Genomic DNA, 56,573 nt, shown 5'->3' on the forward strand with positions numbered 1-56,573 from the left:
CCGAGGGCCTGACGATCCGCAAAGTGATCGTCGTGCCTGGCAAGCTGGTCAATATCGTCGCCAGCTAATTGGATCAGGCGCCGGCCCGGAGGCGGGCGCCGAATAAAACCTCCAGGGCCGCACTGTCGGCCCACATGGTTTCAAGGGGAGCAACAAGATGATCAAACGCAACCTGCTGGTGATGGGCCTGGCCGTACTGCTGAGCGCCTGCGGCTTTCAGCTGCGCGGCACCGGCACCACCGAACTGGCGATCAAGGAACTCGACCTGAGCGCCCGCAATGCCTACGGCGAAACCGTGACCCAGCTGCGCCAGGTCCTGCAGAGCAGCGGCGTCAAGGTCTATACCGGCGCGCCTTACAAGCTGGTGCTGACCCGCGAACAGGAATCCCAGCGCAGCCTCAGCTACGCCGGTGCCGGTCGTTCGGCCGAATATGAAATGACCACCGTGCTGAACTACGAGATCCTGGGCCAGAACAACCTGAGCCTGCTCAGCGACAAGCTGCAAGTGCAGAAGGTCTACATCCACGACGGCAACAATCTGGTGGGCTCCGACCAGGAATCGCTGGAAGTGCGCAAGGAAATGCGTCGTGACCTGGTGCAGAACATGATGCTGCGCCTGCAACTGCTGACGCCGGCCCAGCTGGATCAACTGCAAGAGACCGCGAAAGCCCGCGCCAAGGCCGAGGCCGACGCACTGGAAGCCGCACAGAAGGCTGAGGCGGAAACGCCGCAACAGTCGCCTCTGCAGCTGCCGAACCAGTAAGTCTCGTGGGGCGCTCAAGCGCCCCGCTTGCCCTTCCTTATTATGAAACTCGCCCCCGCCCAGCTCGGCAAACACCTGCAAGGCCCGCTCGCACCGGTCTACGTCATCAGTGGCGACGATCCGCTGCTGTGCCAGGAAGCCGCCGACGCCATTCGCGCCGCGGCCCGCCAACAGGGTTTCGATGAACGCCAGGTCTTCAGCGCCGACGCCAATTTCGATTGGGGCACGCTGCTGCAGGCTGGCGCGAGCATGTCGCTGTTCGCCGAAAAACGCCTGCTGGAACTGCGCCTGCCTTCCGGCAAGCCCGGTGACAAAGGCGCCGCGGCATTCATCGAGTACTGCTCGCGGCCGGCCGAAGACACCCTGCTGCTGGTCAGCCTGCCCAAGCTCGACGGCAGCGCGCAAAAGACCAAATGGGGCAAGGCACTGATCGAGGGCGAGCAGACCCAGTTCATCCAGATCTGGCCGGTGGACGCCAACCAGCTGCCGCAATGGATTCGCCAGCGCCTGTCCCAGGCAGGGCTTTCCGCCAACCAGGACGCGGTGGATCTGATTGCCGCCAGGGTCGAAGGCAACCTGCTGGCCGCGGCCCAGGAAATCGAAAAGCTCAAGCTGATGGCCGAAGGCGGCCAGATCACCGCGGAAACCGTGCAGGCGGCGGTAGCCGACAGCGCGCGCTTCGACGTTTTCGGCCTGGTGGACGCAGTACTCAATGGCGAGGCGGCCCATGCCCTGCGCATGCTCGAAGGGTTGCGCGGCGAAGGCGTCGAACCTCCGGTGATTCTCTGGGCGCTGTCCCGGGAGTTGCGAGCGCTGGCCAACATGTCGTTGCAATACAGCCAGGGCACTCCGCTGGACAAAGTGTTCAGCCAGGCCCGCCCGCCCGTCTGGGACAAACGCAAACCCCTGATGAGCAAGGCCCTGCAGCGCTATTCAGCACCACGCTGGGCGCAACTGCTACTCGATGCCCAGCGTATCGACGTGCAGATCAAGGGGCAGGCCACCGGCTCGCCCTGGAGCAGCCTCAGCCGCCTGTCATTGCTGATGGCCGGACAACGCCTGCCTCTTCCCGCCGAATAGCCTTCCCCCTACAAGGAAGGACGAGCCTGGGAAAGTTGCTGAAAAGCCCTACGCATCACAGGGCTGGACAGCCAGGCAAAGCTGGCCGATCATCTGCCGCGCAAATCCACTTCAAGCGAGTATTCAAGATGAGCAAGCCATCCAAGCATGGCCCCAACAAGGCCAAATCCATCATCGCCCAGCCCCTGTTCCGCAGCCGCCAGGAACGACCCGCCAAGGGCAAAGGCAGCTACCGCCGCGAAGCCTTCCAGTCTAAAAGCTGGGAGGCTTCTTACTTTCTGGCCGCCTGAAGCGGAGAACCCCGTCGGCATGATAAGGTCTGTATCTGATTCGTATTCTCTGGACCTGTGCATGCCCTTCTGTCTTTCCCGCCGTTGGCACCTGCGCCAACTGATCGCTGCCTCCAGTCTTGCCCTGCTCGTCGCCTGCGCTGAAAAACCCACCGCCGCCGATGCCCAGCCGCTTCCAAGCATTCAAGCCGCTCCTCTCGCCGCACCCGCAACCGTCGCGCCCTTGGCCGTCGACAACCTGGATATCCAGCCGACGCAGACGTTCGCCCAATGGCAGGCAGGGTTCCGCACAGAAGCCCTGAACGCCGGGATTCGCGCCGACCTTTTCGATCGCGTGTTCGCCGGCATCACCCCGGACATGGGCGTGATCAAGGCTGATCGCAGCCAGCCCGAGTTCAGTCGCCCGGTATGGGAGTACCTCGACGGCGCCCTGTCGCCACTGCGCGTGCGCAAGGGCCAGGCGCTGATCAATCAATACGCCGACATCCTGCAGCAGATCGAGCAGCGTTATGGCGTCGATCGCCAGGCCCTGGTGGCGGTCTGGGGGATGGAGAGCAATTTCGGCGAGTTCCAGGGCAACAAGTCGGTGATCCGCTCCCTCGCGACCCTGGCCTACGAAGGCCGCCGCCCGGCCTTTGCCAACAGCCAGCTGCTGGCCGCCCTGCAGATTCTCCAGCACGGTGACATCCAGCCCGAGAAGATGCTCGGCTCCTGGGCTGGCGCCATGGGGCAGACCCAGTTCATTCCGACCACCTACAACACGCACGCCGTGGACTTCGACGGCGATGGCCGCCGCGATATCTGGAACAGCCCGGCCGATGCCCTGGCCTCGACCGCGCACTACCTGCAAAGCTCGGGCTGGCAGAAGGGCCAGCCGTGGGGCTTTGAAGTGCAACTGGCAAATGGCTTCGACTACGCATTGGCGGACGGCGCGATCCGCAAGCCGGTGGCCGAATGGCTGCGCCTGGGCATGAAACTGCCCAATGGCGCCAGCGTTCCGGCCGGCTCCGAGCAGTTGTCCGCGGCCTTGCTGCTGCCGGCGGGTTATCGCGGCCCGGCGTTCCTGATCCTCGACAACTTCCGCGCCGTCCTGAAGTACAACAACTCTTCGTCCTATGCCCTGGCGGTGAACCTGTTGTCGCAGCGTTTCAACGGAGCAGGCCTGATCAACGGCACCTGGCCGAAGGACGACATGCCCCTCAGCCGCTCCGAACGCATCGAGCTGCAAAACCTGCTCAGCGCGAATAATTATGATGCCGGCAACCCGGACGGCATCATTGGCGCCAATACCCGCAAGGCGATTCGCAGCGCCCAGCAATCCCTGGGCTGGCCGGCCGACGGCTATCCAACCCATAAGCTGCTGGAAAGCCTGCGCTCACGTTAAGGCCTATCTGCAGTGGGGCTATCGCGAGCAAGCTCGCTCCTACGGGAACGGGGTGCTTGCGCTGGCCGGGTGGCTCAATCGAAGACCACGTCCTGCTCCAGGGTCAACTGCTGTTCCCCGGCATCCAGCCTGACCATCGCGCCCAGCGGCAGGGTCAGATTCGGATCGCAGTGTCCGCTGCGCCACCTGCTCAACACCGGAATGCGCAAAGGCTCGAAGGTCTGCTTCAGCAACCCGGCCAGTGCCTGGGGCTCGACACCCGCTACATCCCCCACCAGGACCCCACGCAGCCGCTCGAGCTTGCCCGCCAGGCGCAAGTGCGTCAGCAGACGGTCGATCCGGTACAACGGCTCATTGACGTCCTCGATGAACAGAATGATGCCATCGGCATTGATCTCGAACGGCGTACCCATGGTCGCGGCGATCAATGACAGGTTGCCCCCCATCAGTTGGCCGCAGGCGATGCCGGGTTCGATGGTGTCCAGGGGATAGGCCGCAGGGTGGGCCAGCAGGCTGCCGGCCTTCAATTGTCCCCTGAGCAGGCTGAACAGCGAGGACTCGGTCGGCGGCTGCTTGTCGCCCAGCAGGTCGGCATTGAGCATCGGTCCGTGAAAGGTCACGAACCCCGCGTAGCGATTGATGGCTAGATGCAGGGCGGTAATGTCGCTGTAGCCGACAAACGGCTTGGCATGCTGGCGCAGCAGGTCGAAATCGATCCGGTCGAGCAAGCGCGGGCTGCCGTAACCGCCGCGCAGGCAGAGGATGGCATCGACATCCTTATCGGCGAAGGCCGCATGCAGATCGTTCAGGCGCACCTCATCGCTGCCCGCCAGATAGCCATCCTTCTGCTCGACACCGGGAAAGATCCGCAACGAATACCCACGAGCGCGCATCCAGCGAATGGCTTTCTCGGTGTCCAGGGCGGCGGGCCCGGCAGGTGCGATCAAGCCGATCAGACCTTGCGCAGGCAATGCCGGCACCGGCCGCTGCGCACAAGGAACGTCAGTCGGGTGGAGGGTCATCCAGTGGTTCTCCCTGTATGGATTCTCTGGTGCACAGTAGACAGGAACGCGGGCAAACAGAAGTGTCGGAACGCCACGGCGCTTGCAGGAAAAGTCTTTGAAGGAGGAGAGACGCAGGTGTAACGGAGGATGACGCCCGCAAGGAAAGTGCCTTGCGGGCGCATTGCATCAGGAGACCAGGCCTTCCTTGGCCAGCTTGGCCTGTTCGTCGGCGTGGTAGGAGGAGCGTACCAGCGGACCCGAGGCGACGTTCTTGAAGCCCATCTTGTAGCCTTCCTCGGCAAACCAGGCGAAGGTGTCCGGGTGCACGAAACGCTGGACCGGCAAGTGGTTGCGCGACGGCTGCAGGTACTGGCCCAGCGTCAGCATGTCGATGTCGTGCTCGCGCATGCGCTTCATGACCTCGATGACTTCGTCATCGGTCTCGCCGAGGCCCAGCATCAGGCCGGACTTGGTCGGCACGTGCGGCACCAGTTGCTTGAACTTCTGCAGCAAGGTCAGCGACCACTGGTAGTCCGACCCTGGACGCGCAGCCTTGTACAGGCGCGGCACGGTTTCCAGGTTGTGGTTGAACACATCCGGCGGCTCGGCGGCGGTGATTTCCAGCGCTACGTCCATGCGGCCGCGATAATCCGGAACCAGGGTTTCCAGTTGCACGTTCGGCGACAGCTTGCGGATTTCGCGGATGCAGTCGGCAAAGTGCTGGGCACCGCCGTCGCGCAGGTCGTCGCGGTCGACCGAGGTGATCACCACGTATTTCAGGCGCAGGTCGGCGATGGCCACGGCCAGGTTCACCGGCTCGTCGACGTCCAGGGGCTTCGGACGACCATGACCGACGTCGCAGAACGGGCAGCGACGGGTGCAGATGTCGCCCATGATCATGAAGGTCGCGGTGCCACCGGAGAAGCACTCGCCCAGGTTCGGGCAGGAGGCTTCTTCGCAGACGCTGTGCAGCTTGTGCTTGCGCAGCAATTGCTTGATCCGGTCGACTTCCGGGGAAACCGGGATCCGCACGCGAATCCAGTCGGGCTTCTTCGGCAACTCGGTGGTCGGAATGATCTTCACCGGGATGCGCGCGACTTTTTCCGCACCGCGCAATTTAACGCCGGTTTCAACTTTCGCACGGGCCGGGCGCTCGGAAACATCCAGCGTCGGGATCAGGGTTTGCACAGCGTCTTGCGCAGTAGTCATATCAGTCGATTCCGCCCGTTAGGGTCGTCTGCTCAGCATAGTCGAGGTGTTTGACGAGCTGCGCGCGCAGCCGGGCACTTACCTCGGCAAATTCAATCGGTCCTGTGTGGTCGCTCAGCTGGGTCATTGCCAGCCCGGCATAGCCACAGGGGTTAATCCGTCGGAACGGCTGCAGATCCATGTCCACGTTCAAGGCCAGGCCATGAAAGGAACAGCCATGGCGGATCCGCAGGCCCAGGGACGCGATTTTCGCGCCATCGACATACACGCCGGGAGCATCCGGCCTGGCCGTCGCGGTCACGCCGTAACCGGCCAGCAGCTCGATCAGGCATTGCTCCATCCGGCTGACCAGATCGCGCACGCCAAAACCCAGGCGACGCACATCCAGCAGCAGATAGGCCACCAGTTGACCAGGGCCGTGATAGGTCACCTGGCCGCCTCGATCGACCTGCACCACCGGGATATCCCCCGGCAGCAACAGGTGCTCGGCCTTGCCCGCCTGGCCCTGGGTGAAGACTGGCGGATGCTGCACCAGCCAGACTTCATCGGGCACATCGGTGCCGCGTTCGTTGGTAAAGCGTTGCATGGCCTGCCAGACCGGCTCGTAGGCCATCTGACCGAGCTCGCGAAAGCCCAGCGTCTGCGACATCACAGCACCATGTGCACGAAGCCGGTGGCCCGCAACTCGCTGTTGATGTCGTACAGCTGCTCCTGGCCAGTGGCGAGGATGTGCAGCTGGATGGTCGTGTACTTGCCGTTGGTGCTCAGGCGCTCGGCCAGGGTGTTGTGGTCAACGGTCGCGTGTTTTTCAAGGATCGCGATGATCTTGTCCTTGAAACCCACGCCGGTGTCGCCGATTACCTTAATCGGGTAATCCGGGCAGGGAAATTCGATCTTTGGCGCCTTTACTTCGGTGTCTGTCATGGCGTAACGGCCTCGTAAGCCGTGGCGACGGACGCGGCCCCCGCTCTACTTCAGAACGAGGGCCGCGCGGGTCGACAATATCAGTTGAACAAGCCGTAGAAGAATAGACGGATGCTATCCCACATGCGGCGGAAGATACCACCTTCGTCGACCGCGTCCAGAGCGATCAGATCGGCGCTATGCACCACCTTGTCGTCCAGCTTCACTTCGACCTTGCCGATCACGTCGCCCTTGGCGATAGGCGCGACCAGTTGTGGATTCATGGTCATGCTGGCAGCCAGTTTCTTCAGCTGGCCCTTGGGCATGGTCATGGTCAGGTCTTCGGCCAGACCGGCCTTGACCTGGGAGGTAGTGCCTTTCCAGACAGGTGCCTGAGCCAGCTCGGTGCCTTTCTGGTAGAAGGTCTGGGTTTCGAAGAAGCGGAAACCGTAGGTCAGCAGCTTCTGGGTCTCGGCGGCGCGGGCCTGCTCGCTGTTGGTGCCGAACACCACGGCGATCAGGCGCATGCCGTCACGCACGGCCGAGGACACCATGCAGTAGCCGGCTTCGTCGGTATGGCCGGTCTTCAGGCCGTCAACGGTCTTGTCGCGCCACAGCAACAGGTTGCGGTTAGGCTGCTTGATGCCGTTCCAGAAGAACTCTTTCTGCGAGTAGATCGCGTAGTGGGCCGGGTCTTCATGAATGATCGCGCGAGCCAGTACCGCCATGTCGTGCGCCGAGGAATAGTGCTCGGGGTTCGGCAGGCCGGTCGGGTTCATGAAGTGGCTGTTGCTCATGCCCAGGTCGCCGGCGGTCTTGTTCATCATGTCGGCAAAGGCGTCTTCGCTGCCGGCGATGTGCTCGGCCACCGCGACACTGGCGTCGTTACCCGACTGGATGATGATGCCGTGCAGCAGATCGCTGACCGTGACCTGCGAACCCACCTTGATGAACATCCGCGAACCGCCGGTACGCCAGGCGTTCTCGCTGACGGTCACCGGGTCGTTCTCGCCGATCTGGCCGCGACGGATTTCCAGGGTCGCGATATAGGCGGTCATCAGCTTGGTCAGGCTGGCAGGCGGCAGACGCTGGTCACCGTTGTTCTCCACCAGCACGTTACCGCTGCTGGCATCCATGAGCACATAGGACTTGGCGGCCAGCTGCGGCGGCGACGGCATCACTTCTACCGCCCAGGCGGCAGGCGTGATGATCAGCGGGACAAGCAGACACAGGCGTTTGGCAAAGGTGGTGATGTTCATCCGTCTCTCGAAATTGCTAATGGAAACTTGTCCTCGCGGACAAAACTATTCAGACAGCCTTCTAAAGGGCTGTCGCGTGTTCAGTTGTTCACTCACTGACCCTTGCCGGGTTTTTGTTGTACGACGAGCCAACAACCTGGTCCACCCCCCAATGACCGCAGGCGAACCATGAATCAGTAGCCGCCTATTCGGCGGTTACCAGGCTCGGCTGCCCCAGATTGGCCAGCCGGACACTGTTCTGCACTTGCTGGATTTCACCCGGCGAGCCGATCGGCCCCAGGCGTACCCGGTGCAGGGTCTGTTGATTGCGCACGATCGAACTGATGAACACCGGAGCGCTCACCATCCCGCTCAGCTTCGAGCGCAGGAGCTCGGCAGCGTCCGGGTTGGCGAAGGCGCCCACCTGCAGATACTGGCCAGAGGCTTGCGCAGAAGCGTTTTTTTTTGCATCGAGCTGCACCGGCACCACGGCCGCGGCGTGCTGCTGCGGCGGCGGAGTCCATTGCTCGACGGTTCCCGCGGAGGCCGTCATCACAGGCGCGGCTGCCTTGGGTTCGTTGAGCATCAATGGCGCCGGCCGGCCACGCTGGGCCCACCATTCCTGCGGATCGATGCCTTCGACCTTGACCCGCGCGGTACCGATCTCGGCATAACCGAGCTTCTTGGCCGCCGCGTAGGACAAGTCGATGATCCGGTCCGAATAGAACGGGCCGCGGTCGTTGACCCGCAGGATCACGCTCTTGTTGTTGTCCAGGTTGGTCACCCGGACATAACTCGGCAACGGCAGGGTCTTGTGCGCGGCACTCATGCCATACAGGTCGTACACCTCGCCGTTGGCGGTGTTCTGCCCATGGAACTTGGTGCCGTACCAGGACGCCGTGCCCGAAGCGACATAACGCTTGGATTCGGCCATCGGGAAATAGGTCTTGCCCAGTACCGTATAAGGGTTGGCCTTGTACGGACCGGTGTGCAGGGTCGGCGTGGCATCGGGGATGCGCGAGACATCGACATCCCACCAGGGCGCGCCATCCTTGTGGGCGCGGTTGATGTCCAGGCCGGGCGTGGTGCGTACCACGGCGGGCCCGCTTTTCTGCTTCGGCGCCTGGGTCGACGAACAACTGACCACCAGCAAGGACAATGCGGCAAGCGCCACCAGCTTCAGGGGTTTGCGGATTGGCGATGCCAGCATTACTTGACGCCCCGTGCTTGGACCAGCTGTTCAGAGAGCTGATGTACGGCCATGGCGTACATCACGCTGCGGTTATAACGCGTGATTGCGTAGAAATTCTTCAGGCCCATCCAGTATTCGGGGCCATTGTCGCCTTCCAGGCGGAAAGCCGTGACCGGCATATCATCGCGCAGCGCATCATGACTCGACCAGCCCAGCGCCCGCAACTCCCCGACGGTTTTCGTCGGCTCGATACCGGTGGTCAGGCCCTCGTCGACACGGTCGCCGCGCACTTCGGCACGGCTGACCACAGGCTGCCCGGCTTCCCAGCCGTGACGCTTGAAGTAGCTGGCGACGCTGCCGATGGCATCGTCCGGATTGGTCCAGATATTGATGTGGCCATCGCCGTCGAAATCCACGGCATAGGCGCGAAAACTGCTCGGCATGAACTGCGGCAGGCCCATGGCACCGGCGTAGGAACCTTTCAGCGTCAGCGGATCGACCTGCTCCTCGCGGGCCAGCAGCAGGAACTCGCGCAATTCCTTGCGGAAGAACTCGGCGCGCGGCGGGTAATCGAAGCCCAGGGTCGACAGTGCGTCGATCACCCGATAGTTGCCGGTGTTGCGCCCAAAGAACGTCTCGACGCCAATGATCGACACGATCACCTGAGCCGGCACGCCGTATTCCTGCTCGGCACGGGCCAGGACGGCCTCGTGCTGGCGCCAGAAGTCCACACCGCGGGCGATGCGCGCATCGGTGATGAACATCGGCCGGTATTCTTTCCACTGCTTGACCCGTTCGGCGGGCCGGGAAATGGCGTCGAGGATCGATTGCTTGCGCTCGGCCTCGCGGAACACCCCCATCAACTGTTCGCCGGCGAATCCATAGTCACGCGTCATTTCGCCGACGAATTCGGCCACTTGGGGCGAGCCTTCGTATTCGCCGCCGGCCAGCGCTTCCTGCGCCGCGCCAAGGATGCCTACCAGACCGACCCACGGCGCATACCGAGCGGTCCAGCCACGCATTGCTTGCATTGAATTCTTCACCTTATTCAAACCTGTGCGATCCACTTGCGATGGGTATGGATCGACATCAAAACCCCAAACGCTGACAGCAGCGTCACCAGCGAAGTTCCTCCGTAGCTAATGAACGGCAACGGCACCCCCACGACCGGCAACAGGCCACTGACCATACCGATGTTGACGAAAACATAAACAAAAAACGTCATGGTCAACGCGCCGGCGAGCAACTTGCCGAACAGCGTCTGCGCCTGGGCGGTAATCACCAGGCCACGACCGATCAGCAGCAGATAGATCAGCAGCAAGGCGCAAATACCCACCAGGCCGAACTCTTCGCCCATGACCGCGATAATAAAGTCGGTGTGGCTCTCGGGCAAAAAGTCCAGGTGCGACTGCGTGCCCAGCAGCCAGCCCTTGCCGAAAACGCCGCCGGAACCGATGGCCGCCTTGGACTGGATAATGTTCCAGCCGGTGCCCAGCGGATCGCTTTCCGGGTCGAGGAAGGTCAGGATCCGCTGCTTCTGGTAGTCGTGCATGATGAAGAACCACATGGCGATCGCCACGGGTACGGCGGCCGCCAGCACGCTGAGGATCCAGCGCCAGCGCAGCCCGCCCATGAACAGCACGAAGGCGCCACCGGCGAGAATCAGCAGCGAAGTGCCGAGGTCCGGCTGGCGCACGATGAGGATGAACGGAATACCGATCAGCAGCAGGCTGATGCCCACATGCTTGAGTTGCGGCGGCAGGGTGCGCTTGGCCAGGTACCAGGCGATGGTCGCCGGCATGATGATCTTCATGAATTCCGAAGGCTGGAAGCGGATCACCCCGGGAATGTTGATCCAGCGCGTGGCGCCCATGGCGTTGTGCCCCATGACGTCCACCACCACCAGCAACACCACGCCGAACACATAGGCCAGCGGCACCCAGCGCGCCATGAACCGCGGTTCGAGCTGGGCGATGACGATCATCGACACCAGGCCGATGCCGAACGATGTGGCCTGCTTGCCCAGCAGGTCCCAGCTCTTGCCGCTGGCCGAATACAGGACGAACAGGCTGCCGGCCGCCAGGGTCAGCAACAGGATCAGCAAGGGACCATCGATATGCAGGCGCTGCAACAGCGTCGCACGGCGACGCATCACGTCCTCGCTGGACAGGATGCGATCGAAATTACTCTTCACGGGCCGTAGCCTCCGCACTGATTGGGCCGGCAAATTCGGGCTTGAGCTGGCCATTCGGGCCGAGGAGCCAGGCGTCCATCACCTGGCGCACCACCGGGGCCGCCACGCCGGAACCGGACTCGCCGTTCTCGACCATCACCGAAACCACGATCTTGGGGTTTTCCGCCGGTGCGAAGCCCACGAACAGGGCGTGGTCGCGGTGGCGTTCCTGGACCTTGGAGCGGTCGTACTTCTCGCCCTGCTTGATCGCGACCACCTGGGCGGTACCACTCTTGCCGGCGATCCGGTACGGCGAACCGATGGCCGCCTTGCGCGCCGTGCCGCGGGCACCGTGCATCACCTGCTGCATGCCGTGGTTGACCTTGGTCCAGTCCGACGGGTCGCGCAGGACGATGTCCGGCATCGGGTTCTCGTCCACCGGCTTTTCGCCTTCGATGGTCTTGGCCAGGTGCGGACGGTTCCATTTGCCCTTGTTCGCCACCAGCGCCGTGGCCTGGGCCAGCTGCAACGGGGTGGACTGCATGTAGCCCTGGCCGATCCCGAGGATCAGCGTCTCGCCCGGGAACCAGGCCTGGCGACGGGTGGCGCGTTTCCATTCGCGCGACGGCATCAGCCCCGGCGACTCCTCGAACATGTCCAGCGAGACCTTCTGGCCAATGCCGAACTTGTTCATGTAGGCCGACAGGCGATCGATTCCCAGCTTGTGGGCCAGGTCATAGAAATAGGTGTCGTTGGACCGCATGATCGCGGTGTCCAGGTCGACATAACCGTCACCGGTGCGGTTCCAGTTGCGGTATTTGTGATCGTAGTTGGGCAACTGGTAGTAGCCCGGGTCGTAGACCCGCGTGGACGCCGTCACCACCCCGGAATCGAGACCGGCGATCGCCACTGCCGGCTTGATGGTCGAGCCTGGCGGGTAGAGGCCGCGCAGCACCCGGTTGAACAGCGGGCGGTCGATGGAGTCGCGCAGTTCGGCATAGGCCTTGAAGCTGATGCCGGTGACGAACAGGTTCGGGTCGAAGCTCGGCTGGCTGACCATGGCCAGCACTTCACCGGTATTCGGGTCCAGCGCCACCACCGCGCCGCGTCGACCGCCCAGCGCCGCCTCCGCGGCCTCCTGGAGCTTGATGTCCAGGCTCAGGACAATGTCCTTGCCAGGAATCGGATCGGTACGCTTGAGCACCCGCAACACGCGGCCACGGGCGTTGGTCTCGACCTCTTCGTAGCCCACCTGGCCGTGCAGTTCCGGCTCGTAGAAGCGCTCGATGCCGGTCTTGCCGATATGGTGGGTGCCGCTGTAGTTCACCGGATCCAGGGTCTTCAGTTCTTTCTCGTTGATCCGCCCCATGTACCCCACCGAATGTGCGAAATGCGCGCCCTGCGGGTAATGACGGACAAGCTGCGCCACCACTTCCACCCCGGGCAGGCGGAACTGGTTGACCGCGATCCGGGCGATCTGCTCTTCGTTGAGCTCGAACAGGATCGGCACCGGCTCGAACGGCCGACGTCCCTGCTTCATGCGTTTCTCGAACAGCACCCGGTCTTCCGGCGTCAACTCCAGTACTTCGATTATGACGTCGAGCACCTGCCGCCAGTCCCCGGATCGCTCGCGGGTCATGCTCAGGCTGAAGCTCGGCCGGTTATCGGCCACCACTACGCCATTGCGGTCGAAGATCAGGCCGCGGGTCGGCGGAATGGGCTGGACGTGAACCCGGTTGTTTTCCGAGAGGGTCGAGTGATAGTCGTACTGGATCACCTGCAGGTAATACAGGCGCGCGATCAGCACCCCGATCAGGCACACCACCGCGATAGCCCCGAACACGACCCGGCCACGCACCAGACGGGCGTCTTTTTCGTGGTCCTTGATACGGATCGGCTGGGACATTTAGTAGAGGCGCGGACTATTTGTGATAGGGGTGCCCGGACAGGACTGTCCAGGCGCGGTACAGCTGTTCGCCGATAAGGATCCGCACCAGCGGGTGCGGCAAGGTCAGCGGCGACAACGACCAGCGCTGATCGGCGCGCGCGCAGACTTCCGGCGCCAGCCCCTCGGGGCCGCCGACCATGAAGTTCACGGTACGCGAGTCCAGGCGCCAGCGATCCAGCTCCACCGCCAGTTGCTCGGTGCTCCAGGGCTTGCCGTGCACCTCGAGGGTGACGATCCGTTCGTTCTGACCGACCTTGGCCAGCATGGCCTCGCCTTCCTGACGGATGAAACGGGCCACATCGGCGTTCTTGCCACGGGTATTGAGCGGTATTTCCACCAGTTCCAGCGCCAGCTCGGATGGCAGACGCTTGGCATATTCGTGCCAACCCTCTTCCACCCATTTGGGCATGCGTGAACCGACAGCGATCAGACGCAGGCGCACAGCCGTCCCTTATTGCTGGTCTTTGTTGAGCTTGGTGAAGTGCTCATGGGTGTGTTCCGGGCTGTGGTGCTTGCCATCGGCCGCACGGCTCTGCTCGGCACCCTGCCACAGGCGTTCCAGGTCGTAGAACTGGCGCGCGGAGGCGGTCATCATGTGCACGATCACGTCGTCCAGGTCCAGCAGAACCCAGTCGCTGTCGCCCTTGCCTTCCTCACCCAGCGGGCGCACGCCCTGGGCCTTGACCATTTCGCGGACCTTTTCCAGCATCGCGCCGATCTGGCGGTTGGAGGTACCGGTGGCGATGATCATGTAGTCGGTGATGCTCTGCTTGTCACGCACGTCGATCACCAGGACGTCCTGGGCCTTGACGTCTTCCAGCGCGGCGACTGCCACCTTGACCAGATCTTCGCCTTTCATTACTTGGTTAGTCATATAAAACTCGTTCAGCTCGTATGTGTGGAGCGTTGCGCGGCATCTGCCGGCAGCGTTCCTTCAGTTCGGCCCACGGTAAAGACCGTGGGCATCGATGTAGGCCAGGACCGCGTCAGGCACCAGGAAACGTACCGACTTACCGCTGGCCAGCAGTTGACGGATCTGGGTGGCGGACACCGCGAGCGGTGTCTGCCAGACGAATGCAATGTGTCCACCCGGCCCTTGCAGGGCCAGGGGATCGCTCACCGAGCGCGCCGCCAGCAGGTTGCGCAACGCATCCGGCGGCTCGCTGTCGGCATCCGGGCGCTGCAACACCAGGATGTGGCAATGCTGGAGCAACTCTTCCCAGCGATGCCAGGTGGGCAGGCCGCAAAAAGCGTCCCAGCCCAGCAACAGGAACAACTGGTCATCCGCGGCCATTTCGGCGCGCATCTGTTCCAGGGTGTCTATGGTGTAGGACGGCTTGTCCCGCTTCAGCTCGCGGTCGTCCACCACCAGGGGCGCAACGCCCGCCACCGCGCACTCGACCATCGCCAGACGGTCCAGGGCCGACACCAGCGGCGTATCGCGATGAGGCGGCCGCGCGCTGGGGGTCAGGCGCAGCTCATCGAGCCCCAGCGAATCGGCCACCTCCAGCGCGCTGCGAAGATGACCGATATGCACAGGATCGAAGGTACCGCCCAGCAGACCGATACGTTTGCTCATCAAGTGCGCACATGGCCGTCGCCGAAGACGACATATTTCTCGCTGGTCAGCCCTTCCAGGCCGACCGGGCCACGGGCGTGCAGCTTGTCGGTGGAAATCCCGATCTCCGCGCCCAGGCCATATTCGAAACCATCGGCGAACCGGGTCGAGGCGTTGACCATCACCGAGCTCGAATCCACCTCGTTGAGGAAGCGGCGCGCGTCGCTGAAGTTCTCGGTGACGATGGCATCGGTGTGCTGCGAACCGTAGGTGTTGATGTGCTCGATGGCCGCATCCAGGCTGTCGACCACCAGGATCGACAGGATCGGCGCGGTGTATTCGGTGCGCCAGTCTTCTTCGGTGGCCTCGATCACATCGGCACCCAGCAGGGCGCGGGTACGCGGGCAACCGCGCAGTTCGACCTTCTTGTCGCGATAGATCGCGGCCAGCGGCGGCAATACGCGCTCGGCGATACCGGCGTGGACCAGCAGGGTCTCCATGGTATTGCAGGGTGCGTAGCGCTGGGTCTTGGCGTTGTCGGCGATGCGAATGGCCTTGTCCAGGTCGGCCGCCACATCGATGAATACATGGCAGACGCCGTCCAGATGCTTGATCACCGGCACCTTGGCATCGCGGCTGACCCGCTCGATCAGGCTCTTGCCACCACGCGGCACGATCACGTCGACGAACTCGGGCATGGTGATCAGGGCGCCGACAGCGGCGCGATCGGTGGTTTCCACCACCTGCACCACCTGCGCCGGCAGGCCGGCCACCGCCAGCCCCTGCTGGATGCAGGTGGCAATGGCGCGGTTGGAGTTGATCGCCTCGGAACCGCCACGCAGGATGGTGGCGTTGCCGGACTTCAGGCACAGGCTGGCGGCGTCGATGGTCACGTTGGGCCGCGATTCATAGATGATGCCGATCACGCCCAGGGGCACACGCATCTTGCCCACCTGGATACCCGAAGGCAGATAGCGCATATCGCGGATTTCACCGATGGGGTCAGGCAGCTTGGCCACCTGACGCAAGCCTTCGATCATCTCGTCGATGCGCACCGGGGTCAGCGCCAGACGGTCGAGCAATGCCGGTTCCAGACCATTGGCCCGGCCGTTGGCCAGGTCCTGCTCATTGGCGGCGCTCAGCTCGGGGCGAGCAGCGTCCAATGCATCGGCAGCCGCCAGCAATGCGCGGTTTTTCTGCGCAGTGGTGGCTCGGGCGATCACCCGCGAAGCTTCGCGGGCGGCGCGACCCAAACGGGTCATGTAGTCAAGAACGGACTCAGTCATGGTCTGCTGTGGTCTTGGCAAAGAGGAAAGCGGCTGATTATAGCTGTCGCGCCGGTCCACGGACAGCGGTCACGGGCGGATGGTCGAAATGGATGGCAAATACGCCTCGTTCAGCCTGAATTAAGCCTGGAATTGATATCATTCCGCTCCAATTCCCGTCATCGCTCTTGGCCATCATGTCCATCCTGTCCGCTACGACACTGCCCAAAGCCCTGCCCGACAGCTTTTTCAACCGAGACGCGCAACTTCTGGCGCGCGACCTGCTTGGCAAAGTCATCCGCCATCGGGTCGGCGATCTGTGGTTGTCGGTGCGCATTATCGAAACAGAAGCCTATTACTGCGAGGAAAAAGGCAGCCATGCCTCCCTCGGCTACACAGAAAAGCGTAAGGCTTTGTTTCTGGATGGCGGGCATATCTATATGTACTACGCCCGCGGCGGCGATTCGCTGAACTTCAGCGCTCACGGCCCGGGCAACGCGGTGCTGATCAAGTCGGCCTACCCCTGGGTCGATGAAGTCTCCGGCCCCGCCAGCCTGGCGCAGATGCTCCTGAACAACCCCGACGCCAGCGGCCGGCCGCGCCCGGCGCAGAAGCTCTGCGCCGGCCAGACCCTGCTGTGCAAGGCCCTGGGGCTTAAAGTCCCGGTGTGGGATGCCAAGCGCTTCGACCATGAAGTGCTGTTCGTCGAAGATGTCGGCGCGCCTGTAGCCAGCATTATCCAGACGACCCGCCTGGGCATTCCCCATGGCCGCGACGAACACCTGATGTACCGCTTCGTCGATGCGGCCTATGCCGCCTACTGCACTCGGAACCCTCTGCGTCGCGGCCAGGTCGAAGGCCGCGACTATCTGCTGCTCGACTGATCACTACCCGCAAGGGCAAAGCGGCTGGCGGTGAGGTCATCGCAAGCCCCGGCGCCCTGGCGGTCGAAAAGAACAAACCGAATCGACGGAGTTGACACTTATGGGCCCATGGCTCGACGGAATAACTGGCTGGCTGACAATGAATCCCCAATGGCTGGCGGCAGCCGTGTTCATCGTCGCGGCGGTGGAATGCCTGGCGATCGCCGGCCTGATCGTGCCCGGCACGGTGCTGCTGTTCGCCGTTGCCGTCATGGCCGGCAGCGGCGCGCTGTCCCTGGGCGAAACCCTGGCGCTGGGGTTCTTCGGCGGCCTGCTCGGGGATGTGGTGTCCTACCTGCTGGGCCGGCGTTTCCACCAGAACATCCGTCGCCTGCCGGGCCTGCGCCATCACCCGGAATGGATCAACGGCGCCGAAGCCTATTTCCAGCGTTATGGCATCGCCAGCCTGTTGGTCGGGCGCTTTATCGGCCCCCTGCGTCCGATGCTGCCAATGGTCGCCGGGATGTTCGACATGCCGTTCCCGCGCTTTTTCGCCGTCAGCCTGCTGGCCGCCGCGGGTTGGAGCGTGGCCTACCTGCTGCCGGGCTGGGCCACGGGCGCGGCGATCCGCCTGCCCCTGCCCGAAGGTTTCTGGCCGCAGGCGGGCATCGTCGCCGCCAGCATCGCCGCGCTGCTGGGGCTGAGCATCAACAGCACGGTGCGCCGCCATCGCCGCGCCACCCTGCTGATTGCCGGCCTCAGCCTGGCGCTCCTCGCCGCGCTGTTCATCGGCTACCCCTACCTGAACCATTTCGACCAGGGACTGATAGCACTGGTCCAGGAACACCGCAGCCCGGCGCTGGACGAAGTGATGGTGGTGCTCACCCAGTTCGGCGAGTTCCGCACCATGTTGTTCGCCAGCGCCCTGGTCACGCTGCTGTTACTGGTGGCACGGCAATGGCGACAAGGGATCTTTGCCGGCGCCACGCTGCTGTGCACCGCGCTGGCCAACACTGGCAGCAAACTGTTCTTCGCCCGAGTGCGCCCGGAAGTCCTGACCGACCCGCTGACCAGCTACAGCATGCCCAGCGGACACAGCTCCGGCGCGTTCGCGCTGTTCCTGACCCTGGCGGTGCTGGCCGGCCGCGGCCAGCCACCGCGCATGCGCCTGACCTGGCTGCTACTGGGGTGCCTGCCCGCGGCCGCGATTGCCCTGTCGCGGGTCTATCTGGGGGCGCATTGGCCCACCGACATCCTGGCCGGCGCCCTGCTGGCCGCCGGCGTATGCGCGGCCAGCCTGTGGTTCACCCAGCGCCAGACCTCGCTGACACCCATGCCGGCCAGGATCTGGTGGCTGGTATTGCCGGCGTTGATCGCCTTGTTCGGGTTCGAGGCCGTCCGGCACCTGCCCCATGCGATGCTGCGCTACGCGTATTAGCAGTCCGCTACAGACAGGCTTGAAGTCGCCGGAGGTCTTCGGCGACTACAGGTAATTGCGGGTCAGGCGAACAACTCGCCCTGCAACTCGTCCAGCAACGCCTGGATCGCATCCAGGCGTTGCTGCGGGTCGTCCAGTTGCAGCAAGTCGATCTTGTCCAGTTCGGAAAACGGCAACAGGTAAGCCAGTTGGTTGGCCAGCGACTGCTGGCCGCTGGCGTCGACGCCCATGTTCAGGGCCTCGACCATTGGATGCTCGGCCAGGGCCTTGAGCAGGGCGATCAGGTCCGCGTCTTCATCCTGCAGCGGCCGCTCCGGCACCTCGTCCAGCCATTGGACCTGGGCCACCCGCAGCTGGTCGCGCTGCACTTCGCTGCTCAGCACCCGGAAACGCCGCCCGCCCTTGACCCGGATGCCCAGCAGGCCGTTGTCCTGCTGGTGGAAGTCGGTAATCAGCGCCTCGCAGCCCACCTGGGCAAAACCCTCCGGGGCGATGCCCACCTCCTCCCCGTCGAGGATGCACACGACGCCGAAGCCACTGCCTTGCTTCATGCAGCGACCGATCATGTCCAGGTAACGCGCCTCGAAAATCTGCAGGTCGAGGATGCAGTCGGGGAACAACACCGTGTTCAGCGGGAAAAGCGCCAGGCTCATACAGGTTTCCTTAGACCACCAACGACACCGCCAACGGCAGGAAAACTGCCGTGGCCACCCCCATGAGACTCATCGCCAGCGCCGCGAAAGCCCCACATTCGTCACCTTCCTGCAGGGCCACCGAAGTACCCACCGCGTGAGCCGTCATGCCCAGCGCCATACCTCGGGCCTCGGGGCTGTGGACCCGCAGGCGGTTGAGGATGGCCGGCCCGAAAATCGCCCCGATCACCCCGGTGATCAGTACGAATACCGCGGCCAGCGCGGCAACGCCGCCAATCTGCTCGGCCACCAGCATGGCGATCGGCGACGTCACCGACTTGGGCGCCATGGTCATCAGGATCATGTTCTCGGCGCCGAACCACCATCCCAGCAACACGCCCAGGCCGGTGGCCACCACTCCTCCAACCACCAGCGTAGTAAATATCGGCCAGAACAACTGCCGGATCCGGCGCAGGTTGAGGTACAGCGGCACGGCCAGCGCCACCGTGGCCGGGCCCAGCAGAATGCTGAGGATTTCCGTGCTCTTGCGGTACTCGGCATAGCTCAGGCCGCACCCCAGCAACACGCCAATCACCAACAACATGGAGACCAGCACCGGCTGCAGAAAGATCCAGCGGGTTTTCTCGAAGGCCGCGAGAACCAGTTGATAGGCACCCAGGGTAATGCCGATGCCGAACAGCGGATGGTGGATCACCGATGCCCAGGCGCCCTGCCAGTCGAACGTCATTGGCCGCCCTCCCGCTGCCCGTGACGCTTGACCAGTTTCTGCATCAATACGCCGACGAAGGCCATGGAAATCACCAGCGACAACACCAGCGCGCCGACGATCGCCCAGAAGTCGGCGGCGATATCCGCCGCGTACACCATCACGCCCACGGCAGGCGGCACCAGCAATAGCGGCAGGTAACGCAGAAGGCTCGAAGCGGCCAGGTTCAGCGGCTCGCCCACCTCGCCGCGCACCACCAGGAAGATCAGCAGCAACAGCAGGCCGACAATCGGCCCGGGCAGGATCGGCACCAGCAGATGATTGATCGCCGTGCCGAGCAATTGAAACAGCACCAGCCATGTCAGACCGCGTAACAACATCCCCAATCTCCCCCGAAAAAGCGCCGGGCATTATAAGCATGCGGGCGCTATGGACCGGCATTCGCCAAAAGCATGGAAGGTTGACCGGAGCCCCCCCCCATGATGATCTACAGTGGGTGGTCAGGGGGCACGTCCCCCGCCCCTTTCAGAACTATAAAACCGATGCCCCAAGGAGAGTCTCAATGCCGTATGTTCCCGTTGCAGAGCTCAAAGATTATGTCGGAAAGGAACTCGGACGTTCCGAATGGCTCACCATCGACCAGGAGCGCATCAACCTGTTCGCCGAAGCCACTGGTGACTATCAGTTCATTCACGTAGACCCGGTGAAAGCCGCCCAGACTCCCTTCGGCAGCACCATCGCCCATGGCTTCTTGTCGCTGTCGCTGATCCCGAAACTGATGGAAGACATCCTGGTCCTGCCCCAGGGCCTGAAAATGGCCGTCAACTACGGCCTGGACAGCGTGCGCTTCATCCAGCCAGTGAAGGTGAACGCCAGGGTCCGCCTCAAGGTCGACCTGGTGGACGTCACCGAGAAGAAGCCCGGCCAATGGCTGCTCAAGGCCACCGCGACCCTGGAAATCGAAGGCGAGGAAAAACCGGCCTATATCGCGGAGCCCTTGTCGCTCTGCTTTGTCTGAAATATCCCTGATGCGAGACAGCTCACGCTGTTTCGCACCGCCTCTCTATATATAAGCCTCATTGCTGCGGCATACTCGGTCCCCTAATTATCCGGATCCCGCTATGCGCTCACTTGTACCCCTGGCTCTGACCCTGTTGCTCACCGCCTGCGGAGACGGCGAATCGTTGCTGCCTCCCGACGCCCGTCTGCCGGACGGTGGCCGCTACCGCGGCGATATAGTCAACGGGTTGCTGCAGGGCCAGGGGCGCATCGACTACCCCAACGGCAGCTGGTACGCCGGCCAGTTCGACAAGGGCCAGTGGCATGGCCAGGGCGAATGGCACGGCAGCGACGGCGAGGTCTATCGCGGCCAGTTCCAGCAGGGCCTGTTCCATGGCCAGGGCAACCTGACTACCAAGGACAGCAGCTACACCGGCGGCTTCAAACTGGGCCGGCGCGATGGCGAAGGCACCCTCAAGGAACGCGGCATGACCTACCGCGGCGAGTTCAAGGCCGACCTGTATTCCGGGCTCGGCCGCCTCGAACTCGAAGACGGCAGCCAGTACCAGGGCCAGTTCTCCCGCGGCAAGCCCAATGGCGAAGGGCAGCGCAGCGACGCCAGCGGCAACCAGTTCAGCGGTCATTTCGTCGATGGCCAACTCGAAGGCAACGGCACGTTCGGCAGCGCCGACGGCGATCTCTATGTCGGTGGTTTCAAGCAGAACCAGCTCAGCGGCAAGGGCCGCTACGAAAACGCCGATGGCGATGTCTGGATCGGCCAGTTCAAGGAAGGCGCCCTCAGCGGCAAGGGCGAATTGATCGGAGTCGACGGCAGCCATTACATCGGTCGCTTCAATGACTGGCGCTTCAGCGGCCAGGGTCGGCTGAACCTCAGCGATGGCAGCTTCTACGTCGGCGGTTTCGAAGGCGACAACTATCAGGGCCACGGCGTGCTGGTACTGCGCGATGGCACCGTGCAAGGCGGCGACTGGATCAATGGCCTGCGAGTGCGCGATGCCGACGGCAAGCTCTTGCCCGACCCCCTGGAAACCGGCCTGCTGGCCCAGGGCCGCCTGCTGGACGAGGCCCTCGCCGCGGTGCCGGCCTCGACGCCGGCCATCGAGCTCTACAGCCTGACGCTGGCCGGCGACGGCAAGCAGAGCGTGTTCCTGCGCGAAGCGGATTACGTCAGCAACATGCTCGCCACCCGCTTCGGCGCCTATGGGCAGATCCGCCTGGTCAATCATCGCGACCGCCTCGACAGCCGGCCCATGGCCACCCGGGAGAACCTGCGGCGTGCGGCCCAGACCCTGGCCGAACGCAGCGGCCCGGAAGACCTGCTGTTCATCTACCTGACCAGCCACGGCACCAGCGAGCACGAACTGGTGCTCGACCAGCCACGCCTGGAACTGGCCGACCTGCCGGCCGACGAACTGGCCGCGGTGCTGGCGCCCTTGAAGAACCGCGACAAGATCATCGTGATCTCGGCCTGCTATTCCGGTGGTTTCATCCCGGCGCTCAAGGACGAACGGACACTGATCATGACCGCCTCCCAGGCCGACCGTGTATCGTTCGGCTGTTCGGAAGAGGCCGACTTCACCTACTTCGGCGACGCCTTGTTCGCCCAGGCACTGAACCAGACCGACGACCTGGAACAAGCCTTCAAGCTGGCCCGGGCCACCGTGGCCGACCGCGAGCAGGCCGACAATTTCGAAGCCTCCGAACCGCAGATCTGGGCGCCCAAGGGGGTCTTGGCGCACTGGCAGCAACTGCGTAAACAGCAAGCCCGAAAGGCACTGCAGAGTGCCGCGAACGACAGCAAGGAAGCAAAGAGCAACTAAGCTGAAACAGTATCAAGGGGGAAACACTATGTACTTGACGCCTCAGCATATCTTGCTCGCCGGCGCGACCGGCCTGACCGGCGAACACCTGCTCGACCGCCTGCTCAACGAACCCACGGTAACCCGCGTACTCGCGCCCAGCCGGCGTCCCTTGAGCGAACATCCACGCCTGCAGAACCCGGTCGGCGAGCCCGCCGCGCTCCTGCCGGAGCTCAACGGCCCGGTCGACCTGGCCTTCTGCTGCCTGGGCACGACCCTCAAGAAAGCCGGCTCCGAACAAGCGTTCCGCGCCATCGACCTGGACCTGGTCGTGGCTTTCGGCAAACGCGCACGGGAGATGGGCGCACGGCACCTGATCGTGGTCAGCGCCCTGGGCGCCGATGCCAAATCCTCGATTTTCTACAACCGGGTCAAGGGCGAGATGGAACAGGCTCTGAAGGCCCAGGATTGGCCGCAACTGACCATTTGCCGGCCCTCCCTGCTGCTCGGCGACCGCATCGAACCGCGCCTCGCCGAACAGCTGGCCGGCCCGCTGTCCAGGCTGATTCCCGGCAAATACCACGGTATCGAAGCCTGCCAGCTGGCCCGGGCCATGTGGCGCCTGGCCCTGGAAGAACAGGATGGCGTGCGGATCGTCGAATCCGACGAGTTGCGCAAGCTGGGTAAATAACGAGTAGCCAAAAACATCGCGGGCAAGTCGGATCGCCGCCCGCGATGGCTTTTACAACCCGCCCGTAGCCTGGAACCCAACCCCCAATACCGTCAGCACCGACAGCGGCAACAGCAGCGTGTCGAGCAAGGCGCTGGCCGGCAGGTCGACACCCGGATAGCCCGGCGCTTCAGCCCCGAAGCGATCCATCGGGCAACAGCCGCCCTGCATCGCATACAGGTCCAGGCGCGTCCCGGAATACACCACCGGCGCCCCCGGCTTGGCCGCATTCAACGTCCGGGCAGTGGCGCAACCGCCCAGTTGCAGGGCGATCAGCAGGACCAGCAGCGCCTTACTCATCGCTGCTCAGGTGATGCTCGCCCCAACGCGGCAGCATGTCCTGCGGGATGTTCAGCAGGTTGAGAATCCGCGCCACGACGAAATCCACCAGGTCGTCGATGGTCTGCGGCTGGTGATAGAAGCCTGGAGAGGCCGGGAGGATGGTCACGCCCATGTTCGACAACTTGAGCATGTTCTCCAGGTGGATGCTGGAATAAGGCGCCTCGCGCGGCACCAGGATCAGCTGGCGGCGTTCCTTCAGGGTGACGTCCGCCGCCCGCTCGATCAGGTTGTTGCAGGCGCCCGTGGCAATGGCCGACAAGGTGCCGGTGGAACAAGGCACCACCACCATCGCCGCCGGCGAACCGGACCCCGACGCCACCGGGGACATCCAGTCTTCCTTGCCGTACACCCGGATCTGCCCGTCCGCCGCGCCGGTGTATTCGGTCAGGAACGCCTGCATGCTCTGCGGCTTGGCCGGCAGGGTCACGTCGGTCTCGGTCGCCATCACCAACTGCGCGGCCTTGGAGATCAGGAAGTGCACCTCGCGATCCTCGCGCACCAGGCAATCGAGCAGGCGCAGGCCATATTGCGCGCCCGAGGCACCGGTCATCGCCAGGGTGATGCGTTCCGGACCGTTGTTCATCGCAGCGCCTCGGCCAGTTTGCCGTGCAGGCCGCCGAAGCCGCCGTTGCTCATGATCACCACATGGGTGCCCGGCTTGGCCTGGCTCTTCACCCGCTCGATGATGCCGTCCAGCGAATCGCTGACAATCGACGGCACCGTGCACAAGGCCGCGGTAGCCCCCAGGTCCCAGCCGAGGTTGGCCGGCGAGTACCAGATCACCTGGTCGGCCTGGGCGACGCTTTCCGGCAACCCGTCGCGATGGGCACCGAGCTTCATGGAGTTGGAGCGTGGCTCGATGATCGCGATCAACGGCGCCTCGCCGATGCGCTTGCGCAGGCCGTCCAGGGTGGTGGCGATGGCGGTCGGGTGGTGCGCGAAATCGTCATAGATGGTGACGCCATGAACCTCGGCCACCTTTTCCATGCGCCGCTTGACGCTCTTGAACGCGCTCAGCGCGGCGATGCCCACGGCCGGCACCACGCCAACATGACGCGCCGCGGCCAGGGTGGCCAGGGCATTGGCAACGTTATGCTGACCGGTCAGGTCCCACTCGACCACACCCTGGGCGACGCCGTCGAACATCACCTCGAAGGTCGAGCCGTCTTCGCTGAGCAGCCTGGCCTGCCACTGGCCACCCGCGCCGGTGGTCTGCACCGGGGTCCAGCAGCCCATCTCGATCACTCGCTGCAGGGCTGGCTCGGTGGTCGGGTGGATGACCAGGCCTTCGCTCGGGATAGTCCGCACCAGATGGTGGAATTGCCGCTCGATCGCCGGTAGATCCGGGAAAATGTCCGCATGATCGAACTCGAGATTGTTGAGGATCGCCGTGCGCGGACGGTAATGCACGAACTTCGAGCGCTTGTCGAAGAAGGCGCTGTCGTATTCGTCGGCCTCGATCACGAAGAACGGCGTGCCGCCGAGGCGCGCTGACACCGAGAAATTCTGTGGCACGCCGCCGATCAGGAAGCCCGGGCTCATGCCGGCATGCTCCAGCACCCAGGCCAGCATGCTGCTGGTGGTGGTCTTGCCGTGCGTGCCGGCCACGGCCAGCACCCAGCGGCCCTGCAGCACATGGTCAGCCAGCCATTGCGGGCCGGAAACATAAGGCAGGCCCTTGTTCAGCACATATTCCACTGCCGGGTTGCCGCGGGACATGGCATTGCCGATCACCACCAGGTCCGGCGCCGGGTCGAGCTGGGCCGGGTCGTAGCCCTGGGTCAATTCGATGCCCTGGGCTTCGAGCTGGGTGCTCATCGGCGGGTAGACGTTGGCATCGGAGCCGGTGACATGATGGCCCAGCTCTTTGGCCAGAACCGCCATCGAACCCATGAAGGTGCCGCAAATACCGAGAATATGAATGTGCATAGAAGGCCTCGTAAAACGTCGAGGCAGGTTAGCGTAGAGGGCTGCAAATCGCACTCTTTAGCTGATGAGGGAACCGTATCGAAGTCTGTCGGGCGGCTGCGTCGCCTGTCGCGGGCAAGCCTCGCTCCTACAAAGGAAATGCACATCATCTTCTGTAGGAGCGAAGCTTGCTCGCGATGAACGCTGGCGCGCTGTCACGCCTGCCGCGCGATCCCATGCTTGCGCAGCTTTCTATAGAGGGTATTGCGGCTCACCCCCAGTTGCTCGGCGGTATGCGTCATGTGCCAGCGCTGCTGCTCCAGGGCATTGAGCAAGGCCAGGCGCTCGGCATCGTCCAGGGGCAAGCCCGCTGGCGCCTCGGCAGCCGTCGGTGGCGCCGCCGGGCCCGCCTGACGGATCATCGCCGGCACATCCTCCAGGCCGATCCGCCCGTCTTCGCAGAGCGCCGCCAGGGTCCGCAGCACATTGCGCAACTGCCGCACGTTGCCCGGCCAATGGAAGTCCAGCAGGGCCTGGCGCGCCGGGCCGTCGAGCGTCGCCGGCTGATCGCCGGCCTCCTGGGCCAGGAGAAAGTCCAGCAGTTCGGATTTGTCACTGCGTTCGCGCAGTGCCGGCAGGGCGATTTCCAGGCCGTTGAGACGGTAATACAGGTCCTCGCGGAAGCTGCCGTCCCGCACCCGCTCCAGCAAGTCGCGGTGGGTGGCGCTGATGATGCGCACGTCGACCGCCTGCGGCTCGCCGCCGATCGGCACCACCATGCGCTCTTCCAGCACCCGCAACAGGCGGGTCTGCAAGGCCAGCGGCATATCGCCGATTTCATCGAGGAACAGCGTGCCGCCATCGGCCTGCTGCAACTTGCCCCGCATGCCTTCCTTGCGCGCCCCGGTAAAACTGCCGCCGCGATAACCGAACAGCTCGCTTTCGATCAGGCTTTCCGGAATCGCCGCGCAGTTCAGCGCGACAAAGGCCTTGTCCGCCCGCTGGCTGGCCTGGTGCACCGCCTTGGCGAAGGCCTCCTTGCCCGAACCGGTTTCGCCGTTGATCAACAGCGGCACATCGCGCTCGAACACCCGCAGCGACTTGCGAAAATCGCTTTGCAGCGCCGCATCGCCCAGGCAGATGCCCGCCAGGCGCGGCCGCTCCACCGCCAGCGCACTGGGCATCACTGGCTTGGGCACGCTGCGCGGCTGGCCACGCAGCACGGCGAACAGCGGCCGGCCATCGCGAGTGCGCAGCGGCCAGCTGGCGCTGGCATTGATGCTGGCGCGGCCCAGCAGTTCGTCCAGCGAGCAGTCGAAGAACGCCTCCACCGGCTTGCCCAGCAAGCCACCGCGAATATGCCCCAACAGGTTCAAGGCGCTCTGGTTCACCGCACAGATCCGCCCTTCGCCGTCGAAGGCCAGCAGGCCTTCGCTGAACAGGCCGACGGATTCGGCCTGCAGGTGGAAACGCAACAGCCACTGGTTGTCGAAACAGCGCAGGAAATAACAACTCTCGATCATCTTCGCCGAGAGATTGACCAGGGCCATGGTGTGGAACTGGCTCTGCCGCGACACATCCGGGCGCGCCGAGGACACGTCGAGCACCGCCAACAGTTCGCCGTGCGGGTCGAACACCGGGCTGGCGGAACAGGTCAGGCCGGTATGGCGGCCACGGAAATGTTCGTCCTGGTGGATGGTCAGGGACTGGCGCTCCACCAGGCAGGTGCCGATGCCGTTGGTGCCTTCGCAGGCCTCGCTCCAGTCGGCGCCGAGCCACAGCCCGGCACGTTCGAAGATCTTGCGCTCGGTCGGCGCGGTGACGCAGTTGAGGATCACCCCGCGGGCATCGGTCAGCAGCACCGCATGGCCGGCGCCGGACAGTTGCTGGTGCAGGCTGGTCATCTCGCTGCCGGCAATTTGCAGCACCTGGCGCAGGCGTTCGCGGCTCTCCAGCACGCGGCCATGTTCGAGCACCGTGGGCGCCATGCTCAGGGCGGGGTCGAGGTGGTAGTCCTCCAGGCAACGCAGCCAGGAACGGGCGATCGAAGGATCGCTGCCGGGCCCCTGCAGGCGGGCCTTGCCCTGGGCCACGGTCAGCACTTGCTGGGCGTGCCGGGTGAGGTGATTGCTGTGCATTTCTTATTGTTCTCCCGAGAGAGGTGATACCCGGACCGGCGACAAGACACCGACCTGGAACCGCTACCTTCTTCAGCGAGGCCCAGCATCCTCCAGCCATGCCCGCATTGCAATGGCGCCTCGACCAATGAGTCACAGGCTGTGCCACAAGCGGTACAAAGTGTCACCCAGGCTGCGCCACAACTGCCACAGGCCTGCTGCGCCAAGCGCCTGCAACATTCGTAAACCCTTGATTCAGCGGGCCTGCAACGCAGTGGCCCGGGCTTTGCTCTACGCTTTTGCAAGCGCGACAGCGCGTCCTCCCAATAAGCACAAAAGCCAGGAGATACCCACCATGCGTTACGCACACCCCGGTACTGAAGGCGCTATCGTTTCGTTCAAGAGCAAGTACGGCAACTACATCGGCGGCGAGTTCGTCGCGCCAGTCAAAGGCCAGTACTTCACCAACACCTCGCCGGTAAACGGCCAGCCGATCGCCGAATTCCCGCGCTCCACCGCCGAAGACATCGAGAAGGCCCTGGATGCCGCCCATGCCGCTGCCGATGCCTGGGGCGCCACCTCGGCGCAGGCCCGCTCGCTGATCCTGCTGAAAATCGCCGACCGTATCGAACAGAACCTCGAGCTGCTGGCCATCACCGAGACCTGGGACAACGGCAAGGCCATCCGCGAGACCCTGAACGCCGACATTCCCCTGGCCGCCGATCACTTCCGCTATTTCGCCGGCTGCCTGCGGGCCCAGGAAGGCAGCGCCGCGGAGATCGACGGCAATACCGTGGCCTATCACATCCACGAACCGCTGGGCGTGGTCGGGCAAATCATCCCGTGGAACTTCCCGCTGCTGATGGCCGCCTGGAAACTCGCCCCGGCCCTGGCCGCCGGCAACTGCGTGGTGCTCAAGCCCGCCGAGCAGACCCCGCTGGGCATCTGCGTGCTGCTCGAACTGATCGGCGACCTGCTGCCACCCGGCGTACTCAACGTGGTGCAAGGCTTCGGCAAAGAGGCCGGCGAGGCCCTGGCCACCAGCAAGCGCATCGCCAAGATCGCCTTCACCGGCTCGACCCCGGTGGGCTCGCACATCATGAAATGCGCCGCCGAGAACATCATTCCGTCGACCGTGGAACTGGGCGGCAAGTCGCCGAACATCTTCTTCGCCGACATCATGAAAGCCGAGCCGAGCTTCATCGAGAAAGCCGCCGAAGGCCTGGTGCTGGCGTTCTTCAACCAGGGCGAAGTCTGCACCTGCCCGTCCCGCGCCCTGGTGGAAGAGTCGATCTACGACGAGTTCATGCAGGTGGTGATGAAAAAGGTCGAGCAGATCAAGCGCGGCGACCCGCTGGACACCGACACCATGGTCGGCGCCCAGGCGTCCGAGCAGCAGTTCGACAAGATCCTCTCCTACCTGGAAATCGCCAAGGGTGAAGGCGCGCAGCTGCTGACCGGCGGCAAGGTGGAAAAACTCGAAGGCAACCTGGCCAGCGGGTATTACATCCAGCCGACGCTGCTCAAGGGCAACAACAAGATGCGCGTGTTCCAGGAAGAAATCTTCGGCCCGGTGGTGAGCATCACCACGTTCAAGGACGAAGCCGAGGCCCTGGCCATCGCCAACGATACCGAGTTCGGTCTCGGCGCCGGTCTCTGGACCCGCGACATCAACCGCGCCTACCGCATGGGCCGGGCCATCAAGGCCGGTCGCGTGTGGACCAACTGCTACCACCTGTACCCCGCGCACGCGGCGTTCGGCGGTTACAAGAAGTCCGGCGTCGGTCGTGAAACCCACAAAATGATGCTCGACCACTACCAGCAGACCAAGAACCTGCTGGTGAGCTACGACATCAATCCACTGGGCTTCTTCTAAACCGGGGCCCGGGCGAGACCACTCCGGTGGTTTCGCCCGGGCGTCTTCGCCAGGTTCGCCGGCGAAGGGCCTCGATGCAAAACGCAGTATCACCTCGCAATACCGATCCGGTCTGCCGGCCGGGCACAACAATAAAAACAGGTGAATCCTTATGGCTAGCGAACAGACTGGCGTGCAGTCGGCGGGCTCTTCCGTCGATTTTGAAAAAGTCGGCTCCGACTACTTCCAACAACGCGAACTGAAAAAAGGCGCGGCAGGCTGGGTCCTGCTGGTGGGCCTGGGGGTGGCCTACGTGATTTCCGGCGACTACGCCGGCTGGAACTTCGGCCTGGCCCAGGGCGGCTGGGGCGGCATGTTCCTCGCCACCCTGCTGATGGCCACCATGTACCTGTGCATGTGTTTCTCCCTGGCCGAACTGTCGTCGATGATCCCCACCGCCGGCGGCGGCTACGGTTTCGCCCGCAGCGCCTTCGGCCCCTGGGGCGGCTTTCTCACGGGGACCGCGATCCTCATCGAATACGCGATCGCCCCGGCGGCGATCGCGGTGTTCATCGGCGCCTATTGCCAGTCGCTGTTCGGTATCGGCGGCTGGATGATCTACCTGGCGTTCTACATCGTGTTCATCGCCATCCATATCTTCGGGGTGGGCGAGGCACTGAAGCTGATGTTCATCATCACCGCCGTGGCAGCCCTGGCCCTGGGCGTGTTCCTGGTGGCGATGGTGCCGCACTTCTCGGTCGCCAACCTGCTGGATATCCCGGTCACCGAGGCCGTGGGCGCCAGCAGCTTCCTGCCCTTCGGTTATGTCGGCGTGTGGGCGGCGATTCCCTATGCGATCTGGTTCTTCCTGGCGGTCGAAGGCGTGCCCCTGGCCGCCGAAGAAACCAAGAACCCCAAGCGCGACCTGCCGCGCGGCCTGATCGGCGCCATGCTGGTATTGCTCAGTTTCGCCCTGCTGATCCTGGTGATCGGCCCTGGCGGCGCCGGGGCCAATGCCCTGCTGACCTCGGGCAACCCGCTGGTGGAGGCCCTGGCCAAGTCCTACGGCGGCTCGACCTGGATGGGCAGCTTCGTCAACCTGGTGGGCCTGGCCGGCCTGATCGCCAGCTTCTTCTCGATCATCTACGCCTACTCGCGGCAGATCTTCGCCCTGTCCCGCGCCGGCTACCTGCCGCGCAAGCTGTCGGAAACCAACCAGAGCAAGGCGCCGGTCCTGGCACTGGTGATCCCCGGCATCATCGGCTTCGGCCTGTCGCTGACCGGTCAGGGCGACCTGCTGATCCTGGTGGCGGTGTTCGGCGCGACCATCTCCTACGTGCTGATGATGGCCGCGCACATCACCCTGCGCATCCGCCGCCCCAAGATGGAGCGTCCGTACCGCACGCCGGGCGGCATCTTCACCTCCGGCGTGGCCCTGGTACTGGCCTGCATCGCCGTGGTGGCAGGCTTCCTGGTGGACCCGCGGGTGGTCATTGGCGCCGCAATCATCTATGGAGTATTAATTGCTTACTTTGCTTTCTACAGTCGGCATCACTTGGTAGCAGGCACGCCCGAGGAAGAGTTCGCGGCCATTCAGAAAGCTGAAGAAGCCTTGCACTAACTGCCGAAAACCTCGACGCGGGGGCTGCGTTCCCGCGTCGTCACGGAGAACCTGTATGGCAAGTTTCGCCCACACCATCGGCGCCCAGACCTACCGCTTCGACAGCCTCAAGGAAGTCATGGCCAAGGCCAGCCCGGCGCGCTCCGGGGATTTCCTCGCCGGTGTCGCCGCCCTCAACGACGGCGAGCGGGTCGCGGCGCAAATGACCCTGGCGGACATCCCGCTCAAGCACTTCCTCGAGGAAGCGCTGATCCCCTACGAGAACGACGAAGTCACCCGGCTGATCATCGACACCCACGACAAGGCCGCCTTCGCCCCCGTCAGCCACCTCACGGTCGGCGGTTTTCGCGACTGGCTGCTCGGCGATGCCGCCGACGAACAGAGCCTGCGCGCCCTGGCGCCGGGCCTGACGCCGGAAATGGCCGCCGCCGTATCGAAGATCATGCGCGTCCAGGACCTGGTACTGGTGGCGCAGAAGATCCGCGTGGTCACCCAGTTTCGCGGCACCCTGGGCCTGCGCGGGCGCCTGTCGACCCGCCTGCAGCCCAACCATCCGACCGACGAACCGGCGGGCATCGCCGCGAGCATTCTCGACGGCCTGCTCTACGGCAATGGCGATGCCATGATCGGCATCAACCCGGCCACCGACAGCATCGCCTCGATCTGCGCCCTGCTGGAAATGCTCGACGCGATCATCCAGCGCTACGAGATCCCCACCCAGGCCTGCGTGCTGACCCACGTCACCACCTCCATCGAGGCGATCAACCGCGGCGTGCCGCTGGACCTGGTGTTCCAGTCGATCGCCGGGACCGAGGCGGCCAACGCCAGTTTCGGCATCAACCTGAATGTGTTGCAGGAAGGCTACGAAGCCGGCCTGAGCCTCAAGCGTGGCACCCTGGGGCAGAACCTGATGTATTTCGAGACCGGCCAGGGCAGCGCGCTGTCGGCCAACGCCCACTTCGGCGTCGACCAGCAGACCTGCGAAACCCGCGCCTACGCCGTGGCCCGGCACTTCAAGCCGTTCCTGGTCAATACCGTGGTTGGCTTCATCGGCCCCGAGTACCTGTACAACGGCAAGCAGATCATCCGCGCCGGCCTGGAAGACCACTTCTGCGGCAAGCTGCTGGGCGTGCCCATGGGTTGCGATATCTGCTACACCAACCACGCCGAAGCCGACCAGGACGACATGGACACCCTGCTGACCCTGCTCGGCGTGGCCGGGATCAACTTCATCATGGGCATCCCCGGCTCCGACGACATCATGCTCAACTACCAGACCACCTCCTTCCACGATGCGCTCTACGCCCGCCAGACCCTGGGCCTGAAGCCGGCGCCGGAGTTCGAGCAGTGGCTGGCGAAAACCGGCATCTTCACCCAGCCCGACGGCAAGGTGCGGTTCGGCCACAACCTGCCGCCGGCCTTCCGCCAGGCCCTGGCGCAGTTGGGATAAGGAACAGGCTCATGGACAAACACCCGACCGACAGCCAGAACCCCTGGCTGGAACTGCGCCGCCTGACCCCGGCGCGCATCGCCCTGGGCCGCACCGGCACCAGCCTGCCCACCGGTGCGCAACTGGACTTCCAGTTCGCCCATGCCCAGGCCCGCGACGCGGTGCACCTGCCCTTCGACCACGCCGGGCTGAGTAGCCAGCTGGCCGAGCGCGGCCGCGACAGCCTGCTGTTGCACAGCGCCGCCAGCGACCGCCACAGCTACCTGCAACGCCCGGACCTGGGGCGCAAGTTGAGCGAGGCCTCGGCCCAGGCCCTGCGCGATCATGCCAGCGCCAACCCGGGCGGCGTGGACCTGGCGATCGTCGTCGCCGACGGCCTCTCGGCCCTCGCGGTGCATCGTCATACCCTGCCGTTCCTGGCCCGCCTCGAAGAACAGAGCGCGGCGGAAAACTGGTCGCTGTCGCCGGTGATCCTGGTGCAACAGGGGCGCGTCGCGGTGGCCGACGAAATCGGCGAGCTGCTCGGCGCGAAAATGACCGTGATCCTGATCGGCGAACGCCCGGGCCTGAGCTCGCCGGACAGCCTCGGGCTGTATTTCACCTACAACCCCAAGGTCGGGCTCACCGACGCCTATCGCAACTGCATTTCCAATGTGCGCCTGGAAGGCCTGAGCTACGGCATGGCCGCGCACCGCCTGCTGTACCTGATGCGCGAGGCCTGCCGGCGCCAGCTCTCGGGAGTCAACCTCAAGGACGAGGCCCAGGTGAATACCCTGGACAGCGATTCGCCCGACACCCTCAGGGGCAACTTCCTTCTGGGGCCGCAAAAGCCGTGACTTTTCGAGACGATTGCGCTTTTTTTACGCTTTAGGCAGCATCGAAACACGGCTGCCCGAGTAATGAACCGTTTGCCGTCGTATCCATTCGAAGTTGAGGACAACCATGCGGATTACTCAAGCGACCCTCGAACACCTGGATCTGTTGACGCCCCTGTTCGTCAAATACCGTGAGTTCTATGGCGCCCTGCCGTTTCCGGACTCGTCCCGGGCCTTCCTGGAAAAGCGCCTGCGCCGCAAGGAGTCGGTGATCTATCTGGCGCTGCCCGACGATGACGACAAGAAACTCCTGGGTTTCTGCCAGCTCTACCCCAGCTTCTCCTCCCTGTCGCTCAAGCGCGTGTGGATCCTCAACGATATCTATGTCGCCGAAGACGCCCGCCGCCAGCTGGTGGCCGACAACCTGATCCGTACCGCGAAGAAAATGGCCAAGGACACCCATGCCGTGCGCATGCGGGTCTCGACCAACAGCGACAACGAAGTGGCGCAGAAAACCTATGAATCCATCGGTTTTCGCGAAGACACCGAGTTCAAGAGCTACGTCCTGCCGATCAGCGACGACTAGGCCCGAATGTTTCGCGGCCTTCGCCAGTCCCCTCGTCGGGGCCGGCGCAGGCCGCGGGCTGTGGTTCCGGGCCGGCCATCCGCACACGACACTCCCCGCTACAAACTCAACGCCCATTTCACATTTCAGGTCTTATAATGCCGACCTTTTCGGGGCATAAGATCAATCCGCACTAGCTGTAAGCTTTTGCCCCAGTCATCGCACAGATCCGCTGAGTCGGGTCATCACCACAGGTGCTTCAATGGATTTCAACCCGATCGACCTCATCCTTCATCTCGATGTTTACCTCGACATGCTGGTGACCAACTACGGGCCATGGATCTACGCCATCCTGTTCCTGGTGATTTTCTGCGAGACCGGCCTGGTGGTGATGCCCTTCCTGCCGGGCGACTCCCTGCTGTTCATCGCCGGCGCGGTGGCGGCCGGTGGCGGCATGGATCCGGTGCTGCTCGGCGGCTTGCTGATGCTGGCGGCGATCCTCGGCGACAGCACCAACTACATCATCGGGCGTACGGTGGGCGAACGCCTGTTCAGTAACCCGGACTCGAAGATCTTCCGCCGCGACTACCTGCAGAAGACCCACGACTTCTATGATCGCCACGGCGGCAAGACCGTGACCCTGGCGCGTTTCCTGCCGATCATCCGCACCTTCGCGCCGTTCGTCGCCGGCGTGGCCAAGATGCCTTACCCGCGTTTCTTCGCCTTCAGCGTGGCCGGCACCATCCTCTGGGTCGGTGGCCTGGTGACCCTGGGCTACTTCTTCGGCAACGTGCCGTTCATCAAGAAGAACCTGTCGCTGCTGGTGGTGGGCATCATCCTGCTGTCGCTGGTGCCGATGATCATCGGCGTGGTGCGCAGCCGCCTGGGCCGCTCGGCGGCCAAGGCCGAAAGCCACTGATCGACATGTGGCCCCTCAGCGCCTGGCGCCGCCGGCGCCGTCTGGCCCGGCACCCGATTGCCGATGAGATGTGGCAACGGGTGCGCCAGCACCTGCCCTTTCTCGATGGCCTGAGTGCCGCCGAAGACCAGTGGCTGCGGGAAACCAGCGTGCTGTTTCTCGATGAAAAACACCTGAGCGCCCTGCCCGGCGTCGAGCTGCACCAGTTCGAGCGCCTGCTGCTGGCGGCCCAGGCCCAGTTGCCGCTGCTGCACCTGGGGGACCTGAACTGGTATCAGGGCTTCCACGAGATCGTCCTCTACCCCGACGACTTCCTCAGCCCCCAGCGCCATCGCGACGCCAGCGGCGTCGAGCACGAATGGGACGCCGAACACAGCGGCGAAGCCTGGCAACAGGGCCCGATCATCCTGGCCTGGCCGGGGGTGCTCGCCAGCGGCGGCTGGGAAGCCTACAACCTGGTGATCCACGAACTGGCGCACAAGCTGGACATGCTCAACGGCGACGCCAACGGCCTGCCGCCGCTGCATGGCGACATGCGCGTCAGCGACTGGGCCCAGGCGATGCAGGCGGCCTACGACGACCTCAATCGCCAGCTCGACCACGACCCCGACGCCGAAACCGCCATCGATCCCTATGCCGCGGAAAACCCCGCCGAGTTCTTCGCCGTCACCAGCGAATACTTCTTCAGCGCCCCGGACCTGCTCCACCAGGCATACCCACGGGTGTACGAGCAATTGCAGCTGTTTTACCGTCAGGATCCGCTGGCCCGGCTCCAGCACCTGCAAGCCAGCGACCCGCATTATCAGCAACACTGACGCCCCGGACCGCAACGGCCGTTGGCCGGCGCTAAAAATCGCCGGTCCCGGCACGTCTATCTGAACTAAACGCGTCGCGGCGACTCTTCCTTGTGCACGCGAGCGCCGGGCGGCAGTTGCCGCACGGGCTTCGCGGCAGCATCCCCCTGGCTGTCCATACGTCCTTCGGTACGTGGCACAGCCTGGGGAATGTGCCTATAATCGCCGCCACTTTTTGGTCAATCCGGCCAAGACATTTTGGTCAACTAACGGGGGCATCGCCCAATGAGCTACAGCAAGATTCCGGCTGGCAAAGACCTGCCGAACGACATCTACGTCGCAATCGAGATCCCGGCCAACCACGCGCCGATCAAATACGAAATCGACAAAGACAGCGACTGCCTGTTCGTTGACCGTTTCATGGCCACCCCGATGTTCTACCCGGCCAACTACGGTTTCATCCCGAACACCCTGGCCGACGACGGGGATCCCCTCGACGTGCTGGTCGTCACCCCTTACCCGGTTGCCCCAGGCTCGGTGATCCGTGCCCGTCCGGTCGGCGTCCTGAACATGACCGACGACGGCGGCGGCGATGCCAAAGTCATCGCGGTGCCACACGACAAGCTGTCCCAGCTGTACGTCGACGTGAAGGAATACACCGACCTGCCACCGCTGCTGATCCAGCAGATCGAGCACTTCTTCGCGAACTACAAAGACCTGGAAAAAGGCAAGTGGGTGAAGATCGAAGGCTGGGCCGGCGCAGACGCCGCTCGCGACGCGATCAGCAAGTCGGTTGCCGCCTACAAGGGCTAAAAGCAGCTGCACGCTTGCAGCGACAAGCCTCAAGAAAAAGCCCCGGTCATCCGGGGCTTTTTCTTGCCTGTCGAATCTTGCCCCCAGACGCCAGACATCTGGGCTTTTTGCCTGCCATTAGCGCTTCGTGCTGGGAATTTCCTTCGCAAATCAGTATGCTGCGCCCCACCTTCGCGCATCGACCTATCCAATCGGTCAGATCCGCCCGACGCGGCAGATGATTTTCTCGCCACGTCCCACAGCCAGCCGCCAGAGCTGGGTGTACGTTTTGCAGGCTGGTGCGGTTTACCAAAAATGAACCAAGCCAGTCCCCGAGAAGCCGGCCACAAGCCGGCTTTTTATTTGTCCGAAATATTCCCATTCCATCCAAGAACCCACCCGGTGGACTAGATATTACAAGGGCTCCAGGAATCCCCCTGTCCAATGGTGTTTAACACCTGGTGGTTGATGGCCTGGTGGGCTGCGGTTCGAAGGATGCGGGTCAACGCGGTAAGTCGCCCTACATACATCGCAGCGAATAGATTTTCCCTAACACCATTCAGAAACGTCTTATTTATCCCCCTCCCCCAAACCCCGCATGCTTTGCCCCCCGCCAATCTGCCTGGCGCCTGAGCGCAACCTGGTTGCCCAGCCCCTGATCGAAGCCCATTGCCGACTCGAACCAGCCCCTGGACGCCGTAGCACTCTCTACCTACACGCCGCGCCCCTCACCAGAGGACCCCAGCCGCCATGACCTTTACCCTCAACGACCGCCTACTTACACTGGACCAATTCCCTCTCGACCCGGCTTCCGACACCCAGCCTGCCAACGCACTCAGCAGCGCAGACTCGTTCGCCGAGGAGTGCGAAGTGCTGGTTATGGAGCAGCCCGCTCTCGAGGACGGCGCCCCACCAGTCGGCGTGGTTATCCATGCGTATCACCCCGATATTCTGCAAGACATTTTGCGGCGTTTGATTCACCTGCCGGAACGCCTGCACCTATACGTAACCTGCGTGGCCAACCGTGACGATGCGGTACGCGACCAGCTGGCGGCCAGCGGGCTGAGCTATTCGCTGTTTCGGGTGCCCAACCACGGGAGGGATGTCTTGCCATTCTTGCGCGTGCTGCCGTTTTTACGCGCCGATAACATCCACACGCTGGTCAAGCTGCACACCAAGCGCTCGGCGCACTTAGGCGTGGCGAATTCCTGGGCCCAGGACCTTTTCGATGACCTGCTGAGCCCTGCGCGCTTCCGCCATTCGGTAAAACACCTTGACGACCCGGCGCACCATCCACTGCTCGGCCCCGAGCGGTACAGGCTGCCGGTCAGCAGAAGCCTTGATGGCAGCAACCGCACACACCTGGTCGCCCTGGCCGAGCGTGCTGGCATTGATCCACGCCACATCGACGAGGCGTTTTTTTTTGCCGGCACCATGTTCTTCGTGCGCACCGAAGCGTTGATCCCCCTGGAACGGATGCACCTGACGGGTAAAGATTTCGAAACTGAACGCGGCCAGCTTGACGGCACCCTGGCACACGCCATGGAACGCTTTTTTGGCGTGCTCGCGAATATCGGCAAACAACAGCGCAATCTCAACCTGTACCGGCGCTGGCTGGACACTCGGCAACTGACAGCCGGCGAATCAGAAGGTCTGCCGGCGCGACTGGCGAGCTGGCCACGGCAACTGGACGTGTTGCTGGTGTTGACCGATACCACCGGTGACATCGCGTTGTTGCGTTCCAGCCTGGAAAGCATCGACCGTCAGCTTTACCGGGCGGCGGCCATCGTGGTGCTGTCCGATGCAGAACCGGCAGGGGTGACGCCAGCCGACAATCTGGTCTGGCTGCCACTGGCTGAATCCTGGCCGAGCCAGCTCAATGAGCTATTGCAGGAGATTCAGGTCGACTGGTGTTACCTGCTGCGGGGCGGCGACCAGCTCGACCCCCATGCGCTGCTATTACTCGCCGAAGGCGTCGCCCTGAACCCCGGCGTCAGCGCTTGCTACAGCGATGAAGACTCGCTGGGCGCAACCGGCTGCCAGAACCCGATATTCAAGCCGGACCTGAACCTGGATCTGTTGCGCAGTTATCCGTATGTCGGCCGAGCTCTGGCCTTCAGTCGCGAGGCTGTGCTGGCTGCCGATGGCTTCGATCCCGCCTTCACCGAACTGGCCCCCCATGACCTGCTCTATCGGCTGGTGGAAACCCATGGGCTGGGCACCGTCGGGCACCTCGCGGATGTGCTGGTTCACCAGGCAATCGACTTTGTCCAGTGGCTCGGCGAACCCCAGGTCATTGCGCACTCGGCGGCTATAGTCGAGGCGCACTTGCAGCGCCTGGGCGTGGCTCATGAACTGCGCGCAGGCCCCTTGCCGGTGGCTAACCGCGTGGTTTATCAACACGCCGGGCAGCCGCTGGTGTCCATCCTTATTCCCACCAGGGATTGCCTGCCGATGCTGCTCCGTTGCGTCGAAAGCATCATGGAGAAAACCCGCTATACGAATTACGAACTGATCATCATCGATAACAACAGTGAAACCGCCGAAGCCCTGGACTGGTTCGCGGGAGTGGAGCGCTTGAACGACGCCAAGGTGCGCATCCTGCGTTACCCTCAACCTTTCAACTACTCGGCGATCAACAATTTTGCCGCCAGCCAGGCCCGTGGTGAATATCTGGTGCTGCTCAACAATGACACCGCGGTCATTGATGGGGACTGGCTTGACGCATTGCTCCATCACGCCCAGCGGCCGGAAGTAGGCATCGTCGGCGCCAAATTATTGTTCCCTGACGGGGCTATTCAACATGCAGGTGTGGTACTCGGCTTGGGCGGCGTCGCAGAGCACCCGTTCATCCGCGATCCCCTGCAGTCCAACGGCTACCTTCACCGTTTGCAGGTTGACCAGAACTACAGTGCGGTGACCGCTGCCTGCCTGATGATCCGAACCGAGCTGTACCACCAGGTGGGCGGATTGGACGAGGTCGGCCTGGGGGTTTCCTATAACGACGTAGACCTGTGCCTGAAAGTCGGCCAGGCCGGACGACTGATCGTCTGGACGCCTTATGCGGTGCTCATGCATGAAGCCAACGTGAGCCAGAACAAGGTCGATTCGACCAAGCAGCAAGCCAAGCGTGAGCGCTTCAAACGCGAACAATCGGTGATGTACCAGCGTTGGCTACCGTTGCTCGCCAACGACCCGGCCTACAACCGCAACCTGACCTTGACAGGCAGCGGCTTCGCCCACGACTACCGCAGCGAGTCTGGCTGGCAACCGTTCGCCAGTCGCCTGATGCCTTACGCGCTGTGCTACCCCGGCGACTCTTTCGGTAGCGGACATTATCGGGTGCGTCAGCCCCTGGCTGCCCTGAAAGCCGCGCAGCTGGTTGAGGGTATGGTGAGCGACTGGGTGCTTCAACCCGTAGAGTTGGAACGCCTGGCGCCGGACACGATCATTTTCCAGCGACAACTCACGGACCCTCAGCTGGAAGTCATCCAGAACACCAAGGCATTCTCCAACGCCTTCAAGGTTTACGAACTGGATGACTACGTTCTCGACGTGCCCGCTGGCAACGCAGCCCGCGAACTGCTTCCCAAAGACATCGCCAAACGCCTGAAAAAAGCGCTGGGTCTGTGCGACCGACTGGTGGTGTCGACCCACCCCCTGGCCAATGCGCTAAAGGACTTCAACGCCGACATTCGGGTGATGGAGAACCGCCTGCCGAGCCAGTGGTGGAGCGACCTGCGCAGCCATCGCCGCCAAGGCCGCAAGCCTCGGGTCGGCTGGGCCGGCGGCTCGAGCCACAGCGAAGACTTGCAAGTCATTGCCGAAGTGGTTCGTGAACTGGCGGGGGAGGTGGAATGGGTGTTCATGGGCATGTGCCCACCGGCGCTGCGTCCCTATGTTCACGAGTTCCATAAGGGTGTGAATATCGAGAAATACCCGGCACGCCTGGCAGGTTTAAACCTGGACCTGGCCTTGGCACCTCTCAAGGACAATATTTTCAACGCGTGTAAAAGCAATTTACGGCTACTTGAATACGGCGCCTGTGGCTTCCCGGTGATCTGCTCGGACATCCTCTGCTATCGCGGTGATTTTCCGGTGACCCGGGTCAGGAACAGGCCCAAAGACTGGATTGCCGCGATTCGCGAACATCTCGCTGAACCCGACGCCAGCGCCAGGGCCGGAGATGCCTTGCGCAGCGTGGTGCTCGATAACTGGATGCTCAGGGAAGAACACCTGCTGGCGTGGCGAAACGCCTGGCTGAAGGACTGACTGACCGGGCAGGCAAATCCCCGGCGACGAAACACCCGCCGCCGTGCCAGAGTAAAAAAGACTCCCCTACTGGCGGTACAGAACTTGAACAAGCTGTCCGAAATGCACTTCTTCGTCGCCGTGGTCGACACCGGCAGTATTTCCGAAGCCGCAAGGCGCCTGGGCACGGCCAAATCCATGGTCAGCCAGCGGATCCAGCAACTGGAAAAACGCCTGGGCAGCATCCTCCTCGAACGCGGGCGCCAGGTGCGCCTGACCGAACCCGGCCAGGTCTTCTATCACCATTGCGTGCGCATCCTGGCCGATGTCGAAGACGCCGAGGACGCGGTACAGGCCTTCGCCTCAACCCTGCGCGGCAGCCTGCGCCTGGCCGCGCCCATGGCGTTCAGCATTCGCTACCTGACGCCGATCCTGTCGTCTTTCGCCGTGCGTTATCCCGAGCTGCGCCTGGACGTCGAATTCGATGATCGCTACGTGAACCTGCAAGAAGAACACTTCGACGCGGCCATTCGCATCGGCGAATTGCCCGACTCGTCCCTGATCGCCAAGACCATCGCCTGCAACCGCCATGTCATCTGCGCCAGCCCCGCCTACCTGGCGGCCCGCGGGACACCGCGGTCCCCGGAGGAACTGGCCGGCCACGACGCCCTGCTGTACGTGAATCGCGAACCCCATGGCATGTGGACCCTGCCGGTCGGCGAGCAACTGGAGTCGTTCCGGGTGCGTTGCCGCATGCGCACCAACAACGGTTATCAGCTGATGGAAGCCGCCAAGGCCGGCATGGGCCTGGCGATCCTGCCGACCTTTCTCGCCGTCGACGCCCTGCTCGCCGGCGAGTTGCAGGTGGTGCTGGAGCCCCACGCACCTCGCGGCGGCCACATCTGCGCGGTGTATCGCCAGTCCCACCGGGCCTCGCCCCGACTGGAGGCGCTGGTCGGCTTCCTCAGCGAACAGATCGGCAGCCCGCCGGTCTGGGAGCAGCAGTTGGCGGCGCACGCGCAGTCGCTGGAACGTTCGTGAAAAGCGGAACCACGATTCGGTTTTTGCCGGCTTATTGAGCCTCCCCGCCTGTTTTAGCCTCCCTGTACCAGACGCCCCACCCCGCGTCTGACAGGGAGAAGACCCATGAAAGAACCGTTGAACAACCCCGCACGCCGTGCCGTGCTCGCTGGCGGCGTAGTGGTTGCCGCCACCCTGGCCGCAGGCAGCGGCCTGGCCCAGGCGCTGGAGGCGGACAAGAACACCGGCAAGGCTGCCGGCCCTGCGACCCCGGTCGATGTGCTCATTGTCGGCGGGGGCTCCGCCGGCGCGGTACTGGCCCGGCGCCTGAGCGAAAACGGCAAGCGCCGGGTACTGCTGCTGGAGGCCGGCCACAGCTACGGCCCGCACAGTTACCCAGAGATCCTGGCCAAGAGCGACATCGTCGGCGCCAATGGCAACCCCGAGTTCGAATGGGGCTACAAGACCCAGCCCGGCTACATCGATCACCCGATCGGCGCGCTGCGCGGCAAAGTCCTGGGTGGCAGCTCGGCGATCAACGGCGCCGTGGCGATCCGCGCCCGCCCGACCGATTTCAAGCGCTGGAACCTGCCAGGCTGGAGCTACGACGAGCTGCTGCCGTCGTTCAAGAAACTGGAAACCCACAGCGGCGGCTCTTCCGCCCTGCATGGCCATGAAGGCCCGCTGCCAGTGCATCAACTGCTGCGCGCCGATGTCACGCCCATGCAACAAGCCTTCATGGACGCCACCCTCGCCAATGGCTTCAAACTCGTGGCCGACTTCGACGGTCCCGATGCCAACGGCGTCAGCCCGTACCCGATGAACATCGTCGACGGCGTGCGGGTGAACACCGGCATGGCCTACCTGACGGACGAAGTGCGCGCGCGCAAGAACCTCGAGATCCGCCCCGACAGCCTAGTGGACAAGGTGCTGTTCGAGGGCAAGCGGGCCATCGGCGTGCAACTGGCCAATGGTGAAAAACTGCTGGCCGGCGAAGTCATCTTGTCGGCCGGCACCTATGGCAGCGCCGCCATCCTGCTGCGCTCCGGCGTGGGCCCGGAGGCCGGGCTGCGCGCCCTGCAGATTGCGCAAGTGGCCGAGTTGCCGGTGGGCCAGCACCTGGTGGACCACCCGTTCTACTACAACGCCTATGCGGCCAGGCCCGAACGGATCGGCCGCCAGTCGCCCGCCATCGGCGCCAAGCTCTGGACCCACAGCCGCAGCGCGGAAAACGGCGACCTCGACCTGCACATCACCGCCACCCACCTGTTCCCCCACGACCAGAGCCCGACCAAGGTCGGCTTCGTCCTCGCCGTGGCCCTGACCCGGCCGCTGTCCGAGGGCAAGCTGACGCTGGCCAGCCGCGACCCGTTCGTGGCGCCGAAGATCGACCTGAACTTCCTCGCCGAGGAAAAGGACCGCCAGCGCCTGCTGGACGGCATTCGCCTGGCCCGCAAGATCGGCAGCACGGCGCCGCTGAACGGGCTGATCCACTCGGAACTCAACCCCGGGGCCGGCAAGGACTCCGACGAGGCCTTGCTGGCCAGCGTCAAGGCCAGCCTCGACACCTATCACCACCCGACCTCGACGGCGCCCATGGGCCGTCCCGGCGATGCCCGGGCCGTGGTCGACCTGGAGGCGCGGGTCATCGGCCTGCAAGGCCTGCGCGTAGTGGATGCGTCGATCTTCCCCGACGTGCCGTCGGTGGCCACCAACATCACCGTGATCGCCACCGCCGAACACATTGCCCGCCATTACGCCTGACCGAGGAACGCACGATGAACAACACACCGGCACTGAACTGGATCGACGGCCAATGGCTGGACTCCGGCGACTACAAGGACTCCATCGACCCGGCGACCTACGAGCGCATCGGCCGGTACGCCGAGGGCGGCCTGCACGAGGCGCAGCAGGGTATCGCGGCCGCGCAGCGGGCCTTTCGCCACGACCCCTGGAAAGACGACCGCGGCCTGCGCGCCCGGGCGCTGCTGGAATTGGCCGACGCCTTCGAACGCAACGCCAGCGCGCTGATCGAGACCCTGGCGCTGGAGAACGGCAAGATCAAGCCAGAGGCTGAGTTCGAAGTCAGCATGGTGCCTTCCAAGTTGCGCTACTACGCCTCCCTGGCCCGGACCGAATATGGCCGCGCCGCCGAACCCAGGCCCGGGCGCCTGTCCCTGGTGCTGCGCCAGGCCGTGGGCGTGGCGGGCATCATCGTGCCGTGGAACTCGCCGGTGGTGCTGATGATCCGTTCGCTCGCCCCCGCCCTGGCGGCCGGCTGCACCACGGTGATCAAAATGCCGGGGCAGACCGCCCAGACCAACGCCCTGGTGGCACGGGTCATGGCCGAGGCGCCCTCGCTGCCCAAGGGCGTGATCAACCTGTTCAGCGAACTGGGCGCGGCAGGCTCCAAGCACCTGGTGGAGTCGCCCCATGTCCCGGTGATCAGCTTCACCGGCAGCACCGGCACCGGGCGAGCGATATCGGCCGTGGGCGCCCAGCACCTCAAGCGCTTCGGCCTGGAACTGGGTGGCAAGACCCCCATGCTGGTGTTCGCCGACGCCGACCTCGACGCCGTGGTGCCGACCCTGGAGAAAGCCCTGACCGTCTTCGCCGGGCAGTTCTGCATGACCGGCTCGCGGCTGCTGGTGCAGCGCGAAATCGCCCCGGTCTTGAGCGAGCGCCTGGCGGCCCGGCTCAAGGCCGTGCGGGTCGGGCCGGCCGCCGATCCGGCCAGCGAAATGGGGCCCTTGATCGACAAGCCCAACGTACAGCGAGTCAACCAGGTGGTCGAAGAGGCGATTGCCGCCGGCGCCCAGGTCCTGGTGCGCGGGGGCCCGGTGACCGAAGGCGTCCTGGCCAGGGGCGCGTTCTATCGCCCGACCCTGCTCCAGGTCAGCGACCCGAAAATGCCGATCGTGCAACGCGAAACCTTCGGCCCGGTGCTGACCCTGCAGGTCTTCGACAGCGAAGCCGAAGCCATCGAGCTGGCCAACGACAGCGAGTTCGGCCTCGCGGCCAGCGTCTGGACCCGCGACGGCGACCGCTCGCTGCGCGTCGCCCGGGAGCTGGAAGCCGGCACGGTGTGGGTCAACGACTGGGCGGTGGTCTACGACGAATTCGAGGAGGGCGGCTTCAAGCAGTCCGGCCAGGGCCGCCTCAACGGCGTCGCGGCCATGGATGACTTTGTCGAGTACAAGCACATCGCCCTCAACCCCGGCCCGCGCCAATAGTGTCCACGCGCCTGCGTCGCTGGCGGCGCAGGCGCCATTGCCGAGAAATCGCCCATGTGCAATCCCAAGACTCTGCTGTCCCCCCTGCCCATCGGCCCCGTCACCCTGGCCAATCGGGTGTTGATGGCCCCCATGACCCGTGCGCGCTCGGCCCAGCCCGGCGACATCCCCACCGCCCTCAACGCCGAGTATTACGGCCAGCGCGCCGGGGCCGGGCTGATCATCAGCGAAGGCATCCCGGTGTCGCCCGCGGCCAAGGGCTACGCCTACACGCCGGGGCTCTACACCGACGCCCAGCAGGCCGGCTGGAAGCGCGTCACCGACCAGGTGCATGCCAATGGCGGCCTGATAGCCGCGCAGCTGTGGCACGTCGGACGCATCGCTCATCATTCGGTGCTGCCGGCGGGGCAACCGCCCCTGGCGCCTTCGGCCGTGCGGGCGCGCAGCAAGACCTTTGCCTTCACCGAGGACGGCCTGCCGGGCATGGTCGATTGCGACCCGCCCCAGGCCCTGAGCCATGAGGGTATCGCCGCGGTGATCGAGGAATTCGTCCAGGCCGCGCGGCGAGCCATGGCCGCCGGCTTCGACCTGGTGGAACTGCATGGCGCCAATGGTTATCTGCTGGAACAGTTCCTGTCCGTCAGCACCAACCAGCGTACCGACAGCTACGGCGGCGCCCTGGAAAACCGCGCGCGTTTCGTGCTCGAAGTGGTCAATGCGGTGGCCGCCGCGATTGGCGCCGAACGGGTGGGCATCCGCCTCTCGCCCTGGTGCCCGCCCGTCGTCAACGACATGGACTTCCATGTCGAAGCCCGTGACATCACGCTCTATCTGGCCGCCGCGCTCAGCGCCCGGGGCATCGCTTATCTGCACCTCGCGGAATGGCCTGGCGCGCCCTACCCGCCCGGTTTTCGCCAGCAACTGCGCGCCGCGTTCAATGGTGCCATCCTGGTCTGTGGCGGCTACCGCCAGGACACCGCGCAGCACTTGCTGGAGCAAGGCCTTGTCGATGCCGTGGCGTTCGGCAAACCCTTCATCGCCAACCCCGACCTGCCCCGGCGCTTCGCCCTCCGCGCCCCGCTGACGGAACCCGACGGCAGTACCTTCTACGGTGGCGACGCCCGGGGCTACACCGACTATCCCGCGCTCCCGGTCCAGGGCTGAAGCGCATGGGCCGGCCAAGATATCGGACGACCGCGCTGCTGGGGGCATTGGCGCTGGCCTTGCCCCTGGCCAGCGTCCAGGCCGCAGACACACCACCTCCTGCCAGGAATCCAGCCATGAATCAGGAAGCGCTCTACGACGCGTTGCTCGATGCGCTCTACGCCACCTTCGGCCAGCATCCGGGCTTTCGGGTGGCCCATGCCAAGGGCGTACTGGCCCAGGGCACTTTCGTCGCGAGCCACGGCGCCGCTACGGTCAGTCGTGCGGCGCATTTTCAAGGGCAACCGGTGCCGGTGCTGCTGCGCTTTTCCAATTTCAGCGGCGTGCCAGGCACCCGCGACGGCGACCCCATGGCCAGCCCCCATGGGCTGGCGATCCGTTTTTTCCTGGGCAACGGCCAAGCCACGGACATCGTCGCGCATTCGTTCAACGGTTTTCCGGTCGCCACCCCACAGGAGTTCCTCGGCCTCCTGCAAGGCATCGCCGCCAGCACGGCCACGCCGTCCGACTCGGCACCGCTGGAGCATTTCCTCGCCAGCCATCCGCGGGCCAGGCAGTTTCTCGACGCCGCCAAGCCGGCCCCACGCAGCTACGCCAGCATCGAGTATTTCGCGGTCAATGCGTTGGCGTTCAGCAATACCCAGGGCGAACAGCGCATGGGCCGCTACCGCATCGAGCCCCTGGAACCCAGCCAGCACACAGCGCCGCTGAGCGCCGAACAGGCCGCGGCCATGCCGGACGACTACCTGCAGGACGAGCTGCGCACGCGCCTGGACAACGGGCCGGTGCGGCTGCGCCTGGTGCTGCAACTGGCAGAGCCCGGGGACGCGCTCGACGATGGCTCCATTGCCTGGTCGCGCGAAAACGAGGAAGTGGTGCTGGGCACCCTGAGCCTCGACCGGCTGGTCCCGCCCGAGGCCCAGCAGGCCGAGCAACAGCGCCTGGACTTCAACCCCGGCCGCTTGCCGGACGGCATCGCGCCCAGCCCGGACCCGATGATCGAAGCCCGCCAGGGCATCTACCAGCGGGCCATGGCAAGACGGCGCCAGCCATGACTCATGGCCGGCGCCCGGCACTCAATGGCTGAGCATCTGCAAGGGCCAGCAGGTCGGTGGCGCTCAGCCCGGTCAACGGGTTGACCGGCTGGCAGAGCATCAGCCGCAGCACCTGCAGGCGATCAGCAGCCTCCACCAGGCGCAACATCTCCCCGCGGTTGGCATAAAAGGGGCGAATATTGATCGGCCCGCTGCAAGCCTGAAGTAAAACCTTCGCAGGGATTGATGTGGGCAGCCCCCTCATCAAGACGCCCCATGCACCCGCGCCGTCATGTCCAGGCCCAGGGCGCGCATCACCGCCAGCAGGGTCTTGAGGGTCGGGTTGCCCTTTTCGCTGAACGAGCGGTACAGCTGCTCGCGAGACAGGCCGGTTTCATGGGCCAGTTCGGTCATGCCCTTGGCGCGGGCCACCACGCCCAGGGCCTTGGCGATGTAGCCGGCGTCGCCGGTTTCGAAGGCGTCTGCCATGAACAGGCCGATGGCGATTCCAGCCCTCGCGTGTTGAAATCGAGCAGCCAGCCATTACCTGCTGTCTCAACTGCTCAGCGTCTTGCCATCTCCATTGCCTTAAGGACGTCTCCATGAGAAAGCTGTTCCCCCTGCTGCTGCTCGCCACGGCGCTCCATCAACCCCTGGCCCTCGCCGACTGCACCAGTTCGCCCAAGCCGGTGGCGGAAGCCTTCTACAACTGGTACCTGGAAAGTTTCAGCAACGAAAAAGACCCGATCACCGACGACCTGCCACACCTGCAGCAATACGTCACCGAAGCGCTGATCGGCCGGATCAAGAAACAGATGAGCAGCCCCGAAGGGCTTGAGGAAGACTATTTCCTCAAGACCCAGGACTACATGGATGAGTGGCTGACCCGGATCAAGGTCAGCGAGCCGCAGGTGCAAGGCACCTCGGCACGCGAATCGGTGACCCTGGGCAATACGCCGGACACCACGCAGATCGTCGACCTGCTGCTGGTCAAGGACAAGGGCTGCTGGAAGATCAACGAAGTGCTGGCCACCACGGATCAGAGCGAGTGAAGCGCGGCGGCCGGCCAGGCAGGATCAGATATCGAGGACGATCTTGCCAAAGTGCTGGTTGCTTTCCTGGTAGCGGAACGCATCGGTGATCGCGTCCAGGGCAAAGTGCTTGTCCAGGACCGGATGCATGCCGTTGGCGTCGATGGCGCGGACCATATCCTGCTGCTGCCGACGGCTGCCCACCAGCACACCTTGCAGGCGCAATTGCTTGACCAGCGCGGTGACGATCGGGAACTCGCCGGCCACGCCGGTGAGAATGCCGATCACCGAGACATGGCCGCCGACCCGGGCGGCGATCATCGACTGCTCCAGGGTGGACGGACCACCCACTTCGATCACATGGTCGACGCCACGACCGGCGGTCAGCTTCTGCACGGTCTCGCCCCAGGCCGGGTCCTGGCGATAGTTGATCAGGTGATCGGCGCCGAGGGCCTTGAGCCGCTCCAGCTTGGCGTCGCTGGACGAGGTGGCGATCACCGTGGCGCCCAGCATCTTGGCGAATTGCAGGGCGAAGATCGAAACCCCGCCGGTGCCTTGCACCAGCACGGTATCGCCCGCGGTCACCCGGCCATCGTCCACCAGCGCGCGCCAGGCGGTTAGGCCGGCGGTGGTCAGGGTCGCGGCTTCGGCGTGGGTCCAGCCCTTGGGCGCGCGGGTAAAGGAAGTGGCGCGGACGGTGACGACTTCGCGGGCGTAGCCATCCACGCCATCGCCCGGCACCGTGGCAAAGCCTTCGACATTGGGTTCGCCGTCCAGCCAATCGGGGAAGAACGTGCTGACCACTGAATCGCCGACGGCGAACTCGCTGACCCCGGCGCCTACCGCGATCACTTCACCCGCGCCGTCGGCCATCGGAATGCGCGACTCGCTCGGCCCCCACATGCCGCTGACCACCGCGAAGTCGTGATAGTTGAGGGAACTGGCGCGCAGGCGCACGGTAATTTCACCGGCCTGCGGCGCCGCGGCTGGAGCCTCGCCGAGCACTACCTTGTCGTAGCCACCACCGGCTTGTACGTAGATTGCTTTCATGGACAGATCCTCCTGGGGTTGCTTTTCATTTCGTAAATTCACGAAATGTCTGGATAAAAAAACTCAGAGCTCGCGCTTCAACTGCTCGGCAAAGGCCGCCAGGGCACTTTCGTTACGGCGAAAGTAGGTCCATTTACCGATGCGCGTGGCCTCGACCAGACCGGCCTGCTGCAGGATCGCCAGATGGCTCGAGGTGCTGGACGCCGACAGCGCGGCCTTGTGCTGCAAATGGGTCATGCAGATGCCGATTTCTTTCGGCGCACCATGGCCCTGGGGCGGAAAGTTGCCTTCCGGGTCTTTCAGCCATTCGAGCATCTGCATGCGGATGTCGCTGGCCAGCGCTTTGATTTGGTCGATGAGCATGGAGGGGATATTACGTACTTTCCCGAAATGTTCAAGACTTGAGCAATATCCCCGCCGTCGACGGCCTACTTTCCGCCTTGGGTAATTGGTCCCGGCGCTTTCACCTGGGTCATCAGGTCGTCATCCCACTGCCCTTCCACCTTGACCTGGGCCAGGGCGCCCAGCTCCATGGCCTCGATCAGGTTGTGGCTGAGGTACACGTAGGTGCCCGGCTGCTTGAAGGTATACAGCGCCGCGACCGCGGAGCCGCCGGGGATGAACCAGGTTTCCATGTTGCGCTGCGGCGGGTTGGCGAACTTGCCGGTGGTCCAGACCCAATCCCCATGACCGCCGATCAGGTGCGGACGACTGTCGCGGTTGGCCTGGGAATGGATGAACAGCACGCTTTCGCCGACCTTGGCGGTCAAGGCGTTGGCGCCGGTCAGGGCGCCGACCCGGCCGTTGAACACCACATGGCTGGGCGTCAGGGTACGCATGACCGCCCGGGTGTCCTCATAGCTGGACGCCAGGGTCGGGTAGTCCTTGTAATGGCCGTCCTTGTCCTTGGGGATATACAGATCGAACTCGCCAATGGTGTACACGCGGTCGTAACGCAGGGGCTTGCCCTGGGGATCGTGCAGGCCATCGCGAGGCAGCACCATCAGCGCGCCGCTCATGCCCGACACCACATGCCACGGCACCATGCCTGGCGGCGCGCAGTGATAGACGAAGGTGCCGCTGCGGTCGGCCTTGAAGCGCAACACCACTTCCTGCCCCGGCATGACCTGGGTCAGGCCCGCCCCGCCCAGGGCGCCGGTGGCGGCGTGAAAGTCGATGTTGTGGGGCATGCTGTTGGTCGCCGGGTTGACCAGCGCCAGCTCTATATAGTCACCCTCGTGCACCACCAGGGTGGGGCCAGGCATGGAACCGTTGAAGGTCATGGCCTGCAACGTGGTGCCCTGGTCGTCGATGACCCGCTTTTTCTCTTCGACAGTCATGCGGAACTGCACCACCTTGGGCGGCCCGCTGGCGACCTGCTCGTGGGGATGAACCTGGGGCGGGGCGAGCAACTCCACCTGCACCCGCTGCAACCCTTCGGCGCCGCCAGCCAGCGCCAGGCTGCCCGCACAACTGCCCACCAGCACACAGACCCTCAATACACTTCGCAAAACACTCATTGCCGCTTCTCCCTTGCAATCAACGATGGGCCATTGCAAGGCAAGTGCCGGCAACTTTCCTTGTCTCAAAGCAAGAAATGGCGACAGGGAGATAGCAGAATCAATCTACTTTGAGAAAAGGCAAACTTTGCTCAAGGAGCAATTAAAGGAAGGAGCGACACAAACCAGGGCAAGTGATCAAATGCACAACACTTGCAGCGGTTAACAGAAACCGGTTGGATCGTGTCGCAGATAGAAGGTTTTTTGGAGCAGAGTCACAGGGGGTCCTGAGAACCGTTATTTCTTAGCCTTCTCGGCCTCCATTCGCTCTCGCTGCTTTTCCATGGCTTCGGGAAGATTCTTGATGACCTCGATTCCTAGCTTCCCAGCCCAAATCGATGTGTTAAATAGCGCCTTACCCGCTAGCGCAGCCCCGGTGATCGCAGTTTCCTTCGCCCCACTGGCACCTTTCACTTCGTTATAAGCGTCACCCAGGTCGTAATAGATCGAACGCTCTTCCCGCTGTTCTTCATCTTCCATAATCAGCTCCGTCAGCACTCTGGAACACATCTTTGAAATTGCCAAAAAATGCGGAACGGACATCATCCGCCCCGCCTGATCCGATTCGGATTCCTATTGCTCTACTGCCGAGATGATTTTTGCTTTACCACGCTCTCTTTCCTTGATCTTTTCCTTGGCCTGGCTAGCACTCGAAGCCTGTACCGTGCTGGTAATAACGGAAGAACTGTCGCCGCGGGTGAAGGTGACACGGAACGATTTATTACTCATTTACTTCTCCCTGAAGTAGAAAAATGGCGCCCTCATCCTAAGCCGCATTAACACCAAAATGCCACTACTGAAAACTCATACCAAAGGCCAATCCTCACAGTCCTCTGAAAAGTTCTGCGAGTCCCCTGCTCATTTGCCCCGAAACCCCATGTCTGCTAGTGTCGCGCCGGTTTAACGTCAACCGGGATAGCCGCCATGGCCCGCAAAAAAGCTGCCTTAGATTTCGAACAATCCCTCGCCGACCTGCAAACGCTGGTCGAGCGTCTGGAGAACGGCGAGCTGTCGCTGGAAGACTCGTTGACCGCCTTCGAGCAAGGCATCGGCCTGACCCGCGATTGCCAGGCGGCCCTGGCCCAGGCCGAGCAGAAGGTGCAGATCCTGCTGGAGCGCGATGGCGAACTGGCCGAAGCGCCCTTCGACGCGGAACAGCCAGAATGATCGCGGCCTATCAGGCCAGCAGTCAGGCCCGGGTCAATGCTGCGCTGGAAACCCTGTTCAAGGCGCCGGGCCCCGAGCTGGAGCGCCTTTATCAAGCCATGCGCTACAGCGTGATGAACGGCGGCAAGCGCGTCCGTCCGCTGTTGGCCTACGCCGCCTGCGAAGCCCTTGGCGCTCGCCCGGAACAAGCCAACGGCGCGGCCTGCGCGGTGGAGCTGATCCACGCCTATTCCCTGGTGCACGACGATTTGCCGGCGATGGACGACGACGACCTGCGTCGCGGCCAGCCGACCACCCACAAGGCCTTCGACGAAGCCTGCGCGATCCTCGCCGGCGACGGCCTGCAGAGCCTGGCTTTCAGCGCCCTGCTCGACCCGCGCCTGAGCGATTCGAGCGCCGAGATCCGCCTGCAGATGGTCAGCACCCTGGCGCTGGCCGCCGGCCCCGCCGGCATGGTCGGTGGCCAGGCCATCGACCTCGGTTCGGTCGGCCTCAAGCTGGACCAGAAAGCCCTGGAATACATGCACCGGCACAAGACCGGCGCGCTGATCGAAGCCAGCGTCCGGCTCGGCGCCCTGGCCAGCGGCCGGGCCGAGAAAGACGAACTCAAGTCCTTGCAGGCCTATGCCCAGGCCATTGGCCTGGCATTCCAGGTGCAGGACGACATTCTCGACGTGGAAAGCGATACCGCGACCCTGGGCAAGCGCCAGGGCGCCGACATCGCCCGCGACAAGCCGACCTACCCGGCCCTGCTCGGCCTGGAAGCGGCCAAGGCCTACGCCCTGGAGCTGCGCGACCAGGCCCTGCATGCCCTGCGACCCTTTGACGCGGGCGCCGAGCCGCTGCGGGAGCTGGCGCGGTATATCGTCGAACGCCGCCATTGATCGACCCGGCGCGGCAGACCGCGCATCGGCCAAGTTCCGCGCACTGCGTGGGCAGCTTGCGATGCATCAGGTAAACTGCCGCCTCTTTCTATACCTATAACGATTCGCCTGATGCCCACGACGTTCCATGAGATTCCCCGCAAGCGCCCGACCACGCCCCTGCTCGACCGGGCCGGCACGCCGGATGGCCTGCGCCGCTTAGGCGAAGCCGAGCTGGAAACCCTGGCCGATGAGTTGCGCCAGGAACTGCTCTATACCGTCGGCCAGACCGGCGGGCATTTCGGTGCCGGCCTGGGCGTCATCGAGCTGACTATCGCGCTGCATTACGTCTTCGACACGCCGGACGACCGTCTGGTCTGGGACGTGGGTCATCAGGCTTATCCGCACAAGATCCTCACCGGTCGTCGCGAGCGCATGGCTACCCTGCGCCAGAAGGACGGCCTGGCCGCCTTCCCGCGGCGCTCCGAGAGCGAGTACGACACCTTCGGCGTCGGCCACTCCAGCACCTCGATCAGCGCCGCGCTGGGCATGGCCATTGCCGCGCGCCTGCAGAACAGCGAGCGCAAGGCCATCGCGGTGATCGGCGACGGCGCCCTGACCGCGGGCATGGCCTTCGAGGCCCTGAACCACGCGCCGGAAGTGGACGCCAACATGCTGGTGATCCTCAACGACAACGACATGTCGATCTCGCGCAACGTCGGCGGCTTGTCCAACTACCTGGCCAAGATCCTTTCCAGCCGCACCTACGCCAGCATGCGCGAGGGCAGCAAGAAGGTCCTGTCGCGCCTGCCCGGGGCCTGGGAAATCGCCCGCCGCACCGAGGAATACGCCAAGGGCATGCTGGTTCCCGGCACCCTGTTCGAAGAACTGGGCTGGAACTACATCGGCCCCATCGACGGCCACGACCTGCCGACCCTGATCGCCACCCTGCGCAACATGCGCGACCTCAAGGGCCCGCAGTTCCTACACGTGGTGACCAAGAAGGGCAAGGGTTTCGCCCCGGCGGAAGTCGACCCGATCGGCTACCACGCCATCACCAAGCTCGAACCCCTGGACGCTCCCGCCGCCGCGCCGAAAAAAGCCGGCGGGCCGAAGTATTCCGCGGTGTTCGGCGAGTGGCTGTGCGACATGGCCGCCGCCGATCCGCGCCTGGTGGGCATCACCCCGGCGATGAAGGAAGGCTCGGACCTGGTGGCCTTCAGCGAACGCTTCCCGCTGCGCTACTTCGACGTGGCGATTGCCGAACAACACGCGGTGACCCTCGCGGCCGGCATGGCCTGCGAAGGCGCCAAGCCGGTAGTGGCGATCTACTCGACCTTCCTGCAACGCGGCTACGACCAGCTGGTTCACGATGTGGCGGTGCAGAACCTCGACGTGCTGTTCGCCATCGACCGCGCCGGCCTGGTGGGCGAAGACGGCCCGACCCACGCCGGCAGCTTCGACCTGTCGTTCCTGCGCTGCATCCCCGGCATGCTGGTGATGACCCCGAGCGACGAGAACGAACTGCGCAAGATGCTCAGCACCGGCCATCGCTACAACGGCCCCGCCGCCGTGCGCTACCCGCGCGGCAGCGGCCCGAATGCACCAATCGAGAAAGACCTGGAACCGATCGAGATCGGCAAGGGTGTAGTCCGCCGCCAGGGCAGCAAGGTCGCCCTGCTGGTGTTCGGCGTGCAACTGGCCGAGGCGCTGAAAGTCGCCGACAAGCTGGATGCCACCGTGGTCGACATGCGCTTCGTCAAGCCGCTGGATGAAGCCCTGGTACGCGAGATCGCCGCCAGCCACGAGCTGCTGGTGACCATCGAAGAGAACGCCATCATGGGCGGCGCCGGTGGCGCGGTCAGCGAATTCCTGGCGCGCGAAGCCATCCTCAAGCCGATCCTGCACCTGGGCTTGCCGGACCTCTACGTCGAGCACGCCAAGCCGGCGCAGATGCTCGCCGAATGCGGCCTGGACGAAGCCGGCATCGAAGCCGCCGTACAGGCGCGCCTGCAACTGCTCGGCCGGTAACCCGCAGCCGCGGCGGCGATAGGTCCGAAGGACCCAGCGATCCCAGGATCGCTGCGACCGGTTGCCGGTCGATCGCCGCATCCGCGCTGGCCGTTATCTTTCGCCCGCCCTATGCGCAACGGATTGTCGATGACCGCTTCCCGTCTCCTCCTGTCCCTTGCCCTGCTGCCCCTTGCCCTGCTGCCCCTTGCCCTGCTGTCCAGGGGCCATCTGCTGGCCGACACCCTCGAGCGTGAGCAGGCCCTCAAGCTGCCGGACGTGCTGATCAGCGCCAACCGCCAGGTGGAGGCCCGCAACGACAGCAGCGCCGCCAACACCGTGTTCACTCGCGACGACATCGAGCGCCTGCAACCCTCCAGCATCACCGACCTGCTGCAGCGGGTGCCCGGCGTGCAGGTCGCGCAGAGCGGCGGGCGCGGCAGCCTGCCGGGCATCTACATTCGTGGAACCTCGTCAGCGCAGACCCTGGTGCTGGTGGACGGCCAGCGCATCGGCTCCTCCACCTCCGGCGACAGCAACCTGCAGCACCTGAACATCGAGCAGATCGAGCGGGTGGAAGTGCTGCGCGGTTCACGCTCGGTGATCTACGGCAGCGACGCGATTGGCGGGGTGATCCAGATTTTCACGCGCCGCGGCGCGGAACAGGGACTGCAGGCCCGCCTGCACCTGGGAACGGGCAGCCAGCGAAGCTGGGAACGCAGCCTCGGCCTCTCCGGCGGCGACCGGCAGACCCGTTTCAACCTGGGCGCCAGCCTCGACGAAACCGCGGGCGGCAACAGGACCCATGAATCCTATGCCAGCGACCGCGACAACGACGCCTACCGCAACCAGTCCCTCAGCCTGAGCCTGAGCCACGCCTTCAACGACGACTGGGAAGCGGGCCTGAACCTGCTGGATAACCGTGGCAAGAGCGAATTCGACAACCCCTTCGGGCGCTTCGACAGCAACACCTTCCAGAGCCTGCCGCAGCAGCCCTACAGTGAGTTCGCGGTCAGCAGTTTCAGCAGCTATCTCGACGGCCGCCTCAACGACGCCTGGAAATCACGCCTGGAACTGGGCCACAGCGAGAACCGCGAGAAGACCTTCGACAAGCTCAGCGACCAGCGTTCGCTGTTCAATACCTACCGCGACTCGCTCAACTGGCAGAACGACCTGGCCCTGGACGAACGCAACAGCCTGATTCTCGGCGGCGACTGGTACCAGGACCGGGTCAACAGCAGCACCGCCTTCGCCGAGGACAGCCGCTGGAACCGCGCGGCCTTTATCCAGCACCGCTTCCAGGCCGAGCGCTTCGCCACCGAACTGGGCCTGCGCCGCGACCAGAACCAGCAGTTCGGCGGGCAAAACAGCTGGAGCGGCACCTTCACCCTGCCGCTGAACCCGGACAACGATCTGTTGCTGACTTACAGCGAGGGGTTCCGCGCGCCCACGTTCAACGACCTCTACTACCCGAACGAAAACGGCTTCATCAACAGCAACCCGGACCTGAAGCCCGAAACCTCAAAAAGCTACGAACTCCAGTGGCGCAGCCAGCTCAGCGACAGCAGCCGGCTGGAAACCTCGCTGTACCGCACCGACCTCAAGGACGCCATCGTGTTCGCCAGCAACGGCCCGCAAAACGTCAGCTCGGCGCGCATCAACGGTATCGAAAGCACCCTGAAACAGGAGCTGTTCGGCTGGCAGAGCAACCTGGGGCTGGCGATCATCGACCCGCGCGATCGCGACACCGGCCATACCCTGGCCCGGCGTGCCCGCCGCACCCTGAGCCTGGACCTG

56 protein-coding genes (2 of these 56 only partly in view) are annotated in these 56,573 nt (G+C 64.1%); 29 read left to right on the top strand and 27 right to left on the bottom strand.

Annotation, left to right across the window (positions count from 1 at the left end; all coding sequences use genetic code 11):
- From leuS to TO66_RS27590, 5 genes are all read left to right on the top strand, one after another.
- Positions 1–68, top strand: the 3' end of a protein-coding gene (gene leuS, locus TO66_RS27570; protein ID WP_044465242.1) for a leucine--tRNA ligase. 2,539 nt of this gene lie to the left of the window's left edge; the window shows 68 of its 2,607 coding nt (coding positions 2,540–2,607); its start codon lies off the left edge, out of view; the stop codon is at positions 66–68.
- An 89-nt stretch (positions 69–157) separates the two neighbouring features.
- Positions 158–763 (top strand): LPS assembly lipoprotein LptE, encoded by a 606-nt coding sequence (gene lptE / locus TO66_RS27575; protein ID WP_044465243.1) that lies wholly within the window; start codon positions 158–160, stop codon positions 761–763.
- A 42-nt stretch (positions 764–805) separates the two neighbouring features.
- Entirely contained in the window at positions 806–1,843 is a 1,038-nt protein-coding gene (gene holA, locus TO66_RS27580; RefSeq protein ID WP_044465244.1) for a DNA polymerase III subunit delta, read from the top strand.
- Between the two features lie 128 nt (positions 1,844–1,971).
- On the top strand, positions 1,972–2,133 hold the full coding sequence (arfA, locus tag TO66_RS27585) for an alternative ribosome rescue factor ArfA (RefSeq protein ID WP_007927093.1): 162 nt from the start codon (positions 1,972–1,974) through the stop codon (positions 2,131–2,133).
- Between the two features lie 61 nt (positions 2,134–2,194).
- Positions 2,195–3,517, top strand: a complete 1,323-nt coding sequence (locus tag TO66_RS27590) for a lytic murein transglycosylase (RefSeq protein ID WP_044465245.1) — start codon at positions 2,195–2,197, stop codon at positions 3,515–3,517.
- Between the two features lie 74 nt (positions 3,518–3,591).
- On the opposite strand, the gene TO66_RS27595 is transcribed toward TO66_RS27590, so the two are convergent.
- The 13 genes from TO66_RS27595 to TO66_RS27655 all read right to left on the bottom strand — a co-directional run bounded on the left by TO66_RS27595 (position 3,592) and on the right by TO66_RS27655 (position 16,028).
- Positions 3,592–4,539: an LD-carboxypeptidase gene (locus TO66_RS27595; protein ID WP_044465246.1), complete on the bottom strand. Its 948-nt coding sequence runs from the start codon at positions 4,537–4,539 to the stop codon at positions 3,592–3,594.
- Between the two features lie 168 nt (positions 4,540–4,707).
- Complete coding sequence (lipA, locus tag TO66_RS27600; protein ID WP_044465247.1) at positions 4,708–5,730, bottom strand: lipoyl synthase; 1,023 nt, start codon at positions 5,728–5,730, stop codon at positions 4,708–4,710.
- A gap of 1 nt (position 5,731) precedes the next feature.
- On the bottom strand, positions 5,732–6,379 hold the full coding sequence (lipB, locus tag TO66_RS27605; RefSeq protein ID WP_044465248.1) for a lipoyl(octanoyl) transferase LipB: 648 nt from the start codon (positions 6,377–6,379) through the stop codon (positions 5,732–5,734).
- The gene (locus TO66_RS27610; protein WP_044465249.1) at positions 6,379–6,654 is read right to left on the bottom strand and encodes a DUF493 domain-containing protein; all 276 of its coding nucleotides are present in this window, start codon (positions 6,652–6,654) and stop codon (positions 6,379–6,381) included. Before TO66_RS27610 ends, lipB begins: the two co-directional genes overlap by 1 nt.
- Positions 6,655–6,734: 80 nt before the next feature.
- On the bottom strand, positions 6,735–7,892 hold the full coding sequence (locus TO66_RS27615; RefSeq protein ID WP_044465250.1) for a D-alanyl-D-alanine carboxypeptidase family protein: 1,158 nt from the start codon (positions 7,890–7,892) through the stop codon (positions 6,735–6,737).
- 184 nt (positions 7,893–8,076) lie between these two features.
- Positions 8,077–9,081, bottom strand: coding sequence for a septal ring lytic transglycosylase RlpA family protein (locus tag TO66_RS27620; RefSeq protein ID WP_044465251.1), 1,005 nt, complete (start codon positions 9,079–9,081; stop codon positions 8,077–8,079).
- Positions 9,081–10,094 carry a lytic murein transglycosylase B gene (gene mltB, locus TO66_RS27625; protein ID WP_044465252.1) on the bottom strand — a complete coding sequence of 338 codons (1,014 nt, stop codon included), beginning with the start codon at positions 10,092–10,094 and terminating at the stop codon, positions 9,081–9,083. The genes TO66_RS27620 and mltB overlap by 1 nt, the downstream gene beginning before the upstream one ends.
- A gap of 17 nt (positions 10,095–10,111) precedes the next feature.
- Positions 10,112–11,215: a rod shape-determining protein RodA gene (rodA, locus tag TO66_RS27630; RefSeq protein ID WP_044466173.1), complete on the bottom strand. Its 1,104-nt coding sequence runs from the start codon at positions 11,213–11,215 to the stop codon at positions 10,112–10,114.
- Between the two features lie 31 nt (positions 11,216–11,246).
- Positions 11,247–13,142, bottom strand: coding sequence for a penicillin-binding protein 2 (gene mrdA / locus TO66_RS27635; protein WP_044465253.1), 1,896 nt, complete (start codon positions 13,140–13,142; stop codon positions 11,247–11,249).
- A gap of 16 nt (positions 13,143–13,158) precedes the next feature.
- Positions 13,159–13,626 (bottom strand): 23S rRNA (pseudouridine(1915)-N(3))-methyltransferase RlmH, encoded by a 468-nt coding sequence (gene rlmH, locus TO66_RS27640; protein ID WP_009051038.1) that lies wholly within the window; start codon positions 13,624–13,626, stop codon positions 13,159–13,161.
- Between the two features lie 9 nt (positions 13,627–13,635).
- Positions 13,636–14,058 (bottom strand): ribosome silencing factor, encoded by a 423-nt coding sequence (gene rsfS / locus TO66_RS27645; protein WP_148558615.1) that lies wholly within the window; start codon positions 14,056–14,058, stop codon positions 13,636–13,638.
- Between the two features lie 60 nt (positions 14,059–14,118).
- Positions 14,119–14,763, bottom strand: a complete 645-nt coding sequence (gene nadD, locus TO66_RS27650; RefSeq protein ID WP_044465255.1) for a nicotinate-nucleotide adenylyltransferase — start codon at positions 14,761–14,763, stop codon at positions 14,119–14,121.
- Positions 14,763–16,028 (bottom strand): glutamate-5-semialdehyde dehydrogenase, encoded by a 1,266-nt coding sequence (locus TO66_RS27655; protein WP_044465256.1) that lies wholly within the window; start codon positions 16,026–16,028, stop codon positions 14,763–14,765. Before TO66_RS27655 ends, nadD begins: the two co-directional genes overlap by 1 nt.
- A gap of 176 nt (positions 16,029–16,204) precedes the next feature.
- Here TO66_RS27655 and TO66_RS27660 point away from each other — a divergent pair, with 176 nt between their 5' ends.
- Both TO66_RS27660 and TO66_RS27665 read left to right on the top strand, forming a co-directional pair.
- Positions 16,205–16,891, top strand: a complete 687-nt coding sequence (locus TO66_RS27660) for a DNA-3-methyladenine glycosylase (RefSeq protein ID WP_044466174.1) — start codon at positions 16,205–16,207, stop codon at positions 16,889–16,891.
- 100 nt (positions 16,892–16,991) lie between these two features.
- Positions 16,992–18,308, top strand: a complete 1,317-nt coding sequence (locus TO66_RS27665) for a bifunctional DedA family/phosphatase PAP2 family protein (protein WP_044465257.1) — start codon at positions 16,992–16,994, stop codon at positions 18,306–18,308.
- 62 nt (positions 18,309–18,370) lie between these two features.
- On the opposite strand, the gene TO66_RS27670 is transcribed toward TO66_RS27665, so the two are convergent.
- Genes TO66_RS27670 through TO66_RS27680 form a run of 3 tightly spaced genes read right to left on the bottom strand, consistent with a single transcriptional unit; the run spans position 18,371 to position 20,047 of the window.
- Positions 18,371–18,961: an LON peptidase substrate-binding domain-containing protein gene (locus tag TO66_RS27670; protein WP_044465258.1), complete on the bottom strand. Its 591-nt coding sequence runs from the start codon at positions 18,959–18,961 to the stop codon at positions 18,371–18,373.
- Between the two features lie 10 nt (positions 18,962–18,971).
- Positions 18,972–19,688 (bottom strand): LrgB family protein, encoded by a 717-nt coding sequence (locus tag TO66_RS27675; protein WP_044465259.1) that lies wholly within the window; start codon positions 19,686–19,688, stop codon positions 18,972–18,974.
- Positions 19,685–20,047, bottom strand: a complete 363-nt coding sequence (locus TO66_RS27680; RefSeq protein ID WP_044465260.1) for a CidA/LrgA family protein — start codon at positions 20,045–20,047, stop codon at positions 19,685–19,687. The genes TO66_RS27675 and TO66_RS27680 overlap by 4 nt, the downstream gene beginning before the upstream one ends.
- Before the next feature lie 182 nt (positions 20,048–20,229).
- Here TO66_RS27680 and TO66_RS27685 point away from each other — a divergent pair, with 182 nt between their 5' ends.
- The 3 genes from TO66_RS27685 to TO66_RS27695 all read left to right on the top strand — a co-directional run bounded on the left by TO66_RS27685 (position 20,230) and on the right by TO66_RS27695 (position 23,177).
- Positions 20,230–20,685, top strand: a complete 456-nt coding sequence (locus TO66_RS27685; protein WP_044465261.1) for a MaoC family dehydratase — start codon at positions 20,230–20,232, stop codon at positions 20,683–20,685.
- Between the two features lie 103 nt (positions 20,686–20,788).
- Positions 20,789–22,507, top strand: coding sequence for a C13 family peptidase (locus TO66_RS27690; protein WP_044465262.1), 1,719 nt, complete (start codon positions 20,789–20,791; stop codon positions 22,505–22,507).
- Positions 22,508–22,535: 28 nt separating this feature from the next.
- Positions 22,536–23,177 carry an oxidoreductase gene (locus TO66_RS27695; RefSeq protein ID WP_044465263.1) on the top strand — a complete coding sequence of 214 codons (642 nt, stop codon included), beginning with the start codon at positions 22,536–22,538 and terminating at the stop codon, positions 23,175–23,177.
- A 51-nt stretch (positions 23,178–23,228) separates the two neighbouring features.
- On the opposite strand, the gene TO66_RS27700 is transcribed toward TO66_RS27695, so the two are convergent.
- The 4 genes from TO66_RS27700 to TO66_RS27715 form a co-directional block, all read right to left on the bottom strand.
- Positions 23,229–23,516: a YceK/YidQ family lipoprotein gene (locus TO66_RS27700; protein WP_044465264.1), complete on the bottom strand. Its 288-nt coding sequence runs from the start codon at positions 23,514–23,516 to the stop codon at positions 23,229–23,231.
- Entirely contained in the window at positions 23,509–24,141 is a 633-nt protein-coding gene (ubiX, locus tag TO66_RS27705) for a flavin prenyltransferase UbiX (protein ID WP_044465265.1), read from the bottom strand. The genes TO66_RS27700 and ubiX overlap by 8 nt, the downstream gene beginning before the upstream one ends.
- A complete protein-coding gene (gene mpl / locus TO66_RS27710; RefSeq protein WP_044465266.1) occupies positions 24,138–25,487 on the bottom strand; it encodes a UDP-N-acetylmuramate:L-alanyl-gamma-D-glutamyl-meso-diaminopimelate ligase in 1,350 nt (449 codons plus the stop codon). The genes ubiX and mpl overlap by 4 nt, the downstream gene beginning before the upstream one ends.
- Before the next feature lie 194 nt (positions 25,488–25,681).
- Positions 25,682–27,604 (bottom strand): sigma-54-dependent Fis family transcriptional regulator, encoded by a 1,923-nt coding sequence (locus TO66_RS27715; RefSeq protein ID WP_044465267.1) that lies wholly within the window; start codon positions 27,602–27,604, stop codon positions 25,682–25,684.
- Between the two features lie 334 nt (positions 27,605–27,938).
- Here TO66_RS27715 and TO66_RS27720 point away from each other — a divergent pair, with 334 nt between their 5' ends.
- The 14 genes from TO66_RS27720 to TO66_RS27785 all read left to right on the top strand — a co-directional run bounded on the left by TO66_RS27720 (position 27,939) and on the right by TO66_RS27785 (position 47,117).
- Positions 27,939–29,459 carry an aldehyde dehydrogenase family protein gene (locus TO66_RS27720; RefSeq protein ID WP_044465268.1) on the top strand — a complete coding sequence of 507 codons (1,521 nt, stop codon included), beginning with the start codon at positions 27,939–27,941 and terminating at the stop codon, positions 29,457–29,459.
- A 151-nt stretch (positions 29,460–29,610) separates the two neighbouring features.
- Entirely contained in the window at positions 29,611–31,059 is a 1,449-nt protein-coding gene (gene eat, locus TO66_RS27725) for an ethanolamine permease (protein ID WP_044465269.1), read from the top strand.
- A gap of 55 nt (positions 31,060–31,114) precedes the next feature.
- A complete protein-coding gene (locus TO66_RS27730; RefSeq protein ID WP_044465270.1) occupies positions 31,115–32,509 on the top strand; it encodes an ethanolamine ammonia-lyase subunit EutB in 1,395 nt (464 codons plus the stop codon).
- Between the two features lie 11 nt (positions 32,510–32,520).
- On the top strand, positions 32,521–33,345 hold the full coding sequence (gene eutC, locus TO66_RS27735) for an ethanolamine ammonia-lyase subunit EutC (RefSeq protein WP_044465271.1): 825 nt from the start codon (positions 32,521–32,523) through the stop codon (positions 33,343–33,345).
- A gap of 106 nt (positions 33,346–33,451) precedes the next feature.
- Positions 33,452–33,910 carry an N-acetyltransferase gene (locus TO66_RS27740; RefSeq protein ID WP_044465272.1) on the top strand — a complete coding sequence of 153 codons (459 nt, stop codon included), beginning with the start codon at positions 33,452–33,454 and terminating at the stop codon, positions 33,908–33,910.
- 241 nt (positions 33,911–34,151) lie between these two features.
- The gene (locus TO66_RS27745; protein ID WP_044465273.1) at positions 34,152–34,808 is read left to right on the top strand and encodes a DedA family protein; all 657 of its coding nucleotides are present in this window, start codon (positions 34,152–34,154) and stop codon (positions 34,806–34,808) included.
- Positions 34,809–34,813: 5 nt separating this feature from the next.
- The gene (locus TO66_RS27750) at positions 34,814–35,623 is read left to right on the top strand and encodes a zinc-dependent peptidase (RefSeq protein WP_044465274.1); all 810 of its coding nucleotides are present in this window, start codon (positions 34,814–34,816) and stop codon (positions 35,621–35,623) included.
- Positions 35,624–35,887: 264 nt separating this feature from the next.
- Complete coding sequence (ppa, locus tag TO66_RS27755) at positions 35,888–36,415, top strand: inorganic diphosphatase (protein ID WP_044465275.1); 528 nt, start codon at positions 35,888–35,890, stop codon at positions 36,413–36,415.
- Positions 36,416–37,273: 858 nt separating this feature from the next.
- Positions 37,274–40,666, top strand: a complete 3,393-nt coding sequence (locus TO66_RS27760; protein WP_044466175.1) for a rhamnan synthesis F family protein — start codon at positions 37,274–37,276, stop codon at positions 40,664–40,666.
- A gap of 84 nt (positions 40,667–40,750) precedes the next feature.
- Complete coding sequence (locus tag TO66_RS27765; RefSeq protein ID WP_044465276.1) at positions 40,751–41,686, top strand: LysR family transcriptional regulator; 936 nt, start codon at positions 40,751–40,753, stop codon at positions 41,684–41,686.
- 105 nt (positions 41,687–41,791) lie between these two features.
- A complete protein-coding gene (locus TO66_RS27770) occupies positions 41,792–43,429 on the top strand; it encodes a GMC family oxidoreductase (RefSeq protein ID WP_044465277.1) in 1,638 nt (545 codons plus the stop codon).
- Positions 43,430–43,443: 14 nt separating this feature from the next.
- Complete coding sequence (locus tag TO66_RS27775) at positions 43,444–44,898, top strand: aldehyde dehydrogenase family protein (protein WP_044465278.1); 1,455 nt, start codon at positions 43,444–43,446, stop codon at positions 44,896–44,898.
- 54 nt (positions 44,899–44,952) lie between these two features.
- Entirely contained in the window at positions 44,953–46,062 is a 1,110-nt protein-coding gene (locus TO66_RS27780) for an alkene reductase (RefSeq protein ID WP_044465279.1), read from the top strand.
- 116 nt (positions 46,063–46,178) lie between these two features.
- Positions 46,179–47,117 (top strand): catalase family peroxidase, encoded by a 939-nt coding sequence (locus tag TO66_RS27785; RefSeq protein ID WP_052506156.1) that lies wholly within the window; start codon positions 46,179–46,181, stop codon positions 47,115–47,117.
- A gap of 1 nt (position 47,118) precedes the next feature.
- Here the strand turns inward: TO66_RS27785 and TO66_RS33735 are convergent, their stop codons facing one another.
- A complete protein-coding gene (locus tag TO66_RS33735; protein ID WP_177330381.1) occupies positions 47,119–47,265 on the bottom strand; it encodes a hypothetical protein in 147 nt (48 codons plus the stop codon).
- A gap of 95 nt (positions 47,266–47,360) precedes the next feature.
- Positions 47,361–47,636, bottom strand: a complete 276-nt coding sequence (locus tag TO66_RS27795; protein WP_044465280.1) for an addiction module antidote protein — start codon at positions 47,634–47,636, stop codon at positions 47,361–47,363.
- Positions 47,637–47,698: 62 nt separating this feature from the next.
- Here TO66_RS27795 and TO66_RS27800 point away from each other — a divergent pair, with 62 nt between their 5' ends.
- Complete coding sequence (locus TO66_RS27800) at positions 47,699–48,148, top strand: DUF3828 domain-containing protein (protein ID WP_044465281.1); 450 nt, start codon at positions 47,699–47,701, stop codon at positions 48,146–48,148.
- Positions 48,149–48,172: 24 nt separating this feature from the next.
- Here TO66_RS27800 and TO66_RS27805 read toward each other — a convergent pair whose 3' ends face one another.
- From TO66_RS27805 to TO66_RS33515, 5 genes are all read right to left on the bottom strand, one after another.
- Entirely contained in the window at positions 48,173–49,183 is a 1,011-nt protein-coding gene (locus TO66_RS27805; RefSeq protein ID WP_177330451.1) for an NAD(P)-dependent alcohol dehydrogenase, read from the bottom strand.
- Between the two features lie 57 nt (positions 49,184–49,240).
- Positions 49,241–49,540 (bottom strand): helix-turn-helix transcriptional regulator, encoded by a 300-nt coding sequence (locus tag TO66_RS27810; protein ID WP_044465283.1) that lies wholly within the window; start codon positions 49,538–49,540, stop codon positions 49,241–49,243.
- Between the two features lie 65 nt (positions 49,541–49,605).
- Positions 49,606–50,697 carry a copper-containing nitrite reductase gene (gene nirK / locus TO66_RS27815; RefSeq protein ID WP_044465284.1) on the bottom strand — a complete coding sequence of 364 codons (1,092 nt, stop codon included), beginning with the start codon at positions 50,695–50,697 and terminating at the stop codon, positions 49,606–49,608.
- 276 nt (positions 50,698–50,973) lie between these two features.
- Positions 50,974–51,216: a hypothetical protein gene (locus TO66_RS27820; protein WP_148558614.1), complete on the bottom strand. Its 243-nt coding sequence runs from the start codon at positions 51,214–51,216 to the stop codon at positions 50,974–50,976.
- Between the two features lie 93 nt (positions 51,217–51,309).
- Positions 51,310–51,465, bottom strand: coding sequence for a hypothetical protein (locus tag TO66_RS33515; protein WP_155736162.1), 156 nt, complete (start codon positions 51,463–51,465; stop codon positions 51,310–51,312).
- Positions 51,466–51,660: 195 nt separating this feature from the next.
- Here TO66_RS33515 and TO66_RS27825 point away from each other — a divergent pair, with 195 nt between their 5' ends.
- The 4 genes from TO66_RS27825 to TO66_RS27840 form a co-directional block, all read left to right on the top strand.
- Positions 51,661–51,903, top strand: coding sequence for an exodeoxyribonuclease VII small subunit (locus TO66_RS27825; protein WP_044465286.1), 243 nt, complete (start codon positions 51,661–51,663; stop codon positions 51,901–51,903).
- Positions 51,900–52,787: a (2E,6E)-farnesyl diphosphate synthase gene (gene ispA / locus TO66_RS27830; RefSeq protein ID WP_044465287.1), complete on the top strand. Its 888-nt coding sequence runs from the start codon at positions 51,900–51,902 to the stop codon at positions 52,785–52,787. The genes TO66_RS27825 and ispA overlap by 4 nt, the downstream gene beginning before the upstream one ends.
- 111 nt (positions 52,788–52,898) lie before the next feature.
- Entirely contained in the window at positions 52,899–54,797 is a 1,899-nt protein-coding gene (dxs, locus tag TO66_RS27835) for a 1-deoxy-D-xylulose-5-phosphate synthase (protein WP_044465288.1), read from the top strand.
- 129 nt (positions 54,798–54,926) lie between these two features.
- Positions 54,927–56,573, top strand: the 5' portion of a protein-coding gene (locus TO66_RS27840; RefSeq protein ID WP_044465289.1) for a TonB-dependent receptor domain-containing protein. It continues 279 nt past the right edge of the window; the window shows 1,647 of its 1,926 coding nt (coding positions 1–1,647); the start codon lies at positions 54,927–54,929; the stop codon falls past the right edge of the window.

The sequence above is a fragment of the Pseudomonas sp. MRSN 12121 genome (assembly GCF_000931465.1).
Lineage (GTDB): Bacteria > Pseudomonadota > Gammaproteobacteria > Pseudomonadales > Pseudomonadaceae > Aquipseudomonas.

Bases quoted from the DNA above. Each gene is read 5' to 3' on its own strand.
- lptE (WP_044465243.1), top strand. From the start codon at position 158: ATGATCAAACGCAACCTGCTGGTGATGGGCCTGGCCGTACTGCTGAGC.
- holA (WP_044465244.1), top strand. From the start codon at position 806: ATGAAACTCGCCCCCGCCCAGCTCGGCAAACACCTGCAAGGCCCGCTC.
- arfA (WP_007927093.1), top strand. From the start codon at position 1,972: ATGAGCAAGCCATCCAAGCATGGCCCCAACAAGGCCAAATCCATCATC.
- TO66_RS27590 (WP_044465245.1), top strand. From the start codon at position 2,195: ATGCCCTTCTGTCTTTCCCGCCGTTGGCACCTGCGCCAACTGATCGCT.
- TO66_RS27595 (WP_044465246.1), bottom strand. From the start codon at position 4,539: ATGACCCTCCACCCGACTGACGTTCCTTGTGCGCAGCGGCCGGTGCCG.
- lipA (WP_044465247.1), bottom strand. From the start codon at position 5,730: ATGACTACTGCGCAAGACGCTGTGCAAACCCTGATCCCGACGCTGGAT.
- lipB (WP_044465248.1), bottom strand. From the start codon at position 6,379: ATGTCGCAGACGCTGGGCTTTCGCGAGCTCGGTCAGATGGCCTACGAG.
- TO66_RS27610 (WP_044465249.1), bottom strand. From the start codon at position 6,654: ATGACAGACACCGAAGTAAAGGCGCCAAAGATCGAATTTCCCTGCCCG.
- TO66_RS27615 (WP_044465250.1), bottom strand. From the start codon at position 7,892: ATGAACATCACCACCTTTGCCAAACGCCTGTGTCTGCTTGTCCCGCTG.
- TO66_RS27620 (WP_044465251.1), bottom strand. From the start codon at position 9,081: ATGCTGGCATCGCCAATCCGCAAACCCCTGAAGCTGGTGGCGCTTGCC.
- mltB (WP_044465252.1), bottom strand. From the start codon at position 10,094: ATGCAAGCAATGCGTGGCTGGACCGCTCGGTATGCGCCGTGGGTCGGT.
- rodA (WP_044466173.1), bottom strand. From the start codon at position 11,215: ATGCGTCGCCGTGCGACGCTGTTGCAGCGCCTGCATATCGATGGTCCC.
- mrdA (WP_044465253.1), bottom strand. From the start codon at position 13,142: ATGTCCCAGCCGATCCGTATCAAGGACCACGAAAAAGACGCCCGTCTG.
- rsfS (WP_148558615.1), bottom strand. From the start codon at position 14,058: ATGACTAACCAAGTAATGAAAGGCGAAGATCTGGTCAAGGTGGCAGTC.
- nadD (WP_044465255.1), bottom strand. From the start codon at position 14,763: ATGAGCAAACGTATCGGTCTGCTGGGCGGTACCTTCGATCCTGTGCAT.
- TO66_RS27655 (WP_044465256.1), bottom strand. From the start codon at position 16,028: ATGACTGAGTCCGTTCTTGACTACATGACCCGTTTGGGTCGCGCCGCC.
- TO66_RS27660 (WP_044466174.1), top strand. From the start codon at position 16,205: ATGTCCATCCTGTCCGCTACGACACTGCCCAAAGCCCTGCCCGACAGC.
- TO66_RS27665 (WP_044465257.1), top strand. From the start codon at position 16,992: ATGGGCCCATGGCTCGACGGAATAACTGGCTGGCTGACAATGAATCCC.
- TO66_RS27670 (WP_044465258.1), bottom strand. From the start codon at position 18,961: ATGAGCCTGGCGCTTTTCCCGCTGAACACGGTGTTGTTCCCCGACTGC.
- TO66_RS27675 (WP_044465259.1), bottom strand. From the start codon at position 19,688: ATGACGTTCGACTGGCAGGGCGCCTGGGCATCGGTGATCCACCATCCG.
- TO66_RS27680 (WP_044465260.1), bottom strand. From the start codon at position 20,047: ATGTTGTTACGCGGTCTGACATGGCTGGTGCTGTTTCAATTGCTCGGC.
- TO66_RS27685 (WP_044465261.1), top strand. From the start codon at position 20,230: ATGCCGTATGTTCCCGTTGCAGAGCTCAAAGATTATGTCGGAAAGGAA.
- TO66_RS27690 (WP_044465262.1), top strand. From the start codon at position 20,789: ATGCGCTCACTTGTACCCCTGGCTCTGACCCTGTTGCTCACCGCCTGC.
- TO66_RS27695 (WP_044465263.1), top strand. From the start codon at position 22,536: ATGTACTTGACGCCTCAGCATATCTTGCTCGCCGGCGCGACCGGCCTG.
- TO66_RS27700 (WP_044465264.1), bottom strand. From the start codon at position 23,516: ATGAGTAAGGCGCTGCTGGTCCTGCTGATCGCCCTGCAACTGGGCGGT.
- ubiX (WP_044465265.1), bottom strand. From the start codon at position 24,141: ATGAACAACGGTCCGGAACGCATCACCCTGGCGATGACCGGTGCCTCG.
- mpl (WP_044465266.1), bottom strand. From the start codon at position 25,487: ATGCACATTCATATTCTCGGTATTTGCGGCACCTTCATGGGTTCGATG.
- TO66_RS27715 (WP_044465267.1), bottom strand. From the start codon at position 27,604: ATGCACAGCAATCACCTCACCCGGCACGCCCAGCAAGTGCTGACCGTG.
- TO66_RS27720 (WP_044465268.1), top strand. From the start codon at position 27,939: ATGCGTTACGCACACCCCGGTACTGAAGGCGCTATCGTTTCGTTCAAG.
- eat (WP_044465269.1), top strand. From the start codon at position 29,611: ATGGCTAGCGAACAGACTGGCGTGCAGTCGGCGGGCTCTTCCGTCGAT.
- TO66_RS27730 (WP_044465270.1), top strand. From the start codon at position 31,115: ATGGCAAGTTTCGCCCACACCATCGGCGCCCAGACCTACCGCTTCGAC.
- eutC (WP_044465271.1), top strand. From the start codon at position 32,521: ATGGACAAACACCCGACCGACAGCCAGAACCCCTGGCTGGAACTGCGC.
- TO66_RS27740 (WP_044465272.1), top strand. From the start codon at position 33,452: ATGCGGATTACTCAAGCGACCCTCGAACACCTGGATCTGTTGACGCCC.
- TO66_RS27745 (WP_044465273.1), top strand. From the start codon at position 34,152: ATGGATTTCAACCCGATCGACCTCATCCTTCATCTCGATGTTTACCTC.
- TO66_RS27750 (WP_044465274.1), top strand. From the start codon at position 34,814: ATGTGGCCCCTCAGCGCCTGGCGCCGCCGGCGCCGTCTGGCCCGGCAC.
- ppa (WP_044465275.1), top strand. From the start codon at position 35,888: ATGAGCTACAGCAAGATTCCGGCTGGCAAAGACCTGCCGAACGACATC.
- TO66_RS27760 (WP_044466175.1), top strand. From the start codon at position 37,274: ATGGAGCAGCCCGCTCTCGAGGACGGCGCCCCACCAGTCGGCGTGGTT.
- TO66_RS27770 (WP_044465277.1), top strand. From the start codon at position 41,792: ATGAAAGAACCGTTGAACAACCCCGCACGCCGTGCCGTGCTCGCTGGC.
- TO66_RS27775 (WP_044465278.1), top strand. From the start codon at position 43,444: ATGAACAACACACCGGCACTGAACTGGATCGACGGCCAATGGCTGGAC.
- TO66_RS27780 (WP_044465279.1), top strand. From the start codon at position 44,953: ATGTGCAATCCCAAGACTCTGCTGTCCCCCCTGCCCATCGGCCCCGTC.
- TO66_RS27785 (WP_052506156.1), top strand. From the start codon at position 46,179: ATGAATCAGGAAGCGCTCTACGACGCGTTGCTCGATGCGCTCTACGCC.
- TO66_RS33735 (WP_177330381.1), bottom strand. From the start codon at position 47,265: ATGTTGCGCCTGGTGGAGGCTGCTGATCGCCTGCAGGTGCTGCGGCTG.
- TO66_RS27800 (WP_044465281.1), top strand. From the start codon at position 47,699: ATGAGAAAGCTGTTCCCCCTGCTGCTGCTCGCCACGGCGCTCCATCAA.
- TO66_RS27810 (WP_044465283.1), bottom strand. From the start codon at position 49,540: ATGCTCATCGACCAAATCAAAGCGCTGGCCAGCGACATCCGCATGCAG.
- nirK (WP_044465284.1), bottom strand. From the start codon at position 50,697: ATGAGTGTTTTGCGAAGTGTATTGAGGGTCTGTGTGCTGGTGGGCAGT.
- TO66_RS27820 (WP_148558614.1), bottom strand. From the start codon at position 51,216: ATGGAAGATGAAGAACAGCGGGAAGAGCGTTCGATCTATTACGACCTG.
- TO66_RS33515 (WP_155736162.1), bottom strand. From the start codon at position 51,465: ATGAGTAATAAATCGTTCCGTGTCACCTTCACCCGCGGCGACAGTTCT.
- TO66_RS27825 (WP_044465286.1), top strand. From the start codon at position 51,661: ATGGCCCGCAAAAAAGCTGCCTTAGATTTCGAACAATCCCTCGCCGAC.
- ispA (WP_044465287.1), top strand. From the start codon at position 51,900: ATGATCGCGGCCTATCAGGCCAGCAGTCAGGCCCGGGTCAATGCTGCG.
- dxs (WP_044465288.1), top strand. From the start codon at position 52,899: ATGCCCACGACGTTCCATGAGATTCCCCGCAAGCGCCCGACCACGCCC.